Below are 54,999 nucleotides of genomic sequence, written 5' to 3' on the forward strand. Positions count from 1 at the left end.
AAACGTTGTAGCCATTTTACCGAAAAACAGCTGGAAACGCAGCATTCATGCGGGCTTCTCTATTGTTCAGGGCCGACGGTTTCGGATCAGCAATTGATCAAGGAAGTGGAGCGGGTGCTGACCTAGGTTCCTGCGGCCTGATACATAGCCATCTGGCCCTGTACCGCACGTACATTTTCCACCGTCGTCAGCACAGGCTGCAGCAGGCGCTGCAGTTGACCGCCGGGCTGTTCTTCCAGTGCGGTGCTGATGACCTGGCCGGCATCGTAACGCAGCCGGTCTGACAGCTTCTGGGCCACTTCAGTCAGTGCCATGGCCTGAGAGGGTGAAATCCAGCCCCGTTCATACAGGGCCTGACGCAGGTCGCTCAGCTCGGCAAACCCCACGTCTTCAATCTGTACATCCTGCGCCAGCGCATGCAGGTCATACAGCCGGTCACTCCAGAACACAGCGTCATCCAGCCAATCACCCTCGGCAACCGGCTTGTCCGGCAGCGCCTGCGCAGACTCTGCCTGCTGCAGAGACTGCAGGTGATTGCCCAGATTCTGGTTCTGTGCGTAATGACTGGCCCCAACCTGCACGGCTCGACTCCTTTGCGGTGACTGGCATGAAAGTTTGCGTTCCAGACATCACGGAGCAATTTCCCTGCCAACCTGCAAAAGGCAGGTACAGACAGTGGACACGGGGGGTAAGGCGATCATGGGTGAAACAGGGCGGCGGCGGAAGAGGCAGAGATTTGCCGTTTTCTGCTGCCAGCGGAAACCAGGCGGCTGCCATCAGCCGCCCATGCAACCTGGGACGAATCAGTCGTCCCGGTAATTCTGTTCCTTGCGCTCCTGGCGCATCTTTTCTTCCGCGCAGAGCGTCGCGGTCGGACGGGCCAGCAGACGACGGATGCCAATCGGTTCGCCGGTCACGGCACAATAACCGAATTCACCCGAGTCCAGGCGTTTGATGGCTTCGCCAATCTTGGGCAGCAGTTTGCTCTGCCGATCCAGAAAGCGGAGTTGCAAACGTCGCTCTTCCTCCAGCGCCGCCTTGTCCAGCTCATCCGCTTCATACTGCATGTTCTGCAGTTCCTTGCGGGAAGTGTCGATTTGCTGGCGAATGTCTTCGGCCATTTCAGTGAGCAGATGACGGAAGAACTCGACCTGTTCTTCATTCATGTACTCTTCTTCAGGTGCCGCAAGCAGCTCTTCTTCAGTCAGCATGGTTATCTTCCTACTGTCACCATGGGGCGCCCGATCACGGGTCATCCCTTATAAAACGGGGACGCATGATATATCATACGCCGCTGGTTGAATAGCATCACACCGACCGTTTACCCAGCAGGATTTCAACTTCATGGAACATGTTTTCCGCCTCACTCTGGCCTGCCCCGATCGGGTCGGCATTGTCGCCCGCGTCAGCAATTTTCTCGCCCAGTACAATGGCACCATTACCGAGGCCAATCAACATGCGGACCTGCAGGAAGGCTGGTTTTTCCTGCGCAACGAAATAAGAGCAGATTCCCTGCCCTTCAACATCGAGACCTTCCGCCAGGCCTTTGCGCCCATTGCCGATGACCTGCAGATGACCTGGGATGTGCATGATTCCCAGACCAGACGCAAGGTGGTTCTGCTGGCATCAAAGGACAATCATTGTCTGGCCGATCTGTTGAACCGCTGGCACGGTGGTGATCTGGACTGCGACATTCCCTGTGTGATCGCCAACCACGATCACCTGCGCGGGCTGGTCGAGTGGCATGGCATCCCCTTTCATCATGTACCGGTGGACCCCGCCAACAAGGCGGTCCACTTTGACCGCGTTGCCGAACTGGTCGAGGCGGCCGGGGCTGATACCCTGGTGCTGGCCCGCTACATGCAGATCCTGCCGGCCAGCTTCTGTGCCCGCTGGCCGCAACGCATCATCAATATCCACCACAGTTTTCTGCCTTCCTTTATAGGTGCGCGCCCCTACCATCAGGCGTTCGAGCGTGGGGTCAAGCTGATCGGCGCAACCTGCCATTATGTGACCGACGACCTGGATGCCGGTCCCATTATCGATCAGGATGTGACCCGAGTCAGTCACCGCGATGATGTCTCCGAGATGATCCGGCGCGGCAAGGATGTCGAACGGGCCGTACTGGCACGGGGCCTGCGCTGGCATCTGGAAGACCGGGTGCTGGTCCATGGCAACAAGACTGTCGTCTTTGAATAGCGTTCGACATTCGCATTGGCTAATATGGACTGCACATTTCTTCTCCCGCAATGACGACTGTCACAGGAGTCCGCCATGAAATATCAGGCCTTGAGTCCCCGCTATGCAGTGGCCCCGCAGATCGAGCCGCAGGATGTCACCACCATCAAGAGTGATGGTTTCAGTATCGTCATCTGCAATCGGCCCGATGGAGAGGTCGACGGACAGCCCAGCGCCGACAGCATTCGCGCTGCCTGCGAAGAAGCCGGACTGACCTTTGAATTCTGCCCCATGACCGGACCCAATGCTGATCCGGCCGACGTGGCCAGGCTGCGCGAACTGCTGCAGGGTGAAAGCAAGATATTTGCCTACTGCCGTACCGGCAATCGCTCCAGCGTTTTCTATCAGCTGGCACAGGAATAGGCCCGTCGGCATGACCCCGGAGCGCAACTACATCCGGACGCTGCTGGAGGACCTCAAAACCGAGCTGCACGATCAGGGTCTGTGGTCCGACGAGCCGCCACCGGTCGAGGCCCTGGACAGCACGGAGCCCTTCGCTGTGGATCAGCTGCGGCTTGAGCAATGGCTGCAGCACGTCTTCATCGGGCGCCTGGAAGCCATTCTGGACCACAGCGCACCCCTGCCGGAGCGCTGCGAGGTGCTGCCTTACGCCGAACAGCAACTGACGCACCTGGACCGTCCGGAGCCATTGCTGCGCATTATCGGCAAGCTCGACATCATGGTCAGCCGCGCCGTCTGACGATTGCAAAAACCCAGTAATCAACTCAAGTAATTTGGTAAGCCCCTTGGGTTTCGCTATAATCGACCCCACGTATTAGGGCGACGCGTCAGTGATCACCTGATGCTCCATTCATCACGACAATCGAGGGATTTCGACATGGCATTTGAGTTACCCGAGCTTCCGTACGCGAAAGACGCTCTGGAACCCCACATCTCCTCTGAGACTCTGGAATACCACTACGGCAAGCACCACAGCACCTATGTGACCAAGCTGAATGGTCTGGTTCCGGGCACCGAATTTGAAGGCAAGTCACTGGAAGACATCATCAAGACATCTTCCGGGCCGGTATTCAACAATGCCGCCCAGATCTGGAACCACACCTTCTACTGGCACTGCCTGAGCCCGAATGGCGGTGGCACTCCGACCGGCGCCCTGGCTGACGCCATCAATGCCAAGTGGGGCTCCTTCGAGAAGTTCCGCGAAGAGTTCGACAACAAGGCTGTCAACAATTTCGGGTCTTCCTGGACCTGGCTGGTCAAACTGGCCGACGGTTCTCTGGACATCGTCAACACCAGCAATGCCGGCACGCCGCTGACCGAGTCCGGCATGACACCGCTGATGACCGTCGATCTGTGGGAACACGCCTACTACATTGACTACCGCAACGCCCGTCCGAAGTATCTGGAAGCGTTCTGGAAACTGGTCAACTGGGAGTTCGCTGCAGAGAACTTTGCCAAGTAAGGCTCTGCCATGCTCTCGCAAAGGCGCCGTAAGGGCGCCTTTTTTGTGCCCAATCCGATGGTTGTTACCTGCCCAACTGAACGTATAATGGCCGATCAGGTTTTCTTGCAACGGTACCGCCATGACCCGAAACAAACCCAACGACCTGAGCGACCTGCCTCGCATGGTCCCCGATCGGGATGAAATTGCCCGTCGCCGCAGTGGCGGCAATGGTGGCAACAGCGGCGGGCAGCCGCCACCCCCCGGCGCTCAGGGGCCCGGTCACCAGGGCGGGCCCTCACTGTGGCCACTCTATACGCTGTTTTTACTGCTGGCAGGCGGTACGGGCTACCTGGGCTACGAGTACTGGCAGGCCCGTGCGCAATTGCAGGCCGCCGAAGTGGCTCGGGCCGAAGCGTCGGACCGGATCAGCGAGCTGGAAAACCAGCTCTCCGCCACCGATGAAAGCCTGACACTGAACGAAAGCGCCATTCAATCCAATTTCAACAACATTTCTGCTGAAATCCGCCGTCTCTGGGATGTGGCGGATGGTCGCAACCGGGAATGGATCAGGGAGAACCAGTCGGCGCTGGCCGAGCTGACCGACCTGCCGGAGCAGGTGGCCGCTTTGGGCGAGCGCCTGAATCGCCAGGAATCGCAACTGGCAGAGGTCTTCGATGACCTGGAAGATGAAATTGCCAGCCGTCAGGCCCTGAGCAGCAACCTGCAGGATGCGCTGGAGCAACTGACCGGGCTGTATACCAGTGTTGCCGAGCTGCAGGGCCGGGAAGACGAAATCACGGCGCGCCTGGATATCGTCAGTATTCGTGTTGAAGGCGCAATGGAACAGACCACGGCCATCAGTCAGGAACTGAATCGACTGGATGAGGATCTGGACGCAGTCACTACACAACTGCAGCAGGAAGCCGACGCCCGGGCATCACTCAGCGACTCGGTCAGTCAGTTGCGCAGCCGACTCAATCTGCTTGAAGAAGGCGGCATCAGCGACGAGTTCGGAGACCTGATCGAGCGCGTGGAGGCTATCGACATCGCCCGCACGGATACCATTCAGCGCCTGTCCAATCTGCAGTCACAGATTGCCGACCTGCGCCAGCGCATGGAATCGATGAACGATAACTGACACCGGCAGCGAGACCGCTGCTTCAGGCCGGCAGCAGCCCCCCCAGCAGATCCGCCGGCGGAAAGGGCCGGCCGCGTTCATTCAGTCCCGCTGCGGTAATTCTGGCCCGCACCATCAACTGACCGTCGGCGCGGACAATATCCTGCTGAAAGTCAAAGCGCAGGCGCCCGTTCTGCGCCGTGTTGATACCGACAAAGAAGTCGTCTCCGGGACGCAGCGACGCCTTGTAATCCAGCTCGGCCCGCACCACCACCAGATGAATCCCGCGCCGGGTCAGCTCGGCAAAATCCAGGCCGCAGCTGAGCAGAAACTCGTGGCGGGCATGCTCCAGATACTGCTGATAGACCGCATTGTTCACGATACCCTGCAGATCACACTCGTAGTCGCGGACCCGCAGGTCCAGCCGATACTGATAGGCCATCTCTTCTCCTCTGAGCCTCCGTGGCCGCACAAGATTACCCGTCGGCAACCGCCAGCGCAAAGCCGGGGCCGTCCCGACCGGATTGGTTGCAGTCACCGGGTCCTCGGTTGATAATGCGCCCACTACTGGCCAGGGATATCGCCACATCATGTCTGCATCGACACTGCACGAGAACACCGGACTGCGCTGGCTGGTCGGCATGGCCAGCGTCATCGTCATCATTGCGGCGCTGAAGTCGGCGGAAGCCATCGTCATCCCGATGATGCTCGCACTCTTTATCAGCATCATCAGTATTCCACCCCTGCGCTGGCTGACACAACACAAGGTGCCGCCCATTCTGGCGGTGCTGATCATCCTGGCCGTTATCGTACTGATCGGCAGCATACTCACCATCATAGTGATCAGTTCTATCGACACCCTGATGGACCGATTGCCCGATTATCAGGAACGACTGGAGTCCTATCTGCTGGATATTCTGCCGCGGCTGGAACAGTTCGGAGTGCCGGTTGAATGGGAAGCGCTGGTGGACCAGTTCAATCCGGGTCAGGCCATGGACATTCTGGGCCGGGCGCTGTCCGGGCTGGGCAATGTGCTCACCGGTATCTTCCTGGTGGTCTTTATCGTGCTCTTCATTCTGCTGGAGCAAGCAGGCCTGCCGCAGAAGCTGCGCAAGGCGTTGCCCAATGCCGACCGTTCACTGGCCAACACCTCCGGCTTTATCCGCCAGGTCAACAAGTACCTGGTCATCAAGACCAGCATCAGCCTGGTCACCGGCATCGTGATCGCGACCTGGCTCTGGTTCCTCGGGGTCGATTTTGCCATCCTCTGGGGCCTGATCGCCTTTCTGATGAACTTCATTCCCAATGTCGGCTCGCTGCTGGCCGCTATTCCCGCTGTCCTGCTGGCCGTGTTGCAACTGGGTTTTGTCGATGCCTTTGTCGTGGCCATGGGCTATGTGGCCGTCAATATCATATTCGGTGCCCTGATCGAGCCCAGGCTGATGGGCAGCGGGCTGGGGCTGTCACCCCTGGTGGTTTTCCTCTCTCTGAGTACCTGGGGCTGGCTGTTCGGCCCCGTGGGCATGTTCCTGTCCATACCCCTGACCATGATTGTCAAGATCGCCCTGGAGGAAAACAGGTCCACCCGCTGGATAGCCATCATGCTGGGCAATGCCCGCGACGAGCTGCCTGTTGATGTAGATGCGGAAGAACGCCGGTCAGCCGATCCCGACCGCACGGAAGAGAATACCCCGGCAGCGCAATGAGTGCCGGCAACTCGCGCGCTGTCGACAGCAATCAGCAGGGGCCGCACGACCACCTGCTGTCGACCGTGACGCGCTTTCGTCAGGATGACCGGTTTCGCAAGCCCATTGCGCCCTTCAATCAGGAGGCCTTTGCTCAGGTTGGCCGCTGGCTGACCGGGCATGAGAACGACTGGATTCTGGATGCAGGTTGCGGCACGGGCGTCAGCACCTGTGAGTTGGCGCGCCGCTTTCCCGACACCCTGGTGGTCGGTGTCGATCGTTCGGAACAGCGCCTGCGGCGACAGAAGACCACACCCGAGAATGCCCGCTTCGTGCGCGCCGATCTGGTCGATTTCTGGCGCCTGGCTGCAGCGGCGCGCTGGCGGCCCAGAGCACAGTACCTGCTTTACCCCAACCCCTACCCGAAAAAGCAGCAGTTCAAGCAGCGCTGGCATGCGCATCCGGTGTTTCCGGCCATAGTCGGCCTGGGCGGACAACTGGTCTGCCGCAGCAACTGGGCGCTCTATGTGGAAGAGCTGGCACTGGCGCTGGGCCTCTATGGCATCGACTGCACCCGGACCCGGGTCAGCACTCCGGAGGGGCTGTCGGCCTTTGAGCGGAAATACCATGCCAGCGGCCAGATTCTGTGGGAACTGCGAGCCAGGCTGGCCCCCTCTGACGCGCTCGCTCAGGATACTCGTCGATAACCGCCGCGCGCTCCGTCAGCGCTGAACACCACCTGCCACAGCTGCGTCACGCGGGCCCGAAATGCGCCGGCGCAGGACAACAGATAATAGCGCCACATGCGATAGAAGGTCTCACCCAGATCAGCCTCGAAGCGGTGCCAATTGGCCTCGAAATTGGCATGCCAGGCCATCAGGGTGCGGTCATAGTCAGCACCGAAATTATGCACATCCTCGATTACCAGCAGGCCTTCGGCGGCCTGGGCAATCTGCGCCAGTGACGGCAGGTCGCCGTTGGGAAAGATATAGCGGTCCAGCCAGGGGTCCGGCGGCGAGCTGGTTTTCAACTTGCCGATGGTATGCAGCAGGCACAGGCCACCGGGCTTGAGACAACGCCGGACGACCTGCATGAAGGTTCGGTGATTCATGCGACCGACATGTTCGAACATGCCGACACTGACGATGTGATCGAACTGCTCCTGTATATCCCGGTAGTCCATCAACCGGAACTCGACCGGCAGCCCCCGACAGCGCTCTTCACCCAGCGCAACCTGCTCTCTGGATATGGTCAGGCCGACACACTCGACGCCATAGTGCTCCGCCGCATAACGCATGAAACTGCCCCAGCCACAGCCGATATCCAGCACGCGCTGACCCGGCTGCAGGTTCAGCTTGCGACAGATCAGATCCATCTTGGCAATCTGGGCTGCATGGAGGGTGTCAGCCTCGGCCCAGTAGCCGCAGGTATAGGCCATGGAATCATCCAGCATGGCGGCATAGAAATCATTGCCCAGATCATAATGCGCGCGGCCCACTTCCCAGGCCCGATGCCGGGTCTGCCGGTTCAGCAGGCGGGCCTTCAGGGCATGAAACGCCAGGCGGTAGGGGTTGATACGATAGGACAGCCGGTGCTGCAGAATCCGGTAGATGGTCTCGTCCAGCTGTTCGGCATCCCAGTCACCCGCCATATAGGTTTCTCCCACACCCAGGCTGCCATAACCCAGCACACGTTGCGCCAACTGGGGATTATGGATGGTGATATCCCATGGTCGCTTGCCATCGGTACCGATGTCGGCCAAGGCAAGGATTTCGGTCAGGGTGTCCAGATCACGGCAGCGTGGCCGGCGCGAATCGAGAGTCTGTTGAGAACTCATGATGCCGATTTCCCTGTCTGTTTTTCCATCAGTCTGCGAAGAGATGTCACAAATGTCCAGATTGTTTGTCTCTATCATCCTGATAGCGGAGCCTTGCGGCCGTGGCGTCGCTGAGCTTTCAAGACCCGCTGTTGCCAATCGGATACAGTCCAAGCTGTTGATTTTAAATACTTTTTACTAAAAGCCCTGCAGACTGTCTCCATATGGCGACAGTCCGCGTCGTGAAAACCCTCCCATATTCAGTCCATGACCATTTAACTCATTGATATAAAAGGGTTTTTCAGAACTGGCACGACCCTTGATATAGACAGAGTGAGTACACAACCGGGGTGCCCTGAAGGCCCCCCCGATCACCATCACTCTGAACGAGGAGTAATCATTATGAAAAAGTCCATCTTTACCTCAGCAGCAGCCGCCTCACTTGTGGTAGCTTTTGCTTCATCTGCCGTGATGGCAAACGATGAGCTGTTTGAACAGCTGGATGTCAATGGCGACGGCGTCATTACCCTGGAAGAAGCTCAGGCTCATCCGGACGTCTATGATCAGTTTGACGATCTGGATTCCGACGGGAGCGGTGAACTGACTCCGGAAGAGTTCGAGGCGTTCGAACCTGACGAAGACATGTTCTGATCTGATTCAGAGCGGTATCCGGCTACCGGGTGCTGCTCTGGCACAGCGACGGCTCCCCCATCACCCCTTTTGGGGGCCGTCGCTGTACTCGTCCGGGCTCCGAACTCGTCACAGCACTTAAAGGAACCTGGTCGACATGTTCGCCCTGCTAAAACCGGCGTCTCTGCGCCAATGGGTACTCTCCAGCTTTGTCCTGGCCCTCATCCCTCTGGTAGTGCTGCTGTGGCAAGGTCACCGCGCATTCAACACCGTCAGTGATCGGGCCCTGCAGGAATCTCAACTGGCTGTTGATCAAGCCCGGCAAATGGAAAATCTGGACAACCTCATTGTGGGTATCGAGCGAGCTGTACGCCAGCATATGGTCATTGACAGCGAGCCGTCACGGAACAATGCGCTGGAACAGATACGCCTTTATCGGGAAGACCTGAATCCCACCTGTGCCAACCTGTTAACCGATCTCTGTCACGAGCAGAATGTTCAGTTGGACACTCTGACCGCTCAAATGGACCCGTCAGACAATCTGGACGTGGAACTGGAGTCGCTGCGGATCCAGCATACCCAGATTACCGAGCAAGCCTGGCAGCATCTGGATGAGCGGCTGATTCGGCATCAGGACTTTGTGGCTCATCAACAGCAATCGCTGGTCTGGCAGACCATTGGCCTGGTTTTGCTGACCCTGGTTTTTGTGGCCTGGGCCAGCCGACGCATCAGTGCCCCTATTCAGCGCCTGGACCGGATGATCCGTGCCATCGGCCAACAGAATACGCAGCCCTTGAAAGCCAATATTCGTGGCCCGCGTGAACTCAATGATCTGGGCCGGCGCCTGAGCTGGCTGTCGGGTCGCCTGCAACAGCTGGAGGCCTTGCGACTGGCCCTGCTGCGCCATGCATCCCATGAACTGAAAACACCTCTGGCCAGCATCAAGGAGGGTTGCTCTCTGCTGTCAGACGAAGTGGCCGGCGCTTTGACGCCGCGCCAGGCTGAGGTGGTGAGCCTGCTCAACGCCAGTACCGACCGCCTGTCACAGCTCACCGAGCAGCTTCTGGACTACAACCAACTGCTGCAACAGAGTGCCCCCATGCCCTCTGACGTTGACCCGAATCAATTGATTGAACACACCCTGAAGCAACATCAACTGTCCCTGCAGCAACGCCAGCAGACCGTCACCGTCGATTGTGAGTGTGATCAACTGATCACCGACGCCACCCTGTTTCAACGCATGCTGGACAACCTGATCAACAATGCGCAGGCCTATGGCGACACCCGGGGACAGGTTTCAATCCGGCTGTATCCGCAGCACAGCGCCATGGTCCTTGAAGTCGCCAACACCGGCCCGGCCATACCCGAGACGTTGCGAACGTCGGTGTTTGAACCGTTTCAGCGCGGTCAGGCCCGGCGGCACGACGCCCTCTCCGGGTCCGGCCTGGGGCTCTCTGTGGTGGCCGACTGCGCGCGCTTGCTGGGTGGCACAGTGAGTATTGTCGACACCCCCTCATTCGACACCTGTGTGCAGGTGATTTTGCCACCGCTGGACACACTGGCGCCCAGCGCCACCCCAGACGAACACTCATTGCTCACCGAAGGATCCAGCGCATGAGAATATTTTCGCTTCTGGTCATGGCGGCACTCATGGCCGCCTGCAGCCAACCACAGCTCATCACCCAGGCACCGCCCACCCTGGGCCCAGTGTCCCCATATGGCGGTCTGGATTGTGATCCCCGTTCGGAGGTCGCCACCCTGATCACCGGTTCACTCTGTGACCCCATGAACTGGCTGACCGCACAATACCAATTGCAGGCCCTGTCACCTGACGAGCGTCGCGCCCTGCTGCTCACTGAGCCTCTGGACGGCGACTACGGCCTGATGGTCATGGCCCTGCTGCACAGCCAGCCCGACAGCCCGACGACGCTGAGATCACTGAGTCAGGACGCCTTGCAGGCGCTGTTACCCAGGGCACCCCACGATCTGTATCTGCATCTGCACCAGCTGTCCCGATACAATGGCGCCCTGCTGGAGCAGGAACACCGCCTGGCCGAGCAGCACCGGGCGCTGATGGTCAGGGGAGATGCCCATAACGCCCAACAGAGAATCATTGAGACACTGCAACAGGCGCTCGCTGCCACCCGGGAACAACTGGCAGAAAAGCAGGCGCAGGTGGAAGCTCTGACCGACATCGAATCCAATCTGGGCGGTGACCGGGACAATGACCGGACGTTGCCACAACCACTGGAACTGAGGCTGAATGATGACGACGAATGATCACATTCCGGCCAGTCTGCTGCTGGTAGATGACGATCCCAGCCTGCTGCGGTTGCTGTCCATGCGCCTGGAAGACGAAGGTTATCAGGTGCTCACTGCAGACAATGCCGAACGCGCCCTGTCCCTGCTCAACACAAAAGTTATTTCTCTGGTCATCACCGATCTGCGTATGCCCGACACCGATGGCATGGCCCTGTTTGAACAGATCAACCATCGCCGCCCCGGCCTGCCGGTGATCATCATGACGGCCCATGGCTCCATTCCCGATGCGGTTGATGCCACCCAGCGTGGCGTCACGGGTTTTATCACCAAACCCCTGGATCATGAAGAACTGCGCACCCTGCTGGATCGGGCCCTGAGTCACCATGTGAGCTCGGGAAATGCGGCCTGGCGGCGGGACATCATCACCCGCAGTCCGGTCATGGAGTCTTTGCTGGAGCAGGCCCATCAGGTAGCCAGAAGTCGGGTCAGTGTATTGATCACCGGCGCCAGCGGAACGGGCAAGGAACTGCTGGCTCAGGCCATACACCGGGCCAGCCCCCGCAGCGACGAACCCTTTATTGCCATCAACTGCGGCGCTCTGCCTGAAAACCTGCTCGAGTCCGAGCTGTTTGGTCATGCCAAGGGGGCCTTTACCGGCGCGGTTAAAGCCCAGGACGGCCTGTTCCGGGCCGCCGACGGCGGCACCCTGTTTCTGGATGAGATTGGCGATATGCCCCTGTCCTTGCAGGTCAAACTGTTGCGGGTACTCCAGGAGCGCCAGATCCGCCCTGTGGGCAGCAGCGAGACCATCCCGGTGGATGTGCGCATCGTCTCGGCCACCCACAGGGATCTGAAAGCCGCCATGGAAGCCGGTCAGTTTCGTGAAGATCTGTACTATCGGCTCAATGTAGTAGAGTTCAATCTGCCCGGACTGAGGGAACGGGCCGAGGACATTCCGTTACTGGCCCGTCATCTGTTGCGTCAAAGTGCCCAGCAACACGGGCTCAATGTACGCGGCTTGTCCGACGACGCCCTGCAACTGCTCACCACTGCCGACTGGCCGGGCAATGTCCGCCAACTGGTCAATGTCATCGAACAGTGTGTCGCCCTCTCACCCAGCCCGGTAATCAGCGCCTCACTGATGCGACAGGCGCTGTCAGAGAATACCGGGCACTGGCCCACACTCAGCGAGGCCCGGGACGAGTTCGAGCGGCGTTATCTGGTGCGGGCCTTGAAGATGACCGAAGGCAACGTTACCCAGGCCGCCGAGCTCTGCGGTCGTAACCGCACCGATCTCTACAAACTGCTGAAAAAGCACGGCCTGACGGCGCAGGAAATCAAGGCGGGATAAGCCACCTGCCATTGCGCGGTGCCACAACTGCGGCCTCAGCTCAGTACCCGGTCATTTCCAGATAACCATGCCCCGAGTGTGAACCGGAAAATTCTATCGGCCCCTCCCAATAGGGGATGCTGGTGTCCATCCAGGCGTTGGGGTTCAGCGGCCGGGCCTCAATATCCAGGTTGATCACCGGCACTTCGAGATGCCAGACCGTGGGCACCTGACGTCCGGCCACCCGGGTGGTTTCCAGCGGCTGCATGCGGATCTCCTGCGGCGCCAGCGGCCGGGTGCTGCCATCACTGCGAATATGGGTGCCGGCAAAGTAGCTGTCGGGGTTGTCCTGCTCGCGCAGGCGGAACAGCATCAGACGTTCGTTGTCAGGCAACTGCAGCGAGAACCAGTCCCAGCCGGTCTGCTCGGGTGCCAGGGGCTGGCTGCTCCACTCCCGGTCCAGCCAGCCAGTGCCATGCACGTTCCGTTCGGCGCCATCACCCAGCACCAGAGTGCCGTTGACCTGATAGAACGGCTGGCTGTAGTACCAGGAGGCCTGACCACGCTCCGACTTCAGACTGAAACCGTCCTCGCCGTGGAGCACCAGCGGCTGGTCCGTCTGCAGCACCAGATCAAACGCAAGATTATCGGTGCCGGCCTGCACACGGATATGTTCCAGCGGATCGCCGCGCTCCGGGCTGCCGGGCGCCGTAACGCTCTGCAGTGACCAGTCATCCAGCCAGACCCGGTAGTCTGGCTCTGTGGTCACCCCGGCCTGGCCGCCACCGCTGCGGCCGAAGCGTTCGGCATGCCAGTGCTCAGCGGCTGCAGTCAGGCCCACATGGGCCATCCACACCTGCCCGTCCTGCCAGTGCCCCAGCCCGCCGTCGGGCGTCAGAGCCTGGCGGAACAGGGTCCACTGCATGCCGTACTGGCGCCCCTCGCGGTCTTCCAGATTGGCCGTTACATACCACCATTCGATACGAAACTCGGGATGCGCTGCATGGTCCTGCGGGAAGGCCAGTTCACCACCGCGTTCCACCGTGGCAAAGGCGTCGGCCGCCAGCCCCAGCCCGGCGAAACCCTGTTGTGCCGGCGCCGACGTTCGGTCCGGCCCGTCAGAGCAGGCCGCCAGCAGCAACAGGCAGACACTCAGCCAGATTCTATTGTTCATGCGCAAACACCTTGCTCCAGGTCGCCGGTGACTGCCGACCCAGCCGCCACAGCGGCCAGGCGGTGGCCAGCACCGTGGTCAGCGCCGCCAGTCCGATCAGGCGCAGCCACTGCTCCGGGAACAGGTACAGCGGCAGGCGCCAGCCGAAGGCTTCAACATTGATGATGGCCACCAGACACCAGGCCAGCAACAGGCCAAGAGGCACCGCCAGCAGGATGGTAAAGCCGGCCAGACAGAGGGTGCGCAACCATTCCAGCCAGGCCAGGTGCCGACGCGACAGGCCCTGCGCCCACAGCGGCGCCAGTTGCGGCAGCCGCGACTGGGTCAGCGTCAGCAGGCTGGTCAGCAGGGCCACTCCGGCCACGCCCAGAGTCAGGGTGTTCAGCGCACCGGTGGCGACAAAGGTGCGTTCGAATACCTGCTCGGAGAAGTTGCGCACCGAGGCCTGGTCGATCACGGCGGTACCCTCGAGCCCGAGGTCACGCCGCGCGCGCTCAACCAGCTGCGGTGCCGCATCCGGGTGCAGCCGCAGGCTGAAACCCTGCCGCAGGGGCCCTTCCGCGCGCGCCATCAGGGCGTCCAGATCGACCACCATCTGCGCGCGCGGGTTGCCATAGTCGGCATAGATACCAGCCACCTGCAGCAGCCAGGGGGTAGCGGCCAGGCCAAGCGTCAGGCTGTCACCGGGCGCCAGGTCAAAACGGCGCGCCATCTGTTCGCTGATCATGGCTGCCTGCCCGGTGCCCACCCGGTCCCAGCCGTCCGCCAGTTGCTGCTGCACCGGCCAGTGGTCGCGGTAGGTGTCATGCACCCGGATGCCGTTCAGTTCCAGCGGTTCATCAGCATAGCGACTGATCAGGTGCCCGGTGGGCAGAATGGCCTCGATCTCCGGCTGCCCGACCAGCCATTCGACCATCTGCTCGGCCTGTTCGGCATCTTCGGCATTCATGTACACCTCGGCTGCCAGGCGCTGGTCCAGCCAACCGGTAAAGGTCAGGCGAAAGCTGTCGACCATGCTGCCCACCCCGATGTTGGCTGCCAGCGCCAGCAACAGCGCCATCAAGGCCAGTGACAGGGCCGACACCTGCTGGCGGGCTTCCGCCCAGAACCACTCGGCCACCGGCCCGCGGGCCAGACGCTGACCGATACCGACCGCCACGCTGAGCAGGCCCGGCAGACAAAGTGCTGCCCCCAGCAGCAGGGCCGCCAGGCCGGCAAAGGCAACCACCAGCCCGCTGCCGGCCATGAACAAACCCAGCGCCAGCAACCACAGACCGCCTCCCAGCAGCGCCAGCAACATGACCCCCCGCTGCTGGTGCGCCCGCCAGGCTTCGCGGCGGGCCAGGCCCAGTACCGGCAGCCTGGCCGCCTGCCAGAGACTGCCGACAGCAGCCAGCAAGGCACCGCACAGACTCATGCCGAGACCGGCCAGCCACCAGCGCGGCTCCAGCTGCAGAGCTCCGGCAACGCGGGCGCCGTACAGGCCCTGCAGGCTGGCCGCAACATCAGGCAGCAACAACGCCGCCAGGCCATAGCCCAGCAACAATCCCAGCAGCCCGGCCACCAGCGCCAGCAACAGCACCTCGAACAGCAATGCCAGCACCACCTGCCGCCCGGAGACCCCGCAGGCGCGCAGTGTGCGCAGCAGACTGCTGCGCTGCTCGAAAGCCAGACCCGTTGCACCATTGACTATGAACAGCCCCACCACAAAGGCCAGCAGGCCGAGTGCCGTCAGGTTGAGGTGAAAGCTGTCGGTCAGGCGGGTCAGATCATCCTCGGACTGACCATGCTGCCAGTACAGGCGCTCAGCCAGATCTTCCGGCAGCGCCTGCGTCTGCCAGCGGGGGTCATCCGCGACCAGCAACCGCGACAGTTCGCTCGGCCTCTGCAGAAGCTGCTGCGCCAGCCCCACATCCACCAGCAATGTACCCGGGGGCACGGTCGACGCCACCGCCAGCGGCGGCAATAGGGCTCCGGAAGCCAGCCGCAGTTCAGCACCCGGTTCGACACCCAGTTGCTGCAGTGTATCCGGGCCAGCCAGCGTCAGGCCGGGGCGGGTCAGAAAGGCCGCCAGTTCGAAGCCAGTCTGGTCCACGGCGCTGGCCGCAGCGGCTTCGGCAGGCAGTGTTACCGGGTCGATGCCGACCAGGGTCAGCGCCTGCTCGCCCACCCGGACTCGGCCTTCCAGCAGCGGTGATACAGGCCAGCCGGCCTGGCGCAGTGTGGCAAAGACATCGTCGGTAAGGGTCTCGCCCTCACGGGCCACCAGCATGGGCTGGGCGGCCCCTGCAAACAGCCCGGCAGCACGATCATAGCTTTCCCGTGCCTGTGTATTCAGGGCCTGCACACCACTCCAGAGGGCAGTGGCCAGCATCAGTCCCACCACCCAGGCTGCTAGCTGCACCGGATGCCGCCGCCAGTGCGCCAGCAGTGCGCGCAACGTCTGCACCAGCGGTCTCATGACCGGCTCTCCAGCCGCCCCTGTGACAGGTGGTGCTGGTGCCCGAGGCGCGCCGCCAGACGCTCACTGTGTGTCACCATCAGTAGCGCCGCGCCACTGGCCCGGACTTCGTCCAGAAACAGATCCAGTACGGCATCACCGGTCGCTTCATCCAGATTGCCGGTGGGCTCATCGGCCAGAATCAGCTGCGGCCGCGCGGCCAGGGTTCGGCCAATGGCGACCCGCTGCTGCTGCCCGCCCGACAGTTGCTCCGGGTAGCGGTCAAGCAGGCCGTCCAGGCCCAGACGCCGAGTCAGGTCGGCAAGATGCGCGGGTTCATGACGACCACACAGGCGCGCCTGAAAGGCAAGGTTGGCGCCCACAGTCAGACTGGGCAGCAGATTGAACTGCTGGAACACCAGACCTATGGTGGTGCGGCGCAGACGCGCGCGGTCAGCATCCGCACGGCCGGTGACCGTCTCGCCGCCAACCCGTACCGTCCCCGCATCAACACTGTCCAGGCCTGCAACCAGATGCAGCAGTGTGCTCTTGCCGCTGCCGGACTCGCCGGTCAGCGCCAGGGTGTTGCCGGCAGCCAGGTTCAGACTGATCGACTGCAGTACGGCCAGCGGCCCCTGCGGAGTGGGAAAGGACTTGCTGACCTGATAGATTTCAAGCATGCATTTTACCTCGGGAGCCCGGCGTCATGATTCTCTACATTCACGGCTTTGCCAGCAGCGGTTTCGGTTCCAAGGCGCGTTATTTCCGCGCCCTGGCGACAGAGCGCGGGTTGCCGTTCATGGCGCCCTCCCTGCCCTGGATACCGCAGTTGGCCATCCACACCCTGTACGACATCATTGATGCAGTGGGACGACAGCAACCGGTGCATCTGATCGGTTCGTCGCTGGGAGGATACTATGGCCTGCATCTGGCGCACAGGTACGACCTGAAAGTGGCGCTGATCAACCCCTCGGTGCGACCCGCTGACACCCTGGGTGATCACACCGGCCTGGTGACGCACTTTCATGATGGCAGCCGCTTCGAGTGGACCGCCAGCCATGCGCAGGAACTGTCCCGGCTCGAAGTGCCGCCGGCCCCGGACCTGCAGGCCCGCACCCTGCTGCTGGTGCAGCAGGGCGATGCCACCCTCGACTACCGGCAGGCCCTACAGCATCTGCCAGAAGCCACGCAGGTTGTGGAGCCGGGCGGCGATCATGGCTTTCAGGGCATAGAGCGCCATGCCGAGCGCATCCTCCGCTTTTTCGGTGACTGAGGCGCTCTTGGCTTGCTGCGAACTGTGATAAACTTTGCCGTCCAGCCACAAGGGAATCAGCCATGCCCTCATTCGATATCGTATCAGAAGTCAACGAAGTAGAGCTGCGCAATGCGGTGGACAATGCCCGGCGCGAACTGGAAACCCGCTTTGATTTTCGCGGTGTTGAAAAGACCATCGAACTGAAAGAACTGACCGTCTCTCTGACCACCGAATCCGACTTTCAGGTGCGCCAGATGGAAGACGTCTTTCGCAATGCCTGTGCCAAGCGCGGCGTCAGCGCTGCCGGCGCCGAGGTGGACGACGAACCCGAGCACAGCGGCAAACTGTTCACCCTGCGTCTGACCTTCCGCCAGGGCATTGATCAGCCCATGGCCAAGAAGATCATCAAGCTGCTGAAAGACAGCAAACTGAAGGTGCAGGCCTCCATTCAGGGTGACAAGGTGCGGGTCAACGGCAAGAAGCGCGATGATCTTCAGCAGGCCATAGCCCTGCTCAAACAAGCGGAACTGGACCTGCCCCTGCAGTACGAAAACTTTCGGGACTGACGCATTTTGCAGACCCCGACCGCACGAAGATCGGCATTGCGGGTACCGGCCTTCCGGCGCTACTTTCTGGCCAGTGTGTTCTCCACCTTTGGCCTCTGGATCATGCGCTTCCTGCTGGGCTGGAGCGCCTGGTCGCTGACCGAATCCGCCTTCTGGGTGGGTCTGGTCAGCGCCACCATGCTGCTGCCCACTTTTGTACTGTCGCCGGTCTTCGGAGTGGTGGCAGACCGCATCCGGCTGCGCCAGGGCCTGCTGTCCACCACCTTCAGCCTGGGCGTTCTGGGCGCCCTGACCGCCGCGATCTGGTTCACCGGCTGGCTCGATATCTACTGGTTGCTGTTGATCGCCCTGGCCAAGGGCATGATCATGGCAGCGCATCACCCCATGCGGCTGTCCATGCTGCCCAATCTGATCGAGCGCGCCCTGCTGCCCAGCGGCATTGGCCTGTCGGCCATGATTTTCAACCTGTCCCGCATCCTCGGGCCCGCAGCAGCAGCCGGCCTGCTGACTCTGACCTCGACCGGGGCCGTGTTCACGCTGTCCGCGCTGCTGTTTTTCTGTGGCACTGCCTTCCTGTTGCGCATACCCGATGTGGCTGCCACCGGAGAAAAAACCGAAGCCTCGCTGCTGACCGACCTCGGGCAGGGTATGGTCTTTGCGCTGTCGACACCGACCATTCGTGTCATCCTGCTGCTGGCCACCCTGAACGGGCTGCTCGGCCGTGCCATCATCGAATTGCTGCCGGCCCTGTCCGGCCAGTTGCTGGATGGCACCGCCAACACCCTCGCCATGCTGACCGCACTGGCCGGTGTGGGGTCCATTCTGGGGGCCCTGTTCATATCGCGGCAGCGCGGGTCTGAAGCGCGTCTGATCAATCTGGTGCTGATCACGCTGCTGGGCACATCGCTGCTGCTTTATCCGCTGCTGCTGTGGCAGTCGCTACCCCTGGTGGCTGCGATGATACTCCTGCTCGCGCTGACCATGACCATAGCGGGCACCGGCTGTCAGGCCATGGTCCAGTTATCGGTCAGCGACGAGTATCGGGGCCGTGTACTCAGCCTATGGACCGTCATTACCATGGGCATGCCGGCCATTGGCGCCTTTGTCCTTGGCGCCCTGGCGGACCGGTTCGGTTTTCCCGTGGTACTGCCGCTGATGGCCACAGCAGTCGCGGCGGCCCTGCTCTGGCTGGCGCCGGCCAGGCGCCTCTGGCGGGTCCGGCAGGATGATGCCACTACCGACAAAACTTGATTTCGAACATGACCTGACTATACCTGTACAGACTACCGGGTTTCCCGGCCCCCAAGGTCATAACAACTATGCGGCAAATCCCACTCCTGCTCTCCCTGCTCTCCCTGCTCTCGTCCCTGTACTTGCTGGGGCTCGTCACAACACCTGCCCTGGCCGCGATCACAACGGTTCGCGTGCCCTTGCTGGCAGAACAGATCGAAGGTCGCTATTTCTATATGGATGTAGCGCAGGCAGCCCTGGCCCGAATGCCCGGCAATCCCGAACTGGAACTGGTCGGCCCCATACCGCAGGCAAGAGCACAGAGCATGCTGGCAGCCGGAACGCTCGACCTGATGTGGATGATCGAGAGCGCCGACCGCGACGAACTCTACCTGACTACCGGTGTCGGGCTCACCAATGGCCTGATCGGGCAGCGTGTGCTGATGATACGACCGCAGGACCAGACCCTGTTTGCTGGCGTGGAAAGCCTGCAGGACTTTCGGGCTCTGGGTCTGACCGCAGGGTTCGGCCCTGGCTGGATCGACAGTCGGGTATGGGCGGCCAATGATCTGGACTTCCATATAGAGCAGGGAAACTGGCAGGTGATGTTTGACAAACTGAAGCGCGGCCGCACTGACTATGACTATCTGTCACGGTCGATCAAGGAAGTCCAGCTGGAACTGGCCGCACACCCGGAGCTGGTGCTGGAAGATCAGCTTTTGCTGCGGTACGACAAGGACGAGGTATTCTATGTCAGTCCGCACAACCCCGACCTGCAGCATGCCTTTGTGCAGGCACTGCAAGCCATGGCAGCGGACGGCGCGCTGAGCAGACTGGTCGACCTGCACTTCGGGCAGGTCATGACTGACCTGCAGGTCGACCAGCGCACTCTCATTGAGCTGGATAATCCATAGTCAGCGTGATCAGTAGAACTCCTCTTCGAGCTGGAACGCATCACGGTCAAAATCCGTGACCAGCGCATTGACCAAGATGGTCCAGTCCCCGGGAATCATGATGTCCGACACCGTCATCAGGTAGAGCTGACCGACGGCTTCCAGTTCCCGCCACTGGCCTTCGATCTCCAGTTCCGGCAGGTCAAAGCGGACTTCCACGGCCTGCGGACGCACCAGCTTGCCGTCGGCATCATAGAACGCCAGGATGATCTGATTCTCACCCACGCTGTCATGCGCCATCTGGAAATCCAGTGTCAGCAGTCTCCCTTCAATCTCCCGCTGAATGATGTCGCCCATGCTCTCGTAGGGCAGATAGTGATCATGGCTGTGATGATGCGCGCCGTCCCGCGCCGGCATGAAGGTCGACAAGGTGGCCGTCAGTACAATGACCCCCACCATCAACCCGGATTCCACACGCAGATTGCGCTGCAGACGCTGCCGCGTGCCCTGTCGGCTGGCCGCCAGTTGGCGGCTCAGACGGAAGCGGTTGTCGAGCGCCACCAGTAGCACCAGGGCGACTGCGGCCACCTTCAGCAGCAGGCTGCGCCCATAGCCGGTCTGCACCAGCGCTGCAGCCTCATCCACCTGATAGAGTGCCATGGCCAGACCGGCGACCAGCAGTGCGGGCACGGCCACAATGGCGATGGCCGAGAAGCGCTGCAGCAGGCGCAACAACGCCATCCGATCGGCCTGCCGGGCAGCCCGTTGCAACGGCCCCATGGCCCCCAGCCAGAATGCGGCCACCAGCAGATGCAGGGCCAGCACCGGCACCAGCCAGGCGGCATTCGGGGCAGTGGCGATATGCCCGGTCATCAGCAACGAGCCCAGGGCCACCAGCGCCACCAGCAAGGCCAGGCCATTACCGGCGCGCTGACGCGCCAGCTCACCCGTGGTCAGGATCAGCACCAGCAGCACGGCCGAAGTCAGCAGCACCAGGCTGCTCTGACCGAGCGAGGAGGACAGGCCCAGCCCAGCGGCTTCGGGCAGGCTGCGCCAACTGACGTCCTGACCATACATGCGCAACCCCTGCAGCAGGATCTGCAGCGGCGTGGTGACCAGCAGCAGGCTTCCGGGCAGCCACAGACGCGGACCGTCCAGCCCCCGGTTCTGTTCGGCCGGCCCGAGCCTCGGCCACAACAACAGTCGGCACAGAATATGGCCACTCAGCACCAGCAGAGCCAGCAACAGCAGGCTGCGGTTGACCACATGCAATACATGCAACAGGGTCGATTCCCGCGCTGCCGCCCACTGCTCAGCGGCGGCCCAGTCCACCGACCCGGTTCCAACCTGAAACCGGTAGCTGCCGCCCACCGGATGCGAGTCGGCCGAGATCACACGCCAGGACACCAGATAGCCGCCGTCCGGCAGGCTTTCCGGCAGCTCCACCACGACGCTGTTGTCCCGTGCCTGTGCGGGCAGCTCACCCAGCGGCTGATCGCCGCTCGGGTCCAGCACACGCACGAATACCGGGCTTACGGGCTCGTTGAAGCGCAGGGTGAGCGTGTCCGGGCTGCTGCGCAGCATGGCGTTGTCCGCCGGTTGATTGCTCAGCAGCACGGCATGTCCCTGAGCGACCAGGGGCAGCATGGCAAGACAAAGGGCCAGCAACAAGTGCTGGCCCTGCAAGCGCAGGCGCTCAGTGATCATGGCTGTGACCGTGATCATGGCCGTGGCTGTGGCCACTGGATTCCGGTTCGGTCAGGTACAGCACGGGCGCTGGATAGTCGGTATCCGCAGCGCCTTCGCCGCTGGCGGGGACGTCGATCCAGCGCAGGGCATCGTCACCACAGGCCTGAACCACCGGGAAGTGCAGGTGCTGGCCGGGCTCGTTGGGCAGACGGGCCATGAAGGTGAATTCGTCGTAGTGCGCGTCGGCGAGGTCACCGCCGGTCCAGCGCACTTCACCGATGCGTTCGGTGACTTCGCGGCCATGGTCCATGTAGGGTTCGTCCAGCGGCTCCATGACGGTTTCGAGCTCCCAGCCGGCCTTGGGCATGGGGTTGATGGCGATCATCCCGTCCGGTACCCGCACCCGTACTTCGTTGGTGGCGGCGCCGGCGCAGCCATGCGGGATGCTGATGACGGCGCGATACTGGCTGCCGGCGGGTGCTTCGATGGTTTGCAGGCCGGCGTGGGCGGCGGCCAGACTGCTCAGCCCGGCGGTCAGTGCTGCTACGGTAACAAGTGTTCTGATCATATCTGTGTTCCTGAAATCTTTGGCAATCGATATGGTTCCGTTCGAGTCAGTGCCGGCTGCCTCTGTCGGGCAGTCCTGACTGCAGACACGCAAAAAACGTCATCCATGACAGCTCGACTGCACACATCCGTGTGTGCAGACGGTCTGCAGTCAGGCCTGCGCCGACCGGCAGCAGCACCTTTGGAGGCTCGTTACGAAACCACACTCTGAATTGAATAATCGTCTTCAAAAAGCAGGCAAGACCCGGTCCTGCCGGGCAGAATAAGGTATGGATCAGAGCGGCGGTGCGCGCGGCTGTTGGGGGTATTCGGTCGGGCTGGCCTGAGCCAGTGCCGGGCCAGGGTGGTGGGTCGGGTTGTACTGCGGCAGCACCGGAGGCTCGGTGCCGCCCGCGGCGGGCAGCCAGAACAGGCCGGCGACGGTGCAGTGCGGACAGTACATGGCCTCATGCGCATGGTCGGTATGCGCGGCATCATGATGCTCACTGCCATGATCTGGGTGTGTCTGGCTAAGGTCGGCCTGATGCGGGCAATCGTAGGGACCGCGCGTTGCTGTATGTGAGCTGTGCTCGGGGGCGGCCTCTGCGGTATGTTCGGCGGCGGTATCGTGCGCGCTGCGCAGGTCGTTCAGCAGTTGGGCGCTGTGCACCGGGTGCACGATATGCGCCCATACCAGCAGCAGCCAGGCCACCCAGGCCAGGGGAAAGGTGGTTCGGTGCTGACGTTGACTCAGTCGCATGCAGGCAGCCGTTGGATTTGTTCAAGGTCGCGGCGAAAGATAACCACTGGCCTGGCGAATTGCAATCCACCCTGCACGCACACCATAATGCCGCCTGGCCTGCCGTAAAGGTTCACCATGATTATCCAGCCGCAAGACTTTGCCAGCCTGTTGTTGCAGAACCGACCTCTGATGGATGTACGCGCACCGGTCGAGTTTGCCCGGGGCGCCTTTCCGTCGGCCCGGAACCTGCCGCTGCTGGACGATGACCAGCGTCACCAGATCGGGCTGCGCTATGCCGAGGCCGGTGAGGAGGCCGCAATCGCGCTGGGTCTGGAGCTGGCCACGCCGGCCACTCGACAGGCCCGCCTCGACGCCTGGGCCGGTTTTATCGAACGCCATCCGGGCGGCGCCCTGTACTGTTTCCGCGGCGGTTTGCGCTCGCGCACGACCCAGGAGTGGCTGCAGGCCGAAGGGCTGGACTACCCGCTGGTCAGGGGTGGGTACAAGGCGCTGCGCCGCTTTCTGCTGGACCAGATGCAGGCGCTGATCGAGCGCGGCAACATTCGTACCCTGGCCGGGCCCACCGGCAGCGGCAAGACGCAGGTGGTTCATGCCTGGCCGCAGAGCGTTGACCTCGAAGGCCTGGCCCGGCACAAGGGCAGCGCGTTCGGGCGCGAATTTGTGCCACAGCCCAGTCAGATCGACTGGGAACATGCCATGACCCTGGACTGGCTGCGCCGTCGGGATGACAGCAGTGCTCCGGTACTGATGGAAGATGAGTCCCGCCTGATCGGGCGCATCCATTTGCCGCCCGAGCTGCAGGTCCTGTTGCAGTCGGCCCCGGAGATCAGGCTTGAAGCCTCGCTGCAGCAAAGGGTCGAACGCCTGCGCGAAGACTATGTGATGACCATTGTGCGGCATTATCAGCACAGCGAGCCCGGGCACTGCTGGCAGCGCGTGGCCGACCATATCGGCGACAACCTGACCCGCATTCGCAAGCGTCTCGGGGGCGCACGCCATCAGGCGCTGCTGGCGGCGGTGCCCGACGCGGTCGCAGCGCTGCGTGATCATGGCGACTGGGGCGGCTTTGACGGCATCATCCGCAGCCTGCTGCAGGACTACTATGACCCCATGTATCAGTACCAGTTGACGCGCTACCAGCGCCGCCAGGTCTTTACCGGCACGCACGATGAAGTACTGGCCTGGCTGGCCGACCAGGACGGAGACCCCCTGTCATGAAGGCGACTCCGCCCGAATCCGAACGCGAGCTGGTGCTGGTCGGCGGCGGCCACACCCATGCCCTGCTGATACGGCGTCTGGGCATGCGCCCGCTGCCCGGGGTGCGGGTGACACTGATCTCCGAGAGCGCCATGACGCCGTACTCCGGCATGCTGCCCGGGCTGATAGCCGGGCACTACACCTTCGACGAGACCCATATTGATCTCAATCGACTCTGTCAGCGCTGTGGGGTGCGCTTTGTCGAGGGGCGGCTGACCGGGTTCGATCCGCAGGCGCGCCGGCTGCAGATTCGGGGACGACCCGAGCTGCGCTACGATCTGGTCAGTTTCGATACCGGCTCGACGCCGAACCTGTCCATTCCGGGAGCCCGCGAACATGCCGTGGGGGTCAAGCCGGTCAGTCACTTTCATGACGCATGGTCGCGTCTGCTGGCGCAACTGGAACAGACCCCGACCCAGCCTCTGCACTGGGGGGTTGTCGGCGCCGGCGCCGGTGGCGTGGAACTGGTGCTGGCCATGGTGCACCGGCTGCGCGGCCGCAGCGGCTTGAACCTGCATCTGATCTTCAGCAGCGAGCGCGTTCTGCCCGGCTACCCCACTGGTGTGGTGCGCGCAGCCGAACGGGCCCTGCAAACCGCAGGCGTGACCCTGCACGCGGGAGCCCAAGTGACGGCGGTGACGGCCGACGGCGTGACTCTCGAAACCGGTCATACCATTGCCCTGCACCGCACCGTACTGTGCACGCCCGCGTCGGCGCCGGACTGGCCAGCCAGAGCCGGGCTGGACACCGCCAATGACGGCTTTATCGCCGTCAATCAATACCTGCAGTCGACCTCGCATGCGACTGTCTTTGCCGCCGGCGACGTGGCCGAAATGGTGGACGATCCCCGGCCCAAAGCCGGCGTCTACGCGGTGCGTCAGGCCCCCACCCTGCAGCACAATATCGAGCGCTGGTTCCGCCAGCAGCCACTGGAACCGATTCGCCTGCAGCGCCGCTTTCTGTCCCTGCTGTCACTGGGTGACCGGCGTGCCACCGGCAGTCGCAACGGTTTGAGCTTTACCGGTTACTGGGTCTGGCGCTGGAAGGACCGCATCGACCGCCGGTTCATGGACGCATTGAACAACTTCCGACCCGGTATGGCGCAGAACAGCGATGCCAGCGAAACGCCAGCACCCATGCACTGTGCCGGTTGTGGCAGCAAGCTGGGCCCTGAACTGCTGCAGGACACATTGGCGGACTTGCCACAGGTACAGAAAGAGGCGGTGCTGCCGGCCTTGGGCAAGGCCGAAGATGCCAGTCTGTGGACCCCGACACCGGGCCGGCAGATAGCACAGAGCGTGGACGGCTTCCGGGCCTTTTCCGACGACCTCTACCGGCTCGGCCAGGTCGCGGTGCACCATGCACTGAGCGACCTCTATGCCATGAATGCGACGCCGGTCTCGGCGCAGGTCTGGATCAATCTGGCGTTTGGTCATGCGCGCGTACAGGCGGGTGATTTCCGCCAGGTCATGCGCGGTATCGCCGAGGCCCTGGTGGCCAACGACTGCGTGCTGGCCGGCGGGCACAGTACCGAAGGGCTGGAAACCCATCTGTCGGTGACGGCCAGTGGCGAAGTGGCGCCGGACCGGATCTGGCGCAAGAGCGGCGCCAGATCCGGTGACTGGCTGGTGCTGAGCAAGCCGCTGGGCACCGGGGTCATACTGGCCGCCGATATGACCGGCGACGCTCCGGCGGGATCGATGACTGCCGCCTGGGACAGCATGCTGAACTCGAATCGAGAGGCCTGGCTGGCCCTGCAGCAACTGCAGCCCAACGCCGTGACTGATGTCACCGGCTTCGGCCTGCTGGGCCACCTGCTGGAAATGCTTGAGGGCTCGGAACTGAGTGCCGAATTGCAGGCCGAGGCGATTCCGGCCCTGCCCGGGGCGCTGGATCTGCTGGCGGCAGGCCGGCAATCAAGCCTGGTCCCGCACCTGCTGCCGCAACTGAACCACTGCCACAGCGAGGCCGGCGTGAACCCGGCGCTCACTCAACTGCTGCTGGACCCGCAGACCTCCGGCGGCCTGCTGGCCGCCGTGCCGGACATATCGGCCCTGCCTGCTACCTTTGCGGTCATCGGCCGGCTGGACCAACGCTCGGAGGCGTCGGCGGTGCGGGTTTTGTGACTGCAGGGCAAAATCATCAAGGTCGCAAAAATTTGAACGGTGTCTCATTTTCTGCAATCGCATGATGCGGGAACCAGACTGGCCGTCTAGAGTGTAAGCGCAGTGTCAAGGACGCTGCTCAGTAGTAACCACAAGGAAGCCTGTCATGAATTATCGAATGTCCACTCTGCTTGTCTCTTTCCTGTTCGTCCTGTCAGCCTGCAGTTCCCTGCCCTCCGAGCCAGAGGGTGACATGGCGTTGCTGGTGTTCCCGATGGAAACCAGCACGGCCCCTGGCAACAGTATCTGGTGGGATTATCAGATATTTGCCGAAAATATGGACACCGGCGAACGAAAGCCCTTCTTTCTGCGCCCGGCGCCCAGAGTCGAATACGAGATTGTCGTACTGGACACAGGTGGTCGTTTTCTTCTGAACGGCTGGAACTCCCGCAACCGCAATAACAATCGCGTCAATCAGCACGGACTGAGCCGCTACGCCACTGCCCGCAGTGGTCATCTGAACCTTTATCCCCACCGCCTGGTCGTGCGCAGCGAAAACAACAACCAGCGCCGCAGATTTGTGCCCATGCACCCTCAGGAGCAGGAAGCCCTGCTGGAACAGATTCGTCGCGATCATCCCGACATGAACAACTGGCCCAGCTTTATATCCGGAGGGTCGCTGGAGGACTGAGACCGCTCAGGTGCTGGTTTCGACCGGTCGCTGATCGTCAGTCACCCACTCGCTCCAGGAGCCGGGGTACAGCTTCGGCTGCGGCAACCCGGCCAGCATCATGGCCAGGATATTGTGGCAGGCCGTCACGCCGGAGCCGCAATAACTGACCGGGGTCGGCTGCGGTGAGCTGCAGGCCGGGCTGCTGATCTCAGGACCGGCAACCAGGCCGGCTTCGGCGAAGCGCTGACGCAGGGTCGACACCGGCAGAAAACGCCCCTCGGCATCGACATTGCGGGAAAAATCCAGACAGACCGCGCCGGGAATATGGCCGGCCTTCGGGTCCAGCGGCTCGGTTTCGCCGCTGTACCGGGGCCAGGCCCGGGCGTCCAGCAGTTGCCAGGCGGACAGATCGGCCATCAGGTCGTCGGCACCTATAATCCAGTCCGGCGGGCAGTCCACCTCAATGTCGCCGGGCGCCGGCTGCGGCGTTTCGATGCTGGTGGCGCCATTGGTGGCCAGCCAGCGCTTGCAGCCACCGTTCAATACCCGTACATCGGTCAGCCCGGCCCAGCGCAGCATCCACCAGGCACGGGCGGCAAACATGCTGTTGGCGCCGTCATACACCACCACCCGGGTGTCGGCGCTGACACCCCACTGGCGCAAAGTGGTCTGCCAGGCTTCCGGCTCCGGCAACGGGTGTCGACCTGTTTTGCCAGGCACAACCGGCCCGGCCAAGTCGTCATCCAGATGGGCATAGACGGCCCCGGGAATGTGTCCGGCCGCATACTGCTCACGGCCCGCCAGCGGGTTCGTCAGATCAAAACGGCAATCCAGAATCAGCAGGCCATCAGCGCCCAGTTCGGTCTGCAGGGTTTCAGGTTCAATCAGCCAGCTCATCAGGCCTCTCCTCCAGTCATCGTCTGTGGTCGAATATGCCAGCCGGAAGACGCGGGTTCAAAGACCAGACGCTGCCGGACCAGCGCCAACTGCTCATCCTGTCGATGGCTGACAAACAGCAGAGTTGTGGGGCCGTCGCGCAGCAGGCGTTCCACCACGGCCAGCACACGAAAGCGGTTCAGATCGTCCAGCCCCAGCGTGGGCTCGTCCAGAATCAGCAGCGGCGGCTGCTTGATCAGGGCGCGGGCAATCAGCACCAGCCGCTGCTCGCCGGAGGACAGGCTGCGCAGAGAGTGGCGCGCTTTGTCGGCCAGACCGACACAGTCCAGCCACTGCAGGGCCAGATCCAGTTCCTGCTGACCGGTGGCCTGATAGAGCCCGATGGAGTCGGTCAGCCCCGAAACCACGGCCGTGACCACATTGCCCGACACCCGGTAATCCCGTTGCAGATCGGTGGAGACATAACCCAGATGTTTCTTGATGTCCCAGATACTCTCGCCCCGCCCGCGCCGGTAGCCAAACACGGTGAGGTCATTCACATAGCATTGCGGATGATCACCATTGACCAGTTTCAGCAGGGTGGACTTGCCACAGCCATTGGGGCCCGCAATCTGGGTATGCTGACCCGGATAGAGCGCCCAGTCGAAGTCTTCGAACTGCAGTGTATCGCCGTAGGCCACCCGGCCCTTGACCAGACGCACCAGTGGCTCGTCGGCCGGCCAGTGCGGCAGCTGGAACTCGGACTGTCGGGGCGGCAACTCTGGCGCTGGGGCCTGAATCAGATCCGTGGTGGCCTGCCAGTCGGGATGGACCCGCACGCTGTCAGCCGGCCCGGTCAGGGCCAGGCGACAGTGGTCCAGCAGGGCAATGTGGGTCGCCCACGGCGGGATATCCTGACGCTGACCGACCAGCAGGAGCAGCCGCCAGCCGGTTGCTGCCAGTTCTCCCAGGGCTGCGGTCAGGTCGCCGTGACTCTGTGTATCCAGACCTTCGAAGGGTTCTTCCAGCAGCAACAGATCCGGCCTGGCCAGCAGAGCCCGGCCGAGCATAACGCGACGCCCTTCGCCGGAACTGAGCAGCCGATAGCCGCGATCCAGCAACGATGTCAGGCCCAGCAGTTCCGCCGTGGCGTCGATGGCGGTCGGGTCGGCGTCTATTTCTGCCAGCAGTGCACGCACCGGCGTGCCCTGGTCCGGGATATCTGTCAGGTCCGTTTCGTCCCGGTACAGCTCGCGTTCGTACAGGTCCTGCTGCTGTTCCAGCGACAACCAGATCACCCGCTCTGGCAGGCCCTCGAGTTGCCCGGCATCCGGGGCGCGCTCGCCGCAGAGCAGGCGTGAAAGCAGGCTCTTGCCGCTGCCCACGCCGCCCAGCACTGTCCAGTGCTCGCCGGCGGTCAGCGTCCAGTCCGCAATGGCCAATGGACCAGCCTGCAGCTGTGTCAGTCGAATGGTGGTATCTGTCTGGCTCAACGCAAGTACTCCCGGTCTGCTCAGCGATAGACAAGACGGCGCAGCAAGGCATCTGCCGGACCGCGTTTGCCGGTTGTATCCAGCCACAGGGCGAAGGCAACGCTTGCGGTCCAGACGACAACGGCCACACCCATGGCTCCGGCCCGGTGCATGTACTCACCCAGCCCGAGCAGGTCCGGATGAAGCACAATGGCGACCCCAGCCGACACCATGAGGTAAATGGTGAGGGAGCGGCGGCCAGCGGCCACGAGCGCGCGGGTCAGTATGCCAGTGCGGCGCCGCTGCTCGAGATGGAGACCAATCAGCCCGAAAGCGGCAATATAGCCCACGCCGCCCGCGATGCCAGTGATAATCTGCAGGGCCAGCATCAGACCGAGGGCGAAACTGGTGCTGCTCAGCACACCCGTACCGGCCAGCGCCAGAGGCAAGGCACCCAGCACCGAGATGGCAATACCGACAACGGTCAGCCAACGCAAGGTGCGGCGATGCAGGGAAAGGTCATCAAGCAGCCCGATTCTTCCCAGCCACATGCCGATGGTGACAAGGATCAGCAGTGGAAATACAAAGGAGGAAAACAGCGGTCCGATCAAGGCCCCAACCAACCGGACGATCCAGTCTTCCATGGTCATGTAGCCCGGAATGACGAACCCCGAACCCTCGTCACTGGTCATCAGAACTGACCCCAAAACCGCCATCACAATACTGAACGGAACCAGCAGCGCTACCGCCCGTTTGATCGTACTGTCGGCTCTGAACAGAAGCCATCCAAGTATCAGTGTACCCAATCCGTATGCAGTCAGAATTTCCCCGGGGAAAACAAGCGTAGCGTGGACCATCCCGAAAACAATCAACCACAGTGCTCGTCGACGCAACAACCCTCGTGCATCTTTTTCAGCCGTACCCGCCGCCTGCTGGCGGTTGACCAGCATCACCATTCCATAACCAAAGAGAATGGCGAACATCGGAAATGCTCGATTCTCCAGAAGAAGCGCCGCTGCAAAGCTGGCGATCTGATCTGCCAGGCCGCCGCCGGGGATTACGCCATAACCCCCGACATCCGGCTGCGACAAATACATGGGGGCATAGGCCATGGCGATCAGCAACAACATGAAGCCGCGTGCGAGATCGGGGGCAACCCTGCGCTCACCAAGCGCGAGATGGCCGGCGTGAGCAGCAGAAGGTGGCTGCAGTGCAGAGTCCGTGGTGGATCCCATCAGGTGTTCCTCCTGTCAGGTATCATCCGATACCGGATAATCGATCCCGGTAAAGGATCGTTCAATTTCGGCACAAATACGCTCTACAGCCGTTACATCAGTGGAAAACAGAGCGGATGCACCCCAGATGGTGCTGACCAGAAAGTCGGCTCCTGCATCCGGGTCGAGGTCACTACGAAAAGTACCGTCGCGTACGCCCTCGGCCAGAAACTCAGCGATACCACCCCGCCAGGCGGCCAGCAGTGGTTCCAGCATCTGCACAATTACGTCGTGCCGACGCGACAAGAGAACCAGTTCATAGAGCACGATCATCACATCAGGCCGCTGCTCGATGTTCGCGCGCGCATCCCGGAACTCCTGGCGCAACCGCTCCAGGCTCGACATCGATTCTGCCGGCTGCTCTGCATGCTGCTGGTAAAAGATGTCGCCGAGAAGATGGGCCACACCTTCAATCAAATCTCTCTTGGTCGGAAAGTAATAATGCAGCGTGGAGATATTGATACCGACCCGTGCGGCCACATCACGTGTACGCAGCCCCTCAATGCCAACCTCGGCGATGAGATCGAAGGCTGCACGGGCGAGTTGATCCTTGCGGTTGGAGGTGCTTTCTGTACTCATGCCTCGATACTCTAGTAACTCAGCACCAGAAGTCAATCAATCAGTTGATTGAATTTCTGGCCGAGACTGCAACCTGTGCACAACGGGTCAGACCGGAGCAATGCGGGAGACTGGATGGCGCTGTCCCTATCGCGTCAGAGCAGGCGCTCCCGGGCGATGGTGTCGGCTATCTCGCTGGTGGGTTTGTTTTCCCGCTGCGCGCGTTCAAAAATTTCGGTCAGCGTCTTGTGGATGCCTTCCACATGCCGGTGCACCTTTTCCGGTTCGTACTGACCAGACTGCTCATAATACACATCGATGACACCACCGGCATTGATCACATAGTCCGGCGCATAGCAGATGCCGCGCTCATGCAGTACCTGGCCGGTCTCGGCGCGGTCGAGCTGATTGTTGGCCGCCCCGGCAATGATGCCGGCCTGCAGTCGCTGCAGGGTATCCGGGTTGACGGTAGCACCGAGAGCGCAGGGCGCGAATACATCCATGGGCTGATCATAGATGTCCTCTGTGGAGACCACCTCTGCGCCCAGTTCCTCACGGGCCTCGGCCAGCACCGACTCGTTGACGTCGGCCACAATCAGGCGGGCGCCGCCACCCACCAGCAGTCTGCCCAGCCGGTAGCCGACACTGCCCAGGCCCTGAATACCTACAGTAAGGCCGTTCAGCGAGTCCCTGCCCAGATGATGCTGCGCGGCAGCGCGAATGCCCATATAGCAGCCGTAGGCTGTAGCCGGCGAGGGGTCGCCGGTGCGGGCCTGACCCTCGGCATCGACCTTGTCATGGTAGCCGGTGACATATTCGGTCACTTCATGGATGCACTTCATGTCCGGCACCGAGGTGCCGGAGTCTTCGGCAGCGATATAGCGGCCGCCCAGGGCATTCAGACCACGCCCGAAGGCGTGCAGCAGTGCGGGCGTCTTGTCTGTTTTCGGGTCACCGATGATGACCGACTTGCCGCCGCCCAGGGGCAGCCGGGCCATGGCGCTTTTGTAGGTCATGCCGCGTGACAGGCGGAGTACATCCCTGATGGCTTCTTCGTCGGTCCCATAGGGATAAAACCGGGTGCCGCCGAGCGCGGGGCCCAGGCGGGTATTGTGCACGGCCAGAATGGCACGCAGGCCGGAGGCCTCGTCGTGGACAAAGCTGATGTGTTCGTGATGATCGAATTCCGGATGGCTGAATACGCTCATGAGTCGGGCCGCCTGCTGCTGTTGTGCTTGTCTGTATAGACTTGTGCAATGGCTGTGAGCTGTCCAGCCAGGATGACAAAGTATCTAATTGCCAGCCGGAGAGGACTGTAAAATCTAGTTGCCATCGGGTAGTGAGGCGCAAGCCGAATTTGCAGCGAGCGACGCGAGTCGCGATGGCGGCGCCAGCCGCCCATCATACGGGGCCCTGTGGCCCCATCGGGACTTGCGTCCCTCACTACAAGAGTGGTGCCTCGTTTGTCGGGACTTGCGTCCCTCGCTACAGGGTGTGGTGCCTCGTTTTTCGGGACTTGCGTCCTTCGCTACAGGGTGTGGTGCCTCGTTTGTCGGGACTTGCGTCCCTCGCTACAGGGCGAAGGCCTCGCGGGTGAGGTTGCGGCTGGCGCCGTCGCCGATGATCAGGTTGTCCTCGATGCGGATACCGCCGAACGGCCGCAGGGTTTCGATCAGGTCGAGGTCACAGCCGTGGTCGGCGTTGTCCTTCACCATGCGGTCGAGCAGCATGGGGATGAAGTACAGACCCGGCTCTATGGTCAGCGCCATGCCGGCTTCCAGGGTGCGGGTCAGCCGCAGTGCGGGCGCGTGGCGAGGAGGCGGTGCCAGGTCGCCGGCCGGGTTCTGCCAGTGGCCGCCGACATCATGCACCTGCAGCCCCAGCAGGTGGCCGAGGCCATGCGGGAAGAATACCTGTGGAATGCGTTGCGCCAGCTGGGTGTCGACGTCATGGCGACACAGGCCCGCATCATGCAGGATGGTGGCAATGCCGCGCAGGGTCTCGTCGTGCAGATCCGGATAGTGAGTGCCCGCTACTGCCTGGCGGCACAGTTGCTGCTGCAACTCGTCGACCTGCTGCAGCAACTGCGCAAACAGCCCGTCGTCGCTGGTCGTGGTGCGGGTGATATCACTGGCGTAACCCAGATACTGGGCCCCGGCGTCGATCAGCAGGGTCCGGTGCACAGAGGGTGCCTCGAAACACCGCCGCTCGTAGTGCAGTGTGGCGGCGGACTCGTTCAGACCGATGATACTGTGATAGGGCTCCTCTTCCGCCACCTGACGGCTGGCCGCCAGATACGCATGATGGATCAGCGCCTCCGGCTGCCCGGCATGAAACGCCTCGGCCGCCGCCCGATGCCCGGCCACGGCAGACCGGGAGGCCTGTTCGAGACAGTGAATTTCCCAGTCGGTCTTGATGGCGCGAGCATAGTGCAGCGGATTGAGCACGGCGGCCGGGTTCAGCGCCACGGAATCACCCAGTACATCCAGGCCCCGGGTCTGCGGGCCCAGCCAGGCGACGACAGAGTCGGTGAGGTCGCGCAGACCGGCGATAACGTCGGTCTGCCATTCCTGAATACGCCAGCGCATGCGCCAGTTGCCACCCGGCAACTGGGGTGTCAGATGCCAGAAATCTTTCTGTGCAGGAAACAGCAGGGTCGGCGGTTCACCCACCTTCACCACCACAAAGGTACCGGGCGGCGGTACAAAGGGCAGCCACTGCTGCGCCAGCGGGTAAGGCTTGAACGGATACGCCTGATCGTCCTCATGGCGCAGCAGCAGATCACCGGCGGCGATCACGGCCCGGCTGATACCGGCAGCGGTCAGAGCCTCGTCATAGCGAGCCTGCAGGGTTTCCAGGTGGCGGGTATACAGGGCATCAGACTGATCGGGCATGGCGCATCCTCGGCAACAATGGATTCTGAGAGCCGCCACTATGCCACACTGGACAGGCTCCGCCACCCTTGAACCCGGGCTCGCACCTCTGCGCCAGAAGACAGCGCGACCACGACTGGCAACCGCAATTGACGTTGACGCTATTACCCTCTGTTGCGGCTAACCCAGCCCCTGCTCCTTCCAGCGCAGGCGGCCACCGCGGATATTGGCTACGCGCTCCACCCCGCTCTGGCGCAGAATATTGACTGCCATGGAGGAACGGCGACCGGAGCGACAGAGCGCCACAATGGGCTTGTCGGTCGGCACTTCGCCGACCCGGTCGTGCAGTTCTCCGACCGGGATCATGACGGCGTTGTCCAGCTGCTCCCCCGGCTCGGCAATTTCGTTCGGTTCACGCACGTCGAGCAGCGTGACCTGATCGCGGTGCTCCACCACCCAGTCCGGCTCCACCTCCGGTACCCCGGCGAAGGTCAGACGCACCGGTGCCCAGTCCGGTTCCGGTGGCAACCGGCCATCTTCGGGCTTACCGCTGCGCAGGTTGGCCGGCAGCGCTTCATCGATCTTCTTCGGGTGCGGCAAGCGCATGGCGTTCATGTAGCGCACGAAATCCTGCTCGTTGGCACCGCCGCCGACACGCGGGTTGTGAGCTTTTTCTTCACCGACGGTCGAGCGGGTCCGGCCGTTGTAATCGTGAGCCGGGTAGATCCGACACTCATCCGGCAAGGTGAACACCTGCTCGGTAATGGAGTGGTACAGGGTTGCCGCATTGCCCTGCTGAAAATCACTGCGTCCGCAGCCGCGAATCAGCACCGCATCACCGGTAAAGGCCATGCTGTGGTCCTGGGTGACATAGGTCAGACAGCCACCGGTGTGCCCCGGTGTCGCTCGTACTTCGAGCTGAATGGCGCCGACACCAATGGTGTCCCCATGCCGCAGCGGATGGTCGACATCTGCCGCCTGGTTGACCGCTGCTGAGCCGATTTCAGCCCCGGTTTTCTGCTTCAGGGCCCAGGCTGCGGTGACATGGTCCGCATGCATATGCGTGTCCAGCACCAGCTTCAGGGTCAGACCCAGCTCTTCCACCAATGCCAGGTCGCGCTGCTGCTGTTCGAATACGGGGTCGATATAGAGCGCTTCACGGGTGTTTTCGTCGGCCAGCAGATAAGTATAGGTCGACGAGGTAGCATCGTAGAGTTGACGGAAGATCATGACAGACTCCCTGCTCGGGCATTCTTTAATTTAGTATTTTCTAATATAGCGTGTTGTGCGCAGTTTGCAAGGTGGCAGAGGCAAACTTGAGGCCACACCGGATCTCACGGTTGATGGGTATCATGATAACGCCACCGCTACTTGTGACAATTTGCGATAAGGTTCAGGAGTCAGTTTGAGATGTCATCCCTGTCTCTGGTCATCTGTGCCTGATAATTCACCCCGTGCTTATGCAGATAATCACGTACGAGCTGCCGTACTACTTGTGAAGGCGTCAGGTCCTGTGCTGCACACAGTTCCTCGAAAGCTCGTTTCTTGTGAGGGTCGATCAACAAGGTCAGACGTGCTGTTTTTCTTTCCATCAGGGGCCTCCACTGGCATTAACATTTGATGCTAATACCAGGCGCCGCCATAAGCAACCACCCTGCACAGACCACCCCGAGGTGAATTGGCACATAAGGTCCGCTGTTTGTTTCCCATGAACATGCCATGTTAATATTATTCACATAACATTATGATTTAATCCTACGCAGGGAGTGGTGTGCAGACCTCCTCCATGGCAAGGGTTGCTCGCTGTGAGGGTCTCCACATTGGCACACCGGCGTTTGTCTCCAAATCTTCCCGCTATCGCCACCGGTCTGCGTGCAGCCTGGAGAGAAGGCTATGGTCTTGCTGATCTGCGCAAGGATGTGATGGCGGGCCTGACTGTCGGTACTGTCGCCGTGCCGCTATCAATGGCGCTGGCAATCGCCACGGGGGTACCTCCCCAACACGGGCTCTACACAGCGATTGTAGCTGGCGCCATCATTGCTCTGACTGGCGGAGCGCGCTTCAATGTCTCCGGACCAACGGCAGCTTTCGTCGTTATTCTCTTTCCCATTGTCCAGCAGTACGGCCTGGGTGGCCTGCTGATCGCATCGATGATGGCCGGTATCATTCTGGTGGCTTTAGGGGTTACCCGCATGGGGCGCCTGATAGTGTTCGTGCCCTACCCGGTGGTGCTTGGCTTCACGGCGGGCATCGCAGTGGTGATCGCGGGGCTGCAGATACCCGATTTCCTGGGTCTGAATGTGGGACAGCTTGGCGAGCATTTTGTCGACAACCTGGGCCGGATCGTCATCTCACTGCCCACCCTCAATCCGTTTGAACTGGGCATCGGAGTATTTACACTGGCCGTCATGTTGCTTTGGCCCCGCCTGCATGTGCCCATCCCGGCACCCCTGATCGGCCTGGTTGTCGGTGCAATCGCGGCTTATGGTGTCAATCAGTGGTTCAGCGGTTCCGAGACTGGAACCACTGTGGAGACGATCGCCTCACGGTTCACCTGGGAGGCACATGGTGCGACCGGCAGTGGTATTCCGCCCATTGCACCGACATTGATGGCTCCCTGGCTGCTGCCGGGGCCGAGCGGGGAGCCGCTTGAGCTGAGTTTCGAGCTGATACGGGCACTGCTCGGTCCCGCCTTTGCGATTGCGATGCTGGGGGCAATAGAGTCACTACTATGCGCGGTGGTGTCGGATGGCTTGACGAAGACCAGGCATGACCCCAATGCCGAACTGATCGGCCAGGGCCTGGGCAATATCGTTGCACCACTCTTCGGCGGCATCTCCGCTACCGCCGCCATTGCCCGGACAGCGACCAATATCCGCAGTGGCGCCTGTTCTCCCATCGCCGCTGTGGTGCATGCGATAGTGGTTCTGCTGGCGGTAGTTGCACTGGCAGGTCTGCTCGGGCTGGTGCCAATGGCCGCACTTGCAGCGTTATTGTTTATCGTCGCCTGGAACATGAGTGAAGCCCGGCACTTTCTGCATACTCTGCGTTCAGCGCCAGCGGGAGACGTAGCCATTCTGGTCACCTGCTTCAGTCTCACAGTCCTCTTCGACATGGTGCTGGCCGTTGCTGTGGGCATCGGCCTCGCTGCGGCGCTGTTCATCCGGCGCATGGCCCTGCTGACACAAACCTATCGCATCGATGCCGAGAGTCGCCCCGCTATCAATGGACTCCCTCCCGAAGTAGCCGTCTACGATATCAATGGACCTTTGTTCTTCGGCGTTGCCGAGAAGGCACTCTCGGCGTTGCACCTGGTGGACCCCAAGGTACAGTCTGTCATTCTGGACATGCAGGATGTGCCGAGCATGGACGGAACAGCCGTTGTTGCCCTGAAGTCCCTAGTCGACGAAATGAATCGCACCGGTGTGGCGCTGATTCTGGTGGGTTTGCCGACAAGGATCATTGTCAAGCTGCGTCGTTCCGGCATTCGCAAGACCACCGGGCTGCTGACGTACTGCAGAGATCTGCCACGAGCCAGATCAATGGCGCTGCGCTGGCAAGAGAACAAACCAGGCATCAGCAGGAAGTGAAAGGCAGCACAACAGATCAGATATACGCGATGCCGACAGACACTGTGTCCTCAGCGCTTCAGAAAGCCCCGCTGCTGCAGGAACGGCAGCATGTGTGGTCGGGCTTCTTTCTTCAGCATGCCGGAGATCTGCTCGCTCCAGGTCATGGACTTGTTGCCGCCGGTGCGAGTTTCGTAGTACCGGCGGACTCCGGTGTCATAGTCGCGAATCAGGTCGGCATCGGCACTGTCGTCATAGCGGTCCTGCTTCAGCACCACCGACAGCGGCAGGCGGGGTTTTACCTCCGGGTTCTGGTCCGGATAACCCAGACAGAGTCCGAACACCGGATAGACCAGCTCGGGCAGCTCCAGTGCCGAAGACACCTTATCGGGGTTATTGCGCAGACCACCGATATAGCAGATGCCCAGACCGTCGGCCTCGGCACAGGCCACCACATTCTGGGCAAACAGGGCCACATCAATAGTCGCGGTCATGAACTGTTCGGTGTACCCGCTCAGCATCTCGGCCTGGTGCAGATCACAGGCCAGTTGATGCCGACGCATGTCGGCGCAGAACACCAGAAAGACGGGTGATGTGGACACATAGGCCTGGCCGCCAGCCCACTCGGCCAGTTGATCCCGGGTGGCACCGGCACTGATCTGGATGACGGTCGTGGCCTGGATGAAACTGGACGTGGCGGCTGCCTGCCCGGCCTGAATATAGGCTTCCAGCCGGTCCTGAGCGACCGGCTGGTCAGTGAACTTTCGAATGGAACGGTGATGCTGCAACAACTGCACAATATCTGTCATGAGAGACCTCACCAAGGACATGAACGACGCAGCATAGCATAGGTAATCTGCAGCCCGTTCAGAAGGCAAATCCCTGCAGTAGCGGGCGTTTCAGTGCTCTACTGAACGGCGGTGCCGATCTGCTCCAGCCAGCAGGCCACCAGCTCGACTACCCCATGCCCGGAACGGCCCCGGGTGATGGTCGCCGGATGCGCCTGCATCTGGGGCAGATGCTGAGCGATATTGGCGACGCCCGCATTGTTGGGGAAGAACTCGAACATGCTTTCGTCATTGGGGGCATCACCGATGAAAAAGCTGCCTTGCTGCATTGCTTCGGGGCTCAGGCCATGCTGCTCGCTGAGATAGCGGCGCGCCATGGCGCATTTGTCGAACTCGCCCTGCCAGACATTGATGTGAATGGAGCTCTGCTTGACCGAATAGCCCGCAGCCGCCAGACGGGCACGCACTTCGGCCGCCTGTGCCGGGGTCAGTCGGGCCTCCTGATTGTAGTCGACGGCGACATCGACATGGCGGAAGGACTGGTCCTGCGCCAACTGCACCTCAAAGGGCAGCGCCAGCGTTTTCAGCGTATTCAGAATGGCAGCCTGGTCACGGCGATGCTCCTCCCGGCTGCGCCAATAGCGCCATTGCGTCTGGGCACCCTCGAGCCGGGTAGCATAGAAGGCACCACCCTCGCCAATGACGGCCTGCACCGGCCAGGTACGCAGAATCTGATCGCACCAGCCCGCACACCCGCCGGTCACCGGAATAATGGCGATGCCGGCGCCGGCCAGGTCCCACAGCGCCTGATAGGTCTGTGGCAGCAACCGACCCTCTGTGGTCAGGGTGTCGTCCACGTCAGTAAACAGAAATCGTATCGGACGAAAGTCCGGCACCGGATTCATCAGGCTTCAGGCTCCGTTTCCAGAACGACCACTGAAGGTGGCAGAGCCGCACGCGGGGACGGCGGCATGGTATCCGTAATCAGCAGATCAATGGCATCAAAGGGGGCGACCCGGGCCAGGGCCTGTCGATCCCACTTGCTCTGGTCGGCGACCAGAATGCGCCGCCGCGCATTGCCCAATATGGCCTGGCTGACCCGGGCTTCCTCGATCTCGAAATCCATCAGGCCATAGGCCGGGTCCAGGCTGCCGGTGCCGATAATGCCGAAATCGGCACAGAACTCGCCAAAGAAACGGGTCGTGCGCTCCCCCACCACATCGTGATCATTATGCCGCAACCGGCCGCCGGCTACCTGCACATCCACCCCCGCGCTGTTGCAGAGCAATGAGGCCACATTGAGGTTGTTGGTGAACACCTTGAGCCCTTCATGCTCGGACAGCTCGCGAGCCACAAACTCTATGGTGGTGCCAATGCCGAGATAGACCGAGGACTGGTCCGGAATCTGCGCCGCCAGCCGGGAGGCAATGGCCTGCTTGGCCAGTTGATTGAGCACCTGGCGGGAACTGAAAGACAGGTTGGAGACCGATGAGGGCAGACTGACGCCACCGTAGCGACGTCGCAGCAACCCGCTCTCGCACAGCTGGTTGATGTCCTTGCGAATGGTCTGGGGCGATACCTCGAAGCGTTCCGCCAGGGTATCCACCTCCAGGTGTTCATCCTGACGCGCCCAGTCCAGTATTGTCTGCTGGCGTGTGGAAAGTTTCATGGCCCTTCAGTCTTGCAGATTGAACAACAGCGGGTTGTCGGTAATCAGTCCGTCCACCCCCGCCTTCAATAATACCTGCCCGGCCGTCGGATCATTGACCGTGTAGCAGTAGAGATCCAGTCCTGCTGCCTTGATCGCCGCAATGGTAGCAACATCCAGATAGCGATAGTCACAGTGTATGCTAACCAGCCCCAGTTCCTCGGCCAGCATGGCCCAGTCGGCAGGGATACGCTCCCAGAGCTGACCCAGTTGCCAGTCGGGTTGCAGGGCACGCAGTGCCCGCAATGCTTCGGTGCTGAAACTGGAGATGATCAGGTTGTCGAATCGTGACCAGCTTTTCTCAAGTACCGCCACCACCGGTGGCAGAATGTCTGCGACCGCATAGTGCGGGTACAGTTTGATCTCCAGATTCAGCCCCAGCCTCAATTCATCGATCAGCGCCACGGCGTCATCCAGCCGGGGAATACGTTCAGCACTGTACTCAGTCGAGAAGTGGCTGCCGACATCCAGCGTCGCAACATCCTGCCAGTTACAGGCGGCCAAAGGCCCAGAACCATTGGTCAGCCGGTCAAGATAGTCATCATGAAACATGATGGCCGTACCATCACCCAGCAGGTTGGCATCGATCTCCACCCAGGGTACACCCAGATCCGCCGTCACTCGCATGGCTTCCAGCGTATTCTCGGGGCGCAACAGCGCACAGCCGCGATGGGCGATCAGTCGGTCTGCAATCATTCGTTGAGTCTCTGCTCTGTTTCGGCATCGAACAGATGCAGGCGCTCGCGGTCAACCCGCAAGGGCACCACATCACCTCTGGTATAGCGGCGCTTGCCGGGCTGCTCAGCAATCATCAGGCTGTCGCTGCCGGGCAGATGCCCATAGAGCAATGTATCTGCCCCCAGAGGCTCAATGATATCCACTTTCAGATGAAAATCCGCTTCCGCCTCACTGCAGGCTTCCAGATGCTCGGGACGAACACCAAAGGTAATATCCCGACCATCCCACTGTGCCAGCTCTGCCATGTCGGGCAGATCAATGCGGTGGTCGCCCTGCACCAGCAGTGCCTGCCCCTGTATTCTGGCGGGCATGAAATTCATGCCCGGCGAACCGAGAAAACCCGCCACAAACTGTGTTTCGGGTTTTTCGTACAGGTCCAGCGGCGGTCCGACCTGCTCGACCTTGCCGCCATTCATGACCACCAGACGATCAGCCAGCGTCATGGCCTCAACCTGATCATGCGTCACGTAGATCGCCGTGGTCGCAAACTCCTGCTGCAGGCGCTTGATCTCGATACGCATCTGCACCCGCAGCTTGGCATCCAGATTGGACAGCGGCTCATCGAACAGAAACACCTTGGGGTTGCGCACAATGGCGCGCCCCATGGCGACCCGCTGGCGCTGACCGCCGGACAGTTGCTTTGGCTTGTTGTCCAGCAGGTGCTCGATTTCCAGAACACGCGCCGCCTTCTCGACCTTGCGGCGAATCTCGTCCCGGGGCAGCCCCTGATTTTTCAGCCCGTAGCCCATGTTCCTGGCCACGGACATGTGGGGATAGAGCGCATAGTTCTGGAACACCATGGCAATATCACGCTCGGACGGTTCCAGATCGTTGACCCGCTTGTCGCCGATATAGAGGTCACCCTCGCTGGTAGCTTCGAGCCCTGCCACCATCCGCAGTGATGTGGATTTTCCGCATCCGGACGGACCGACGAGTACGATCATCTCGCCGTCCTCGATCTCCAGGTTGAGGTTGTGAATGGCCTTGAAGCCATTGCTGTAGGTCTTCTTGATATTACGCAGTGAAACTGTGGCCACTTGTCGTATCCTCTTTATTGTTCCTGCTCAGCTCTATTTTTCTTGTTCCACCAGGCCGCGAACGAAGAATTTCTGCATCACCAGCACCACCACAACCGGCGGCAACATGGCCAGCACAGTGGTAGTCATGATGATGTTCCAGGGTACATTGCCTTCACCGGCCGTCATCAGACGCTTGATCACCATAACGATGGTGTAATAGTTCTCGTCGGTGGTGATCAGCAGCGGCCAGAGATACTGGTTCCAGCCGTAGATGAACAGAATCACGAACAGGGCCGCGATATTGTTCACGGACAGTGGCAGCAGAATGTCCTTGAAGAATTTCATCGGCCCGGCGCCGTCAATCCGGGCCGCTTCGGCCAGGGAGTCCGGAATCGACAGGAAGAACTGCCGGAACAGGAAGGTGGCTGTCGCACTGGCGATCAGCGGAATGGTCAGACCGGCATAGGAGTTCAGCATGCCGAGACTGGCGACCACCTCATAGGTGGGCAGTATGCGCACCTCGACCGGCAGCATCAGGGTGATGAAAATCATCCAGAAGCAGGTGCGGCGGAACGGGAAGCGGAAATAGACGATGGCAAAGGCCGACAGGATCGAGATGGTGATCTTGCCGATCGCAATGACCATGGCCATGATGAAGCTGTTCCACATCATCCAGGACGCCGAAACACCGACACCCAGCACACGACCCTCGTTGGTCAGGACACGGCGGAAATTGTTCAGCCCCTCTTCACCGAACCACATCGGCATGACACCGGAGACAAAGGAGGCAGAAGTATTGGTGGAGGCGACCAGCGCAATCCAGATAGGCAACCCGATGACGATGATACCGAGAATCAGCACCAGATGCCGGACAGCTGTAAGCCAGGGACGGTTCTCAATCATCAGTACTGTACCTTCCGCTCGATGAACTTGAACTGGATGATGGTCAGGGTGATGACCAGAATCATCAGGATGACGGACTGTGCTGCCGAACTGCCCATGTCCAGACCCACAAAACCGTCTTCATAGACCTTGTACACCAGAGTGCGCGTGGCATTGCCCGGCCCACCGAGGGTAGTCGCATGAATAACCCCAAAGGTTTCGAAGAAGGCATAGACCACATTGACCACCAGCAGGAAGAAGGCGATCGGTGACAGCAACGGAAACACGATCTGCCAGAAACGCTTGAACGGCCCGGAGCCGTCAATGGCTGCGGCCTCGATCAGAGAGCGCGGAATAGCCTGCATGCCAGCCAGGAAGAAAATGAAGTTGTAGCTGATCTGCTTCCACGCCGAAGCGATTACCACCACGGCCATGGCCTCGTTGGCATTGACGTAGTGGTTCCACTGGTGGCCCAGCGTCCAGCTCAGGAAGGCCAGAATACCGATGGACGGATTGAACATCAGCCACCAGATCACCGCCGCCACCACCGGCGCCACCGCATAGGGCCAGATCAACAGCGTCTTGTAGGTGGTCGCACCCTTGATGACCCGGTCGGCCATGGCCGCCAGCAATAGCGCCACAGCCATGCCGCTGAACGCCACCAGCCCGCTGAAAACAAAGGTGACACGGATGGAATTCCAGTACTCGTCATCGCTGAACAGATAGATGAAGTTGTCCAGCCAAACGAATTCGCGCGAGAAGCCGAAGGCATCCTCGATCAGAAAGGACTGATACAGCGCCTGCCCGGCTGGCCAGATAAAAAAGACCAGCGTGATGACAAGCTGCGGCGCCAACAGGAAATAAGGCAGCACCTTGTTGTTGAAAACGACATTATCGTGCATGGGTATGCTCACGGTGTGTCGGAGACACGACGCTGCGCCGCTGAGCGGACAGCGTCGATATCAAGGTTCGGAAAACGGGGCCGGGGCGCCCGGTCAGAGGCCCCGACCAGTGGTGGTGGTTCAGTTGGCGCGCTCGAAACGGCGCAACTGCTCATTGCCGCGACGAACTGCACGGTCCAGTGCCTCTTCTGCCGTGGCATTGCCGTTCCACACGGACTCCAGCGACTCGTCGATAATGCCGCGAATCTGCGGGAAATTGCCGAGACGGATGCCGCGCGAGTTGTCGGTGGGCTCTACTGCAGTCATCTGACGAACAGAGGTGTCGGTGCCGGGGTTCTCGTCATAGAAGCCGCTGTCCTCGGTAACCGCGATGGAAGCGTGCGTGACCGGCAGATAACCGGTATCCATATGCCACTGAGCCTGTACTTCGGGCTCGGTCAGATAGTCGAAGAACGCCGCTACGGCTTCATAGGTGGCATCGTCATGTCCGCGCAGCACCCACAGAGTGGCGCCGCCGATGATGGTGTTCTGGGGGGTATCGATCATGTCGTCCCAGTACGGCAGTTCACTGACACCGAAATCGAAATCGGCGTTGGCGTTGATCCCCGCATAGCCGGCCGAAGACTCGGTGTACATCGCGCATTCCTGGCTATAGAACTTGGAGGAGCCTTCATTGGTGCGGCCGCTGTAGCTGAATATGCCGCTCTGCTGCCATTCGCCCATCTTCTCGACATGACGAATCTGCAGTTCATCATTGAACACCAGCTCGGTATCCAGGCCGCCGAAGCCATTGGCCTGCGTCGCAAACGGCACATCGTGACGAGCCGACAGGTTTTCCAGATGCACCCAGGACTGCCAGGCGGTGGTAAAACCACAGTCATAGCCGGCGTCCATCAATGTCTCCGCGAACTCCTCCATTTCGTTCCAGGTACGCGGGCCACGATCCGGCAGGCCGGCGGCCTCGAAAGCCTCGCGGTTGTAGTACAGCACCGGGGTGGAACTGTTGAACGGGAAGGACAGCATGTTGTCGTTCGGGTCCGCATAGTAGCCGGTCACACTGGCCAGGTAATCAGACTGGTCAAAGCCGCTGCTGAATTCGTCCATCAACTGATACATGGGATACACGGCGCCTTCAGCCGACATCATGGTGGCGGTGCCTACTTCGTAAACCTGCACGATGGCGGGCTGCTCATTGGCACGGAAAGCCGCAATGGCGCCGGTCATGGTTTCGTTGTAGTTACCGCGGTAACTGGCGTTGATATGGTAGTCGTCCTGAGAGGCATTGAAGCCGTCGACGACGCCTTCGGTCAGATCACCGAGGGTGCCGCCCATGGCGTGCCAGAACTGGATTTGGGTCTGGGCAATGACCGAGGTGCTGAGCAGGCTGGCTGCTGCAGCCACAGCAAGTGATTTTTTCATTTTGCTTTCCCTTCTGTTGTTATTGTTCGCTTGTTTCAAACGAACCTGAAAATTACCATCGATTGAAACCTCCCTCAAGCTCCCGCAGTCAAATTAATCTCGCCGCATGGCCTGAAGCGTTGATACAACGGCAACTGCAATTGACACCTGTAAAGCCTGGTTGTCTGTCGCGTCCGGCACACCCTTTTGCAAGTCATTGAAATATATACCAAATGCAGTTGGCACTGCCTTTGCTGTTATGGAATCGACTCAACTCGCATCCCGCATACAAGGAGGCCAGACATGGTCGATTTCGTTCGCGCAAGATCTCAGAAAACCGTTCTCGTCAGTGCAACTGCACTGTGCACTCTGATCGCCGGAGCAGCGGTCGCCTACGACCCTTCCGAGCCTGTCGTGGATATGGACCGCAACATCTGGATTCCCGCCGAGGACGATCGAGAGGCCGTCTTGCGGGTCGGCGCTGTCTACAACGACGAGGAGTTTCAGATTCGGTATGAATTCGAGACCGATGACCCCAGTTGGTACCATCAGTACCTGGTCTACGAGGAGGGTGAATGGGTGCGCTATGGTGGCGCCCAGGCAGGCCCTGAACCGGACGGTTTGTATGAAGACCGAATCTCGATGATGCTGGATGACAACAGCGTTGAGGGCTTTGCCGCCTATGGCGGTTTCATCACCTCCCACGAGGGGATGCGCAGCCTGACCAGTGCTGTTGACTCGGACGAAGTTTCGGCACACCCCCATCTTGGGCAAACGCTAGGACGTTCGGACGTGCGCAAGTTCATTCCCCAGTCGCGTGAAGGCGAGGGCGCCGAGGTCAGTTGGGATGGCGTCCACGACGAGGAGGCTCTGGAACAGCTGCGCGCGGACGGGGTATTTCTTGATCTCTGGCAATGGCGGGCCCACCGCAGTAATCCGGTCGGTCTGGCCGACAACGGCTATGTCCTCGAGTATCGTCACAGTTCATCCGGCAGCAGCATGTTCTCCAACAACTGGGACGATGACACCGAGCAGCCGCTGTGGATGTTCGACCCGGATGCAACAGGCATCGCAGCGATCGAAGCCGAAGGCATCTTCGCGCGGGAATACGGCCAGGACGACTATTACTATCTGGCGGAAGATTTCGCCGTACCCTTCGATCCTGATCACGACTGGCAGGACGGCGACACCCTGCCCTTCCGCTTTCTCAGCGCCGGAGAAGGCAGCCGGGCCGCCATCGCCGCCGACGGGCGCTGGGAGGACGGCGTGTGGCGGGTTCGCCTGACCCGCACACTGGAAGCGCCCGATCCGATGGACAGCAAGACCCTGGAAGATGACGGTGTTTACCCGGTCGCCTTTGCCGTTCATGAAGGCCAGGTCGGCGCGCGCTGGCACCTGGTGTCCATGCCTTCCTCGCTTGGGCTGGGCAATGACGAGGCCGACATTGTTGCGGTGCGCACCGAGGGCGACCTTGATGCTGCAGAGGTTGAATGGACTGATGTGCCGGTCATGTACCCATCCCAGATGGTCTGGCAGTTCCTCAACTCGGAGCATCCGGGCGCTGCACAGGTGCGGCAGGGCGTGGATGTGGAGACTGAGCACAGCTTCCGGGATCTGGTCGAGCGCCTGCCAGAATGGGAACTGCGTACCATCGTCGAGTAGAAGTGACGCGGCTCCCGGCCAGAACAAGGCGGCCGGAAGCCGCGTCAGTTTTCCTGCACCAGGACCACGCATCAGGAGCGTACAAACATAATGAAAAGACCAGTAATGCTTGTGGCAACGGTTTTGATCTCCCATCCCTTGCTTGGGCATGACCAAACGCATGAACACGAACATCAAGGCAGCGAAGATCAGCAATCACAGGCCATCGCAAGCCTGTCCACACAGGACATCGCACAATTGCGTGCCGGGGCCGGCTGGGATCTGGCGTTGCCAGCCGAGCTCAATGGCGTACCCGGGCCGGCTCACCTGCTGGAGCTAGAACAGGAAATCGAGCTGGACGCCAGACAGGCCGGGCAGATCCGTGGCCTTGAAGACGCCATGCGAACCGCCGCAATTGAAGAAGGCGAACGCTTTATCGAGTTGGAAGCCGAACTCAACAGGCGCTTTCGTGAGCGCGCCATCGATAAGGAGATTTTGCAGGATCTGTTGGGTGAGATAGCCGAAAGCCGGGCCAGGTTGCGCCATGTCCATCTCGCAACGCATCTCGATACACTTGAAATACTGCACGAGGAACAGATCGACCGCTACAACACACTCAGGGAACAGCAACGGAACTGATCAGGAGGGCCGACCGTTGCGTGGATGAATGCCGGTGCGAACCAGGCGCGCATGCAGGGCTTGCCGCGACAGCCCTGCCAGCCGCGCTGCCTGCGACACATTGTGACCGGCACGATCCATCAGTTGGCGCAGATAGGCCTGCTCGAAGTGATCCTGCGCCTGCCGCGCATCCAGTGGCAGTTGAAGCTCCTGCAGCGCCATGGTGCCTGCGTTCTGCTCCCCGGCAGTGAACGCACCGAAACCGATGGGACCATCTAGCCGCGTAGCCACGATGCGCTCGATCGTATGACGCAACTCGCGCACATTGCCCGGCCAGGGGGCAGCTTGCATGTACTGAACCGCGTCATCGGTAAAGGGGCCAATATTGCGTTCATCACGAGCATTGAATTCGGCCAGAAAGCGCTCGGCAAGCGGCACGATTGCATCGCGACGTTCCCGCAGCGGCGGCACATGCAGTTCCACCGCGCGCAGCCGGTAGAACAGATCGGCCCGAAACCGGCCCTCTTTGACGGCTTCATGCAGATTGCGATGCGTGGCGGCAATCACGCGGAAGTCGCAGGGGCGCGGCTGGCTCGCGCCCAGCCGCAGCACCGCCCTTTCTTCCAGCACCCGCAGCAGTGTCATCTGCAGACGCGGTGACATCTCACCCAGTTCGTCCAGAAAGAGTGTGCCCTGGTGAGCCGCCTCCACGAGCCCGGGGTTGGCTTGGCTGGCGCCGGTAAAGGCGCCGCGCTCATAGCCGAACAGAAGCCCTTCCAGAAGATTCTCCGGGATGGCCCCACAGTCAACCGCGATAAAGGGCCCCTTGCTGCGTCGACTGGCATGGTGAATGTGCTGGGCAATCACCCCCTTGCCGGTGCCGGTTTCACCGCTGACAAGAACGCCTGCATCGCTGGCAGCCACCAGGTCGGCCTGCTCCATCAGATGGCGCATGGCCTTCGACACCACAAGAGGCCGCCTGTCACGGTCGCCCCCGGGCTCTCCGACCTGGCGGCTGTGTTGGCGCGCACTTTCGAACGACAAGGCACGATCTATGGCCGCTTCAAGTACGGACAGGCTCTCGAAAGGCTTGGTCAGATAGTCCTGCGCGCCTTCACGCATGGCCGTCACCGCGTCCGCAATGTCAGAGTAACCGGTAATCAGTAGCGCGGCTTGCCTGGGGCGCCTCGCCCGGATTTCACGCAGCAGGTCGATGCCTTGCGCATCGGGCAGGCGCTGATCAAGCACCAGCAGATCGAAATCCTGATTCCGGAGCCGGGATCGCGCATCACCGCCAGTCTGCGCCCAGACCAACTGGCTGTCACGATCCTCGAAAAGACCCTGAAACAAGGCGCCGGTATGAGGATCGTCCTCCACCAGCAGCACTGACTGCTGCATCTAGTTACCCTCCCCCGCAGACGCTGGCAGGACCAGCTCAAAGCTGGCCCCGCCGCCGTCGCGATTCTGTGCCCGCAACTGACCATGATGGGCCACGGCCACGTAGCGGGCAATAGCCAGGCCAAGCCCCGTGCCTTCGCGCCGCGTCGTCACAAAGGCTTCGAAAACCCGATCTCCCAGATCTCCCGGCAGACCGGGACCGCGGTCTTGGACACTCAACCGCCATTGCCCCTCGCCAGCCTCGAGAACGACCTCGATCGGCAACTCAGGAGCGGCCTGCGCCGCGTTGCTGATCAGATTGAAGACCAGGTGTCGCAGCAGCACGATATCGCCCAGAACGGGCGCCGGATCAGCAGGCAGATTCAGGATGATCTCAGCGCGGTGCGAGCCGGTTTGACGATAGAGGTTCACCATTTCAGCCGCTGGCGCGCGCAGATCCAGTGGCACCAGTTCAGTACCCGCCTCTCGCCCCAGATCAAGCACACGCCCGACGAAATCGCGGCAATGATAACCCGACGCCTTTATATTGGAGAGCAGTTGCCTTACGCGTTCCGGATCGTCTGCATGGCGCTCTGCCAGTTCGGCAGTATTGATCACCCCGACCAGCGGACTGTTCAACTGGTGGGCAATCTCACCAACCAGACGGCCCATGCCGGACAGCTTCTCCATCTGGATCAGATGCCGGTGTTCGGCACTGAGACGCACCAGCGCGTGCTCGATATCGGCTTTCTGGGAATGCACCCGCAGGAAGAGCCACAGCAGGGCGGCATAAAGCAACAGGCCACCAATGCCGGCGGCAAGCCAGATGAGGGCGCTGCCCCGCGCCAGCGTGCGTTCAAGCGGTGCCGCATTGCGATAAACGCCGGCCGCACCCGAATCAAGCGGAACGTAGAACTCGATGGTCTCGATAGCGTCAATGGGGGTTTCTGCATGCGACGAACGTGCGAACGGCTCGGCCACATGCATGACATCACCATCGATACTGCGCGCAAGGACCTGATCATCCCCGTGACTTTGCCCCATCAGATCCGCCCTGCTGGACCAGACGACTTCGCGACTCTGGTCAAACACATTGATCCGAACCACTTCCGAGAGCGCCAGAACATCCTCCATGCGCCGACCCACCTCGGCGCGGGCTGCGTCATCCGGTGAGGCGAGCAGAGAGGCGATGTCCTGTCCGGCGCGGCTTTGCACAAACTCGCGTATCAGGGTGCCCTCGCGTTCAATGATCGCGCTGCGATAATAGCTGGTGGCGGCCCAGGCCATCACACTGATGCCCAATGCCACCAGGACCAGCGCAATGCTCGTAAAGGCGAGCGCCGGGGTGGCCAACCTGCCGATCACGGTGGTATCCGCGCCGAACAGATTGAGGAATCTTCTGGTGGCCCTCCCGGCACCCGAGGCTTTCACCGTTCCGGATGTCATCAGGAAAGCCTACCCCGCAACGCTCACCCATTACAACTGGGCGTGTTGACGAGCAAATCACTCAGGGCTGAATCCTCCTGGATAACTGAGTGCACCTCGCCGTTGCCAAGCGCCATGCTGGGCACGCTGTTGATTCCTCGCGCTGACGCACGGCGGGTATCAGCGCGCACAGCGCTGCCGAACCTGTCGCTTGCCAGCATGGCCTCCACGGAGGTTCGATCCATGCCTGCCTCACCGGCGATGGCGGTCAGTTCCTGATGGTCAGCGATATTGCGGCCTTCCGTGTGATAGGCACGGTAGATACGCTCGTGCAGCGCCTCCGCCAGGCCCATCTCCATCGCCAGATGGCTGACTCTGTGCGCGTCAAAGGTGTTGACCAGTTGGGCCCGTTCCAGATCCAGCAGCAGGCCCTCCTCGCGACCCGCCGAGACGATGCGCGCGATCCGTGCCTCTGCTTCTGCTGCGCTCGGGTACCAGCCGCGCATGGCTTCAGCAGCGGTCTGCGCAGGCACTGCACTGGCTTCCGGATCAAGCTGGTAACTGCGCCATATGATCTTTGGAAGATGCCCTGCCGGAAGGCCCGCACGCACTCTTTCCAGGCGCCGATGCCCGATGTAGCACCAGGGGCAGACGAAGTCGACATAGACCTCGACACTCACAGTTGCGGCTCCGCAGGCAGCACCGCGCAGACCGAACGGAAGGTCTGCCGCGAACCCTGGGTGGAGAGCTTCTGAAAGACCGCCTCCAAAGCAGCAATACGGCCTTCACCGTCAGACTCTTTCTCGAACGCATGGAAAGCCTCTTCGGTTTCCCATTCGACGATGGCCCTGACCACCTTGCCGTCGGTGCTGGCGAGAAAACGGGCCGAAACAAACCCCGAATAGGGTGCAACCCAGTCTCTCTGGATCTGGGCGAAGGCCTCTGCAATGTCCTGTTGGGACTGCGCGGACAGCGCCGTGTAATCGATGATGGAATAGAATGCCGCCGGTGATGTCATCCAGATTTTTCCTCTGATCAGTCAAATGATGGCTTGAGCATGCGTTTTGGTTATGGGCATACTATTCGAAAGCCGATTGGCACGACAAGAACGCACTTTGAGGTAAGGAACTGGTATGGCCACTGTGAAGCAGACCGATAGCGATAGTGAACAGGGGCCACTCAAGGCCGGCTGTCTCTGGCGGGATGTCTTTAATCATGTAACCAGTCGCTGGGGTTTCCTGATACTCATCGCGCTCGCAGACGGTCCGTTACGGTTCTATGTACTGCGCAACAGTGTAGAGGGGATCAGCGAGAAGATGCTGTCTCAGACCCTGAAACTGCTGATGCGCGACGGGCTGGTCAGCAGGCATGTAGAAGAGACCATACCACCGCGGGTGACCTACGCGCTTACAGACATGGGCCATGCAATAACGACGCATCTCAATGGCGTATCCAATTGGATCGGCGACCATGTCGACGCCATTGCTCAGGCCCAGAAACAGTTTGATCTGGAGCGGGAAGACAGTACCCGAACATGAGCAGACCTGCGGGTCCGCCCTGGTGCGGCGGCTGCAACCTGGCGGGATCATCCATCACAACGCAACATACTGACAGAGTTTGTCAGCAAGCTTGTGCGATGCTTTTCCTGTCCAACAAACAGGAGGCAAATCATGAGCACTGTCCCTTTCAACATGGTGACCTGGTACCAGATTCCGGCTGACAACAGCGACCGCGCCTGGCAATTCTACGGCAAGGTGTTCGGCTGGTCACAGGAAGCCGCCTATGCGGACCGCAAGGCATTGGGCGCTATCAACGGGGAAATAGCAGAGCGCGAGGCGGATCTGCAGAGCCCAAGGCTGGTGGTCCGCGTGGCAGACATCGAAGCGGTACTTGCAGCAGTCAAGGACGCCGGCGGAGAAGTCATCGCGGCGCCGGTCGTGATCGAGGAAATCGATATGGCCTTTGCGACCTTCAGGGATACCGAAGGCAATGTGCTGAACCTAGTGTCCCTTAACAGAAGTTCGTAGGTTTCAGCGAGTCATACAAGGTTTCTGGCAAGGCGCAGCTCGCAGGGAATGGCCGTAGCCCTTTTCAAGAGCTGCAACACCGCCAGAGGCCTTGTATGGCTCGCCCTTCGGGAGCCTCTGTCAGGCACTATTACGGCGTTGCACTCCTGGCAAATAGAACCACTATTCCCAGCGGAGTGCGCCTTGTACTAGCGCCTGACAGGGGCTCTGAAAGGCCACGAACTTCTGTTAAGGGACACTAGTGGCTGACGCGTGAGGCTGCACCGTTGGAGTCGCCAGCAAGGCTAGCTGAACAGGTCAGCCAGTCCATGATATCTGATACCGAAGCATTGGATGTCGGACGACGGAAACACCTCGGCTGGCCCGCTGGCCTTTGAATAATTTCTTATATAAGTGTTAGAAACACTCCAGATTGATATTTTTCAAATAATGCTGCGGAATTTACCCTTTTTCTTCAACAATCTTCCATACACCAGAAATCACCATAACTCTTTATTCAGTAGCGAATTCTTTTTGCAGCCAGTTGATAATATCATCGGATTCATACATCCAGGTGGCCTGAGGATCGTCTTTGCCAATACGCAGACAAGGCACGTTGCCGCGACCACCGCCAGCAATTAAAGCTTCTTTGTGCTTAGGGTCAAGCTGGGGATCACGAACTTCTATGGGTAAAGCCAGACGCGCCATTTCTTTGCGTACCTTGATGCAGAAGGGGCAGGCACGGAATTGATACAGCGCTAGGTTGTCACAGGCTTTGTCAACAGCAGCCTGAGCTTCAGCGGAGCGCTTGATGGGTTTGGGAGTAGTCAGTTTTTCACTGAGCAACATGACAGGGGTCAGAATCAAACCCAGTGTGCGAAAGAAGAAGCGAATAATAATAACTCTCATGGTGAGCCTCTTAACTTAGGGGAATAGGTAAGTGAGATATTGTAAGCGTCCGGCGAACCCCTATTGCGCCGGCTCCCACTCAAGAAACAGAGACTTCCAAGAGTTCCATACTCATCAAGTGTCATGTTCATCTTGAGGACCTCAGGTATGCATCTGATCGAAACTATCAAGACCGTTGGTAGCCGCTCTTGTAGCATCTGTACGCATAAACCTGAGAGCATTGGCCAAGCGTTCCAGCTGATGGACCATCGTGCCCAACCCCTCTGCAGCCTCTGGCTTAGGCGCGAACGTGGTAAACCCCTCGAAATCTGATGACAGGGAGAACTCCACTGAATCCCGAACACAGTACAGTTGAAGCTCGGCACATATCTGTCGAAGTTGGGCGACAGCTCGCGCACCACCCGATACGCCATAGCTGACGAAACTCGCAGCCTTATCCCCCCATTCGGGATACAGATAATCCATCGCGTTCTTCAGCGAAGCCGGCGGGCCGAAATTGTACTCTGGTGTAACAAATACAAATGCGTCCAGTGCATCGATTGCCGATGCCCAGTGCTTGGTATGCTCCTGCGCATATTCCATTTTCATTGATGCCACAGCCCTGGCGCCTAGTGGCTCGTCCAAGAGAGGTAGGTCGAACGCCGCAATATCAATCATACGGTATGTAGCGTTTCCCACCTCGCTGGCGCCCTCCAGAACCCACTCCGCAACGGCTTGGGCATTTCTGCCAGGACGCGTGCTACCAACGATTACACCAATTTCAAGCATTATGAACTCCAATACAGTTAAGCGTGTCTCTTACCCTAGCGCGTTCATAAAAGTACGCAAACAGGGTAAAATTGATTTCATTATCCAAATTTATGGAAGGACGATGAATCTTGTCGCATTGCATGACTTTGCTGCCATTGCACATCACGGCTCGCTGGTGGCTGCGTCACTGGAAACTGGCGTTCCCAGGTCCACGCTTTCCAAGCGCCTGCAAAACCTCGAAAGCTCACTGGGCTTGAGGCTTTTCGAGCGCAATACTCGCGCTCTCCGACTGACCGATGACGGTGCGCTGCTACTGGAACGCGCAACTACTCTTCTGCAGGACGCAGACGATCTCAAGCGTTATATGCAGACACGTAATGACGCGCCTTTCGGACGACTCCGCATCTCGGTACCGTCGTTGTTCGGAAATCTCGCCATCGGAAGGATCGCCGCCCTCTATCGCCAAGAATGGCCGGAAACTACACTAGAGGTGCAGATCAGCGATCGCCGGGTCGACCTCGTCGAGGAGGGCTACGATTGCGCAATTCGTGTTGGAGAACTTGAGGATTCAAATATGGTCTGCCGTACTATGGCGACGTCCTCTGCCATTGTCGTTGCATCTCCCGCGCTTGCGAAAAAGTATACCTTGGACGAACCGGCCCAATTGAAGTCAGCACCTTCCATTTCGTTCTTGAATCCGTACAACCGGCACCGCTGGGTTCTCACACGGGGTGATGAGGACGTAGGCGTTGATGTTCGTCCGGTTCTGTCGTTCTCGAGCGTGCAGGCAGTTTTCGAAGCAGCTCGATCTGGCGGGGGCTTCGCCTTGGTTCCATCGTTTATCGCCAGAAAGGCTATTGCTGATGGATCTCTGGTTCATGTTCTGGAAGGATGGGTCGGCGGAATGCATCCGATCTCGATCATTTACCCTTCGCGCCATTATGTTTCGGGAAGGCTGCGCGCGTTTATCGATCTTGTGGACAGAGAAGTTAAGAAGCAGAGCGAGATCGCGCAGTGGCAGTTGTGATGACGAAAGATACGGCGACTGCCTTCAGCACGATCAACTGTCAGCGCCAGTGGTAAAAGTCCGTGAAATGACAACTTAGTTTGTCCGCCCGACCCGCATGACCTTTCCTTGTAGG

Annotated in this window: 56 protein-coding genes; 24 read left to right on the top strand and 32 right to left on the bottom strand. The window is 60.7% G+C overall.

Annotated features, from left to right (window positions below; all coding sequences use genetic code 11):
- Positions 1 to 122 precede the first annotated feature (122 nt).
- Positions 123 to 581 (bottom strand): hypothetical protein, encoded by a 459-nt coding sequence (locus E4656_RS19000; RefSeq protein WP_135484908.1) that lies wholly within the window; start codon positions 579 to 581, stop codon positions 123 to 125.
- A gap of 222 nt (positions 582 to 803) precedes the next feature.
- Positions 804 to 1,211 (bottom strand): RNA polymerase-binding protein DksA, encoded by a 408-nt coding sequence (gene dksA / locus E4656_RS19005; protein WP_135484909.1) that lies wholly within the window; start codon positions 1,209 to 1,211, stop codon positions 804 to 806.
- 133 nt (positions 1,212 to 1,344) lie between these two features.
- Here dksA and purU point away from each other — a divergent pair, with 133 nt between their 5' ends.
- The 5 genes from purU (at position 1,345) to E4656_RS19030 (ending at position 4,781) form a co-directional block, all read left to right on the top strand.
- Positions 1,345 to 2,199, top strand: a complete 855-nt coding sequence (gene purU / locus E4656_RS19010) for a formyltetrahydrofolate deformylase (RefSeq protein ID WP_135484910.1) — start codon at positions 1,345 to 1,347, stop codon at positions 2,197 to 2,199.
- Positions 2,200 to 2,274: 75 nt separating this feature from the next.
- Entirely contained in the window at positions 2,275 to 2,601 is a 327-nt protein-coding gene (locus E4656_RS19015; protein ID WP_135484911.1) for a protein tyrosine phosphatase family protein, read from the top strand.
- 10 nt (positions 2,602 to 2,611) lie between these two features.
- Positions 2,612 to 2,938 (top strand): YqcC family protein, encoded by a 327-nt coding sequence (locus tag E4656_RS19020; protein WP_167856150.1) that lies wholly within the window; start codon positions 2,612 to 2,614, stop codon positions 2,936 to 2,938.
- 138 nt (positions 2,939 to 3,076) lie between these two features.
- On the top strand, positions 3,077 to 3,661 hold the full coding sequence (locus E4656_RS19025; RefSeq protein WP_135484913.1) for a Fe-Mn family superoxide dismutase: 585 nt from the start codon (positions 3,077 to 3,079) through the stop codon (positions 3,659 to 3,661).
- A gap of 121 nt (positions 3,662 to 3,782) precedes the next feature.
- Positions 3,783 to 4,781 (top strand): coiled-coil domain-containing protein, encoded by a 999-nt coding sequence (locus E4656_RS19030; protein WP_135484914.1) that lies wholly within the window; start codon positions 3,783 to 3,785, stop codon positions 4,779 to 4,781.
- A 22-nt stretch (positions 4,782 to 4,803) separates the two neighbouring features.
- Here E4656_RS19030 and E4656_RS19035 read toward each other — a convergent pair whose 3' ends face one another.
- The gene (locus tag E4656_RS19035) at positions 4,804 to 5,202 is read right to left on the bottom strand and encodes an acyl-CoA thioesterase (RefSeq protein WP_135484915.1); all 399 of its coding nucleotides are present in this window, start codon (positions 5,200 to 5,202) and stop codon (positions 4,804 to 4,806) included.
- Positions 5,203 to 5,350: 148 nt separating this feature from the next.
- Here E4656_RS19035 and E4656_RS19040 point away from each other — a divergent pair, with 148 nt between their 5' ends.
- The gene (locus tag E4656_RS19040; RefSeq protein WP_135484916.1) at positions 5,351 to 6,466 is read left to right on the top strand and encodes an AI-2E family transporter; all 1,116 of its coding nucleotides are present in this window, start codon (positions 5,351 to 5,353) and stop codon (positions 6,464 to 6,466) included.
- Positions 6,463 to 7,152: a methyltransferase domain-containing protein gene (locus E4656_RS19045; RefSeq protein WP_135484917.1), complete on the top strand. Its 690-nt coding sequence runs from the start codon at positions 6,463 to 6,465 to the stop codon at positions 7,150 to 7,152. The genes E4656_RS19040 and E4656_RS19045 overlap by 4 nt, the downstream gene beginning before the upstream one ends.
- On the opposite strand, the gene cfa is transcribed toward E4656_RS19045, so the two are convergent.
- A complete protein-coding gene (cfa, locus tag E4656_RS19050) occupies positions 7,134 to 8,282 on the bottom strand; it encodes a cyclopropane fatty acyl phospholipid synthase (RefSeq protein ID WP_135484918.1) in 1,149 nt (382 codons plus the stop codon). The genes E4656_RS19045 and cfa overlap by 19 nt on opposite strands.
- Before the next feature lie 381 nt (positions 8,283 to 8,663).
- Between cfa and E4656_RS19055 the strand changes: the two genes are divergently transcribed.
- The 4 genes from E4656_RS19055 to E4656_RS19070 all read left to right on the top strand — a co-directional run bounded on the left by E4656_RS19055 (position 8,664) and on the right by E4656_RS19070 (position 12,504).
- Complete coding sequence (locus tag E4656_RS19055; protein ID WP_135484919.1) at positions 8,664 to 8,912, top strand: EF-hand domain-containing protein; 249 nt, start codon at positions 8,664 to 8,666, stop codon at positions 8,910 to 8,912.
- A 136-nt stretch (positions 8,913 to 9,048) separates the two neighbouring features.
- Positions 9,049 to 10,509 carry a sensor histidine kinase gene (locus tag E4656_RS19060; protein ID WP_135484920.1) on the top strand — a complete coding sequence of 487 codons (1,461 nt, stop codon included), beginning with the start codon at positions 9,049 to 9,051 and terminating at the stop codon, positions 10,507 to 10,509.
- Positions 10,506 to 11,171, top strand: a complete 666-nt coding sequence (locus E4656_RS19065) for a hypothetical protein (RefSeq protein ID WP_135484921.1) — start codon at positions 10,506 to 10,508, stop codon at positions 11,169 to 11,171. The genes E4656_RS19060 and E4656_RS19065 overlap by 4 nt, the downstream gene beginning before the upstream one ends.
- A complete protein-coding gene (locus tag E4656_RS19070; RefSeq protein ID WP_205849284.1) occupies positions 11,158 to 12,504 on the top strand; it encodes a sigma 54-interacting transcriptional regulator in 1,347 nt (448 codons plus the stop codon). The genes E4656_RS19065 and E4656_RS19070 overlap by 14 nt, the downstream gene beginning before the upstream one ends.
- Positions 12,505 to 12,544: 40 nt before the next feature.
- Here the strand turns inward: E4656_RS19070 and E4656_RS19075 are convergent, their stop codons facing one another.
- From E4656_RS19075 to E4656_RS19085, 3 genes are read right to left on the bottom strand one after another with little or no spacing between them, the layout of a single operon-like run.
- Entirely contained in the window at positions 12,545 to 13,657 is a 1,113-nt protein-coding gene (locus E4656_RS19075; protein WP_135484923.1) for a lipocalin-like domain-containing protein, read from the bottom strand.
- Positions 13,647 to 16,118, bottom strand: coding sequence for an ABC transporter permease (locus E4656_RS19080; RefSeq protein ID WP_135484924.1), 2,472 nt, complete (start codon positions 16,116 to 16,118; stop codon positions 13,647 to 13,649). The genes E4656_RS19075 and E4656_RS19080 overlap by 11 nt, the downstream gene beginning before the upstream one ends.
- Entirely contained in the window at positions 16,115 to 16,777 is a 663-nt protein-coding gene (locus tag E4656_RS19085; protein WP_135484925.1) for an ABC transporter ATP-binding protein, read from the bottom strand. Before E4656_RS19085 ends, E4656_RS19080 begins: the two co-directional genes overlap by 4 nt.
- A gap of 26 nt (positions 16,778 to 16,803) precedes the next feature.
- On the opposite strand from E4656_RS19085, the gene E4656_RS19090 reads away from it, so the two are divergent.
- The 4 genes from E4656_RS19090 (at position 16,804) to E4656_RS19105 (ending at position 20,062) form a co-directional block, all read left to right on the top strand.
- Positions 16,804 to 17,370, top strand: a complete 567-nt coding sequence (locus tag E4656_RS19090; RefSeq protein WP_135484926.1) for a YqiA/YcfP family alpha/beta fold hydrolase — start codon at positions 16,804 to 16,806, stop codon at positions 17,368 to 17,370.
- 62 nt (positions 17,371 to 17,432) lie between these two features.
- Complete coding sequence (locus E4656_RS19095; RefSeq protein WP_135484927.1) at positions 17,433 to 17,918, top strand: YajQ family cyclic di-GMP-binding protein; 486 nt, start codon at positions 17,433 to 17,435, stop codon at positions 17,916 to 17,918.
- Positions 17,919 to 17,924: 6 nt separating this feature from the next.
- The gene (locus E4656_RS19100) at positions 17,925 to 19,169 is read left to right on the top strand and encodes an MFS transporter (RefSeq protein ID WP_167856151.1); all 1,245 of its coding nucleotides are present in this window, start codon (positions 17,925 to 17,927) and stop codon (positions 19,167 to 19,169) included.
- 68 nt (positions 19,170 to 19,237) lie between these two features.
- Entirely contained in the window at positions 19,238 to 20,062 is an 825-nt protein-coding gene (locus E4656_RS19105; protein WP_135484929.1) for a substrate-binding periplasmic protein, read from the top strand.
- Positions 20,063 to 20,071: 9 nt separating this feature from the next.
- Here the strand turns inward: E4656_RS19105 and E4656_RS19110 are convergent, their stop codons facing one another.
- The 3 genes from E4656_RS19110 to E4656_RS19120 form a co-directional block, all read right to left on the bottom strand.
- Entirely contained in the window at positions 20,072 to 21,766 is a 1,695-nt protein-coding gene (locus tag E4656_RS19110; RefSeq protein ID WP_135484930.1) for a copper resistance CopC/CopD family protein, read from the bottom strand.
- Entirely contained in the window at positions 21,738 to 22,298 is a 561-nt protein-coding gene (locus tag E4656_RS19115) for a YcnI family copper-binding membrane protein (RefSeq protein WP_135484931.1), read from the bottom strand. Before E4656_RS19115 ends, E4656_RS19110 begins: the two co-directional genes overlap by 29 nt.
- Positions 22,299 to 22,571: 273 nt before the next feature.
- Positions 22,572 to 23,036 (bottom strand): hypothetical protein, encoded by a 465-nt coding sequence (locus tag E4656_RS19120; RefSeq protein ID WP_135484932.1) that lies wholly within the window; start codon positions 23,034 to 23,036, stop codon positions 22,572 to 22,574.
- 117 nt (positions 23,037 to 23,153) lie between these two features.
- On the opposite strand from E4656_RS19120, the gene mnmH reads away from it, so the two are divergent.
- From mnmH to E4656_RS19135, 3 genes are all read left to right on the top strand, one after another.
- Entirely contained in the window at positions 23,154 to 24,257 is a 1,104-nt protein-coding gene (gene mnmH, locus E4656_RS19125; protein ID WP_135484933.1) for a tRNA 2-selenouridine(34) synthase MnmH, read from the top strand.
- The gene (selD, locus tag E4656_RS19130) at positions 24,254 to 26,422 is read left to right on the top strand and encodes a selenide, water dikinase SelD (RefSeq protein ID WP_135484934.1); all 2,169 of its coding nucleotides are present in this window, start codon (positions 24,254 to 24,256) and stop codon (positions 26,420 to 26,422) included. Before mnmH ends, selD begins: the two co-directional genes overlap by 4 nt.
- Positions 26,423 to 26,567: 145 nt before the next feature.
- A complete protein-coding gene (locus E4656_RS19135; protein ID WP_135484935.1) occupies positions 26,568 to 27,092 on the top strand; it encodes a hypothetical protein in 525 nt (174 codons plus the stop codon).
- A 6-nt stretch (positions 27,093 to 27,098) separates the two neighbouring features.
- Here E4656_RS19135 and E4656_RS19140 read toward each other — a convergent pair whose 3' ends face one another.
- The 8 genes from E4656_RS19140 to E4656_RS19175 all read right to left on the bottom strand — a co-directional run bounded on the left by E4656_RS19140 (position 27,099) and on the right by E4656_RS19175 (position 35,719).
- Positions 27,099 to 27,971: a sulfurtransferase gene (locus E4656_RS19140; protein WP_135484936.1), complete on the bottom strand. Its 873-nt coding sequence runs from the start codon at positions 27,969 to 27,971 to the stop codon at positions 27,099 to 27,101.
- Complete coding sequence (locus E4656_RS19145; RefSeq protein ID WP_135484937.1) at positions 27,971 to 29,443, bottom strand: ATP-binding cassette domain-containing protein; 1,473 nt, start codon at positions 29,441 to 29,443, stop codon at positions 27,971 to 27,973. Before E4656_RS19145 ends, E4656_RS19140 begins: the two co-directional genes overlap by 1 nt.
- 20 nt (positions 29,444 to 29,463) lie before the next feature.
- Positions 29,464 to 30,657 carry a DUF418 domain-containing protein gene (locus E4656_RS19150; RefSeq protein WP_205849283.1) on the bottom strand — a complete coding sequence of 398 codons (1,194 nt, stop codon included), beginning with the start codon at positions 30,655 to 30,657 and terminating at the stop codon, positions 29,464 to 29,466.
- Between the two features lie 15 nt (positions 30,658 to 30,672).
- Positions 30,673 to 31,275, bottom strand: coding sequence for a TetR/AcrR family transcriptional regulator (locus E4656_RS19155; protein WP_135484938.1), 603 nt, complete (start codon positions 31,273 to 31,275; stop codon positions 30,673 to 30,675).
- Positions 31,276 to 31,409: 134 nt separating this feature from the next.
- The gene (locus tag E4656_RS19160; protein ID WP_135484939.1) at positions 31,410 to 32,462 is read right to left on the bottom strand and encodes a Leu/Phe/Val dehydrogenase; all 1,053 of its coding nucleotides are present in this window, start codon (positions 32,460 to 32,462) and stop codon (positions 31,410 to 31,412) included.
- A 363-nt stretch (positions 32,463 to 32,825) separates the two neighbouring features.
- Positions 32,826 to 34,148, bottom strand: a complete 1,323-nt coding sequence (gene pepQ / locus E4656_RS19165; RefSeq protein WP_135484940.1) for a Xaa-Pro dipeptidase — start codon at positions 34,146 to 34,148, stop codon at positions 32,826 to 32,828.
- A 159-nt stretch (positions 34,149 to 34,307) separates the two neighbouring features.
- A complete protein-coding gene (locus E4656_RS19170) occupies positions 34,308 to 35,357 on the bottom strand; it encodes an MBL fold metallo-hydrolase (protein WP_135484941.1) in 1,050 nt (349 codons plus the stop codon).
- A gap of 170 nt (positions 35,358 to 35,527) precedes the next feature.
- Positions 35,528 to 35,719 carry a CopG family transcriptional regulator gene (locus E4656_RS19175; RefSeq protein WP_135484942.1) on the bottom strand — a complete coding sequence of 64 codons (192 nt, stop codon included), beginning with the start codon at positions 35,717 to 35,719 and terminating at the stop codon, positions 35,528 to 35,530.
- A 243-nt stretch (positions 35,720 to 35,962) separates the two neighbouring features.
- Here E4656_RS19175 and dauA point away from each other — a divergent pair, with 243 nt between their 5' ends.
- The gene (gene dauA, locus E4656_RS19180) at positions 35,963 to 37,717 is read left to right on the top strand and encodes a C4-dicarboxylic acid transporter DauA (protein ID WP_240754044.1); all 1,755 of its coding nucleotides are present in this window, start codon (positions 35,963 to 35,965) and stop codon (positions 37,715 to 37,717) included.
- Between the two features lie 50 nt (positions 37,718 to 37,767).
- Here the strand turns inward: dauA and nfsA are convergent, their stop codons facing one another.
- The 8 genes from nfsA to ugpB form a co-directional block, all read right to left on the bottom strand.
- Positions 37,768 to 38,505: an oxygen-insensitive NADPH nitroreductase gene (gene nfsA / locus E4656_RS19185; RefSeq protein WP_135484944.1), complete on the bottom strand. Its 738-nt coding sequence runs from the start codon at positions 38,503 to 38,505 to the stop codon at positions 37,768 to 37,770.
- A gap of 98 nt (positions 38,506 to 38,603) precedes the next feature.
- Entirely contained in the window at positions 38,604 to 39,389 is a 786-nt protein-coding gene (locus E4656_RS19190; protein ID WP_135484945.1) for an HAD-IIB family hydrolase, read from the bottom strand.
- Positions 39,389 to 40,153 (bottom strand): DeoR/GlpR family DNA-binding transcription regulator, encoded by a 765-nt coding sequence (locus E4656_RS19195; RefSeq protein ID WP_135484946.1) that lies wholly within the window; start codon positions 40,151 to 40,153, stop codon positions 39,389 to 39,391. The genes E4656_RS19190 and E4656_RS19195 overlap by 1 nt, the downstream gene beginning before the upstream one ends.
- Before the next feature lie 6 nt (positions 40,154 to 40,159).
- Positions 40,160 to 40,888 carry a glycerophosphodiester phosphodiesterase family protein gene (locus E4656_RS19200; RefSeq protein WP_135484947.1) on the bottom strand — a complete coding sequence of 243 codons (729 nt, stop codon included), beginning with the start codon at positions 40,886 to 40,888 and terminating at the stop codon, positions 40,160 to 40,162.
- Positions 40,885 to 41,967, bottom strand: coding sequence for a sn-glycerol-3-phosphate import ATP-binding protein UgpC (locus E4656_RS19205; protein ID WP_135484948.1), 1,083 nt, complete (start codon positions 41,965 to 41,967; stop codon positions 40,885 to 40,887). Before E4656_RS19205 ends, E4656_RS19200 begins: the two co-directional genes overlap by 4 nt.
- Before the next feature lie 33 nt (positions 41,968 to 42,000).
- Entirely contained in the window at positions 42,001 to 42,852 is an 852-nt protein-coding gene (gene ugpE, locus E4656_RS19210) for a sn-glycerol-3-phosphate ABC transporter permease UgpE (protein WP_135484949.1), read from the bottom strand.
- A complete protein-coding gene (gene ugpA, locus E4656_RS19215) occupies positions 42,852 to 43,733 on the bottom strand; it encodes a sn-glycerol-3-phosphate ABC transporter permease UgpA (protein ID WP_135484950.1) in 882 nt (293 codons plus the stop codon). Before ugpA ends, ugpE begins: the two co-directional genes overlap by 1 nt.
- Before the next feature lie 120 nt (positions 43,734 to 43,853).
- Positions 43,854 to 45,152 carry a sn-glycerol-3-phosphate ABC transporter substrate-binding protein UgpB gene (gene ugpB / locus E4656_RS19220; protein ID WP_135484951.1) on the bottom strand — a complete coding sequence of 433 codons (1,299 nt, stop codon included), beginning with the start codon at positions 45,150 to 45,152 and terminating at the stop codon, positions 43,854 to 43,856.
- 282 nt (positions 45,153 to 45,434) lie between these two features.
- Here ugpB and E4656_RS19225 point away from each other — a divergent pair, with 282 nt between their 5' ends.
- The gene (locus E4656_RS19225; protein WP_135484952.1) at positions 45,435 to 46,793 is read left to right on the top strand and encodes an ethylbenzene dehydrogenase-related protein; all 1,359 of its coding nucleotides are present in this window, start codon (positions 45,435 to 45,437) and stop codon (positions 46,791 to 46,793) included.
- A 105-nt stretch (positions 46,794 to 46,898) separates the two neighbouring features.
- Positions 46,899 to 47,411, top strand: coding sequence for a hypothetical protein (locus tag E4656_RS19230; RefSeq protein ID WP_167856152.1), 513 nt, complete (start codon positions 46,899 to 46,901; stop codon positions 47,409 to 47,411).
- Here the strand turns inward: E4656_RS19230 and E4656_RS19235 are convergent, their stop codons facing one another.
- From E4656_RS19235 to E4656_RS19250, 4 genes are read right to left on the bottom strand one after another with little or no spacing between them, the layout of a single operon-like run.
- On the bottom strand, positions 47,412 to 48,788 hold the full coding sequence (locus tag E4656_RS19235; RefSeq protein ID WP_135484954.1) for a sigma-54-dependent transcriptional regulator: 1,377 nt from the start codon (positions 48,786 to 48,788) through the stop codon (positions 47,412 to 47,414). It abuts the gene before it with no gap.
- Complete coding sequence (locus tag E4656_RS19240) at positions 48,789 to 50,213, bottom strand: sensor histidine kinase (RefSeq protein ID WP_135484955.1); 1,425 nt, start codon at positions 50,211 to 50,213, stop codon at positions 48,789 to 48,791. It lies immediately after the preceding gene.
- 23 nt (positions 50,214 to 50,236) lie between these two features.
- Complete coding sequence (locus tag E4656_RS19245) at positions 50,237 to 50,872, bottom strand: DsbA family oxidoreductase (RefSeq protein ID WP_167856153.1); 636 nt, start codon at positions 50,870 to 50,872, stop codon at positions 50,237 to 50,239.
- Entirely contained in the window at positions 50,869 to 51,210 is a 342-nt protein-coding gene (locus tag E4656_RS19250; RefSeq protein WP_135484957.1) for an antibiotic biosynthesis monooxygenase, read from the bottom strand. The genes E4656_RS19245 and E4656_RS19250 overlap by 4 nt, the downstream gene beginning before the upstream one ends.
- A gap of 115 nt (positions 51,211 to 51,325) precedes the next feature.
- Between E4656_RS19250 and E4656_RS19255 the strand changes: the two genes are divergently transcribed.
- On the top strand, positions 51,326 to 51,730 hold the full coding sequence (locus E4656_RS19255; protein ID WP_135484958.1) for a winged helix-turn-helix transcriptional regulator: 405 nt from the start codon (positions 51,326 to 51,328) through the stop codon (positions 51,728 to 51,730).
- A 132-nt stretch (positions 51,731 to 51,862) separates the two neighbouring features.
- Complete coding sequence (locus E4656_RS19260; RefSeq protein WP_135484959.1) at positions 51,863 to 52,219, top strand: VOC family protein; 357 nt, start codon at positions 51,863 to 51,865, stop codon at positions 52,217 to 52,219.
- A 492-nt stretch (positions 52,220 to 52,711) separates the two neighbouring features.
- Here the strand turns inward: E4656_RS19260 and E4656_RS19265 are convergent, their stop codons facing one another.
- Positions 52,712 to 53,107 (bottom strand): glutaredoxin family protein, encoded by a 396-nt coding sequence (locus E4656_RS19265; RefSeq protein WP_135484960.1) that lies wholly within the window; start codon positions 53,105 to 53,107, stop codon positions 52,712 to 52,714.
- 141 nt (positions 53,108 to 53,248) lie between these two features.
- Positions 53,249 to 53,875, bottom strand: coding sequence for an NADPH-dependent FMN reductase (locus E4656_RS19270; RefSeq protein ID WP_135484961.1), 627 nt, complete (start codon positions 53,873 to 53,875; stop codon positions 53,249 to 53,251).
- Positions 53,876 to 53,978: 103 nt separating this feature from the next.
- Between E4656_RS19270 and E4656_RS19275 the strand changes: the two genes are divergently transcribed.
- Positions 53,979 to 54,884, top strand: a complete 906-nt coding sequence (locus tag E4656_RS19275; protein ID WP_167856154.1) for a LysR family transcriptional regulator — start codon at positions 53,979 to 53,981, stop codon at positions 54,882 to 54,884.
- Positions 54,885 to 54,999 lie beyond the last annotated feature (115 nt).

It is taken from the genome of Natronospirillum operosum (assembly GCF_004768465.1).
In the GTDB taxonomy this organism is placed as follows: domain Bacteria; phylum Pseudomonadota; class Gammaproteobacteria; order Pseudomonadales; family Natronospirillaceae; genus Natronospirillum; species Natronospirillum operosum.

What these genes read in the sequence shown, in the direction of transcription:
- E4656_RS19115 (WP_135484931.1), bottom strand. Translation starts at nt 22,298, where the DNA reads ATGATCAGAACACTTGTTACCGTAGCAGCACTGACCGCCGGGCTGAGC.
- E4656_RS19080 (WP_135484924.1), bottom strand. Translation starts at nt 16,118, where the DNA reads ATGAGACCGCTGGTGCAGACGTTGCGCGCACTGCTGGCGCACTGGCGG.
- E4656_RS19035 (WP_135484915.1), bottom strand. Translation starts at nt 5,202, where the DNA reads ATGGCCTATCAGTATCGGCTGGACCTGCGGGTCCGCGACTACGAGTGT.
- E4656_RS19085 (WP_135484925.1), bottom strand. Translation starts at nt 16,777, where the DNA reads ATGCTTGAAATCTATCAGGTCAGCAAGTCCTTTCCCACTCCGCAGGGG.
- E4656_RS19140 (WP_135484936.1), bottom strand. Translation starts at nt 27,971, where the DNA reads ATGAGCTGGCTGATTGAACCTGAAACCCTGCAGACCGAACTGGGCGCT.
- cfa (WP_135484918.1), bottom strand. Translation starts at nt 8,282, where the DNA reads ATGAGTTCTCAACAGACTCTCGATTCGCGCCGGCCACGCTGCCGTGAT.
- E4656_RS19195 (WP_135484946.1), bottom strand. Translation starts at nt 40,153, where the DNA reads ATGAAACTTTCCACACGCCAGCAGACAATACTGGACTGGGCGCGTCAG.
- E4656_RS19040 (WP_135484916.1), top strand. Translation starts at nt 5,351, where the DNA reads ATGTCTGCATCGACACTGCACGAGAACACCGGACTGCGCTGGCTGGTC.
- E4656_RS19265 (WP_135484960.1), bottom strand. Translation starts at nt 53,107, where the DNA reads ATGAGAGTTATTATTATTCGCTTCTTCTTTCGCACACTGGGTTTGATT.
- E4656_RS19275 (WP_167856154.1), top strand. Translation starts at nt 53,979, where the DNA reads ATGAATCTTGTCGCATTGCATGACTTTGCTGCCATTGCACATCACGGC.
- pepQ (WP_135484940.1), bottom strand. Translation starts at nt 34,148, where the DNA reads ATGCCCGATCAGTCTGATGCCCTGTATACCCGCCACCTGGAAACCCTG.
- E4656_RS19240 (WP_135484955.1), bottom strand. Translation starts at nt 50,213, where the DNA reads ATGACATCCGGAACGGTGAAAGCCTCGGGTGCCGGGAGGGCCACCAGA.
- E4656_RS19160 (WP_135484939.1), bottom strand. Translation starts at nt 32,462, where the DNA reads ATGAGCGTATTCAGCCATCCGGAATTCGATCATCACGAACACATCAGC.
- E4656_RS19045 (WP_135484917.1), top strand. Translation starts at nt 6,463, where the DNA reads ATGAGTGCCGGCAACTCGCGCGCTGTCGACAGCAATCAGCAGGGGCCG.
- purU (WP_135484910.1), top strand. Translation starts at nt 1,345, where the DNA reads ATGGAACATGTTTTCCGCCTCACTCTGGCCTGCCCCGATCGGGTCGGC.
- E4656_RS19105 (WP_135484929.1), top strand. Translation starts at nt 19,238, where the DNA reads ATGCGGCAAATCCCACTCCTGCTCTCCCTGCTCTCCCTGCTCTCGTCC.
- E4656_RS19090 (WP_135484926.1), top strand. Translation starts at nt 16,804, where the DNA reads ATGATTCTCTACATTCACGGCTTTGCCAGCAGCGGTTTCGGTTCCAAG.
- E4656_RS19055 (WP_135484919.1), top strand. Translation starts at nt 8,664, where the DNA reads ATGAAAAAGTCCATCTTTACCTCAGCAGCAGCCGCCTCACTTGTGGTA.
- E4656_RS19150 (WP_205849283.1), bottom strand. Translation starts at nt 30,657, where the DNA reads ATGGGATCCACCACGGACTCTGCACTGCAGCCACCTTCTGCTGCTCAC.
- E4656_RS19020 (WP_167856150.1), top strand. Translation starts at nt 2,612, where the DNA reads ATGACCCCGGAGCGCAACTACATCCGGACGCTGCTGGAGGACCTCAAA.
- E4656_RS19070 (WP_205849284.1), top strand. Translation starts at nt 11,158, where the DNA reads ATGACGACGAATGATCACATTCCGGCCAGTCTGCTGCTGGTAGATGAC.
- E4656_RS19095 (WP_135484927.1), top strand. Translation starts at nt 17,433, where the DNA reads ATGCCCTCATTCGATATCGTATCAGAAGTCAACGAAGTAGAGCTGCGC.
- E4656_RS19250 (WP_135484957.1), bottom strand. Translation starts at nt 51,210, where the DNA reads ATGACATCACCGGCGGCATTCTATTCCATCATCGATTACACGGCGCTG.
- mnmH (WP_135484933.1), top strand. Translation starts at nt 23,154, where the DNA reads ATGATTATCCAGCCGCAAGACTTTGCCAGCCTGTTGTTGCAGAACCGA.
- E4656_RS19255 (WP_135484958.1), top strand. Translation starts at nt 51,326, where the DNA reads ATGGCCACTGTGAAGCAGACCGATAGCGATAGTGAACAGGGGCCACTC.
- E4656_RS19030 (WP_135484914.1), top strand. Translation starts at nt 3,783, where the DNA reads ATGACCCGAAACAAACCCAACGACCTGAGCGACCTGCCTCGCATGGTC.
- E4656_RS19170 (WP_135484941.1), bottom strand. Translation starts at nt 35,357, where the DNA reads ATGATCTTCCGTCAACTCTACGATGCTACCTCGTCGACCTATACTTAT.
- E4656_RS19270 (WP_135484961.1), bottom strand. Translation starts at nt 53,875, where the DNA reads ATGCTTGAAATTGGTGTAATCGTTGGTAGCACGCGTCCTGGCAGAAAT.
- E4656_RS19230 (WP_167856152.1), top strand. Translation starts at nt 46,899, where the DNA reads ATGCTTGTGGCAACGGTTTTGATCTCCCATCCCTTGCTTGGGCATGAC.
- E4656_RS19120 (WP_135484932.1), bottom strand. Translation starts at nt 23,036, where the DNA reads ATGCGACTGAGTCAACGTCAGCACCGAACCACCTTTCCCCTGGCCTGG.
- selD (WP_135484934.1), top strand. Translation starts at nt 24,254, where the DNA reads ATGAAGGCGACTCCGCCCGAATCCGAACGCGAGCTGGTGCTGGTCGGC.
- dksA (WP_135484909.1), bottom strand. Translation starts at nt 1,211, where the DNA reads ATGCTGACTGAAGAAGAGCTGCTTGCGGCACCTGAAGAAGAGTACATG.
- E4656_RS19025 (WP_135484913.1), top strand. Translation starts at nt 3,077, where the DNA reads ATGGCATTTGAGTTACCCGAGCTTCCGTACGCGAAAGACGCTCTGGAA.
- E4656_RS19235 (WP_135484954.1), bottom strand. Translation starts at nt 48,788, where the DNA reads ATGCAGCAGTCAGTGCTGCTGGTGGAGGACGATCCTCATACCGGCGCC.
- E4656_RS19075 (WP_135484923.1), bottom strand. Translation starts at nt 13,657, where the DNA reads ATGAACAATAGAATCTGGCTGAGTGTCTGCCTGTTGCTGCTGGCGGCC.
- E4656_RS19135 (WP_135484935.1), top strand. Translation starts at nt 26,568, where the DNA reads ATGAATTATCGAATGTCCACTCTGCTTGTCTCTTTCCTGTTCGTCCTG.
- ugpA (WP_135484950.1), bottom strand. Translation starts at nt 43,733, where the DNA reads ATGCACGATAATGTCGTTTTCAACAACAAGGTGCTGCCTTATTTCCTG.
- E4656_RS19065 (WP_135484921.1), top strand. Translation starts at nt 10,506, where the DNA reads ATGAGAATATTTTCGCTTCTGGTCATGGCGGCACTCATGGCCGCCTGC.
- E4656_RS19260 (WP_135484959.1), top strand. Translation starts at nt 51,863, where the DNA reads ATGAGCACTGTCCCTTTCAACATGGTGACCTGGTACCAGATTCCGGCT.
- E4656_RS19155 (WP_135484938.1), bottom strand. Translation starts at nt 31,275, where the DNA reads ATGAGTACAGAAAGCACCTCCAACCGCAAGGATCAACTCGCCCGTGCA.
- E4656_RS19200 (WP_135484947.1), bottom strand. Translation starts at nt 40,888, where the DNA reads ATGATTGCAGACCGACTGATCGCCCATCGCGGCTGTGCGCTGTTGCGC.
- ugpB (WP_135484951.1), bottom strand. Translation starts at nt 45,152, where the DNA reads ATGAAAAAATCACTTGCTGTGGCTGCAGCAGCCAGCCTGCTCAGCACC.
- E4656_RS19060 (WP_135484920.1), top strand. Translation starts at nt 9,049, where the DNA reads ATGTTCGCCCTGCTAAAACCGGCGTCTCTGCGCCAATGGGTACTCTCC.
- E4656_RS19190 (WP_135484945.1), bottom strand. Translation starts at nt 39,389, where the DNA reads ATGAATCCGGTGCCGGACTTTCGTCCGATACGATTTCTGTTTACTGAC.
- nfsA (WP_135484944.1), bottom strand. Translation starts at nt 38,505, where the DNA reads ATGACAGATATTGTGCAGTTGTTGCAGCATCACCGTTCCATTCGAAAG.
- E4656_RS19110 (WP_135484930.1), bottom strand. Translation starts at nt 21,766, where the DNA reads ATGATCACGGTCACAGCCATGATCACTGAGCGCCTGCGCTTGCAGGGC.
- E4656_RS19175 (WP_135484942.1), bottom strand. Translation starts at nt 35,719, where the DNA reads ATGGAAAGAAAAACAGCACGTCTGACCTTGTTGATCGACCCTCACAAG.
- E4656_RS19015 (WP_135484911.1), top strand. Translation starts at nt 2,275, where the DNA reads ATGAAATATCAGGCCTTGAGTCCCCGCTATGCAGTGGCCCCGCAGATC.
- E4656_RS19225 (WP_135484952.1), top strand. Translation starts at nt 45,435, where the DNA reads ATGGTCGATTTCGTTCGCGCAAGATCTCAGAAAACCGTTCTCGTCAGT.
- ugpE (WP_135484949.1), bottom strand. Translation starts at nt 42,852, where the DNA reads ATGATTGAGAACCGTCCCTGGCTTACAGCTGTCCGGCATCTGGTGCTG.